Below are 48,471 nucleotides of genomic sequence, written 5' to 3' on the forward strand. Positions count from 1 at the left end.
AATAGAACCACTATTATTTGCAATCAATGCCTTGCCTAAATCGCTTTTAATTCCGACGACACTCGCATTTTGAGGTGGTCTAAATATACCCAAACCACCTCATAATGCAGAATTCAGCGCTTCACAGGGGCTTAATATCAAGGCGATACTTTGCAGTCATGGTAGTCCCTTTCAAGAAGTAGCAACGATGAGAGTATGCCCCTGTGAAACGCCCACGGGTTGGCTTAAAAGCGATTTATACTGCGTTATTGATATTAATAATAGAACCACTATTATTTGCAATCAATGCCTTGCCTAAATCGCTTTTAATTCCGACGACACTCGCATTTTGAGGTGATTTGGGTATACACTTGGCGCGATTTTAAATGATGTGGAATTCTAACAATGCGCGTAGCTGATTTTAGCTTTGACTTACCTGATGAATTAATTGCTCGTTTTCCTAAAGCAGACAGAACCAGTAGCCGTTTATTGAGCTTAGATGGGCCGAGCGGTGCTGTTGAGCATAAAATATTTAGTGACATTCTTGAACTGGTTAACGAAAACGATTTACTGGTTTTTAACAACACCAAAGTAATACCTGCACGTATGTTTGGTCAAAAAGAATCAGGCGGTAAAGTTGAGGTGCTGGTAGAGCGTGTATTAGATGAACACCGCGTTCTTGCGCATATTCGTGCGAGTAAATCTCCAAAGCCAGGTAATGTCCTCATTTTAGAGGGAAAAGCAAAAGCTATTATGGTGGCACGCCATGATACCTTATTTGAGCTTGAGTTTGACCGCAGTGAAAATGTGCTCGATATTTTAAATGATGTGGGCCACATGCCGCTTCCTCCTTATATTGACCGCCCAGATAACGAAGCCGACCGTGAGCGTTACCAAACGGTATATGGCGAAAAGCCAGGCGCTGTTGCTGCACCTACGGCAGGTCTTCATTTTGACGATAAACTTATGACTGCGCTTAAAGACAAAGGCGTACAAATGGCGTTTGTTACCTTGCATGTTGGCGCAGGTACATTCCAGCCAGTTAGGGTAGAAAGTGTTGATGAGCACATCATGCACTCTGAATATATTGAAGTGCCACAAGATGTGGTTGATGCGGTTGCCAGTACTAAAGCCAAAGGCGGGCGTGTGATTGCAGTAGGTACAACTTCAGTACGATCACTAGAGTCAGCCGCAAAAATACATGGCGGCAAGCTAGATACTTACTTTGGCGATACCGATATCTTTATTTTTCCGGGTTATCAATTTAACGTTGTTGATGCCATGGTAACTAACTTCCATTTACCCGAATCAACTCTGATCATGTTAGTTAGTGCCTTTGCAGGGCAAGACAACATTATGGGCGCTTACAATACGGCGATTGAACAACAGTATCGCTTTTTTAGCTATGGCGATGCGATGTTTTTGACCCGTAAATAATTCTCAGCGTTATCGGTTTTTATTTTACTCATAAGCATAGTGAATTTCTCACTGCTAATAGTAATAGGGTGGTAAAAAGGGTAGAATCGAGCGGTTAAATTATAGCTTGTTGGACTGTTTTTCCGACACAGAGGATATTATGAAATTTGAATTAGACTGCACTGATGGCAAAGCGCGCCGCGGCCGCTTGATTTTTGATCGAGGTGTAATAGAAACACCAGCGTTTATGCCTGTAGGTACTTACGGCACGGTTAAGGGTATGACACCTGATGAAGTAAAAGCAACCGGTGCACAAATTTGTTTGGGCAATACATTTCACTTAATGTTGCGCCCTGGTACTGAAATCATTAAACAGCATGGTGATTTACACGACTTTATGAATTGGGACTTCCCAATTTTAACTGACTCAGGCGGTTTCCAAGTATTTAGCCTTGGTGCAATGCGTAAAATCACTGAAGAAGGCGTGATGTTCCAATCGCCTGTAAATGGTGACCAAATTATGATGTCGCCAGAAAAGTCAATGGAAGTGCAGCGTGATCTTGGCTCAGATATCGTGATGATATTTGACGAATGTACGCCATATCCTGCCACCGAAAAAGAAGCCAAAGACTCTATGGAGCTTTCTCTTCGTTGGGCTAAGCGTTCAAAAGAAGGGCATGGCGACAACCCATCAGCATTGTTTGGTATTATTCAAGGCGGTATGTATCCTGAGCTTCGTGCACAGTCACAAGCGGGCCTTGAAGAAATTGGTTTTGATGGTTATGCACTCGGTGGTTTATCGGTGGGTGAGCCTAAACATGAAATGATTAATATTCTTGATCATTGTGCTTATAAAATGCCAGAAAACAAACCGCGTTACCTAATGGGTGTTGGCAAGCCAGAAGACCTAGTTGAATCGGTTCGCCGTGGTATAGATATGTTTGACTGTGTAATGCCAACGCGCAATGCACGTAACGGTCACTTATTTATTACTACTGGCATCATAAAAATCCGTAACGCAGTGCATAAAACAGATACTGGCCCACTTGATCCAGAGTGTGATTGCCATACCTGTAAGAATTATTCGCGTGCTTATTTGCATCATTTAGACAAATGTAACGAAATTCTTGGCGCACGACTAAACACTATCCATAACTTACGATACTATCAACGTGTTATGGAAGGTTTGCGTAATGCTATTAGCGAAGGTCAACTAGAGGCATTTGTACACGATTTTTACGCTCGCCGAGGCCAAGAAGTGCCAGAGCTAGCTGATACAACAAATTAAAATTTAAAAATTAAAGAGGAAGTATTATGAGTTTATTTATTTCAAACGCACATGCCAGCGCTGGCGCACCTGCAGCAGGCGGCGGTATGGAAATGCTAATTATGTTAGCGATTTTTGGTTTGGTTTTTTACTTTTTAATTTACCGCCCGCAAGCAAAGCGCGTAAAAGAGCATAAAAGCTTAATGAGCGCGATGGCAAAAGGCGATGAAGTGCTAACCCAAGGTGGTTTAGTAGGTAAAATCGTAAAAATTGCTGAAGATAAAGACTTCATCGTGATCTCATTAAATGAGCAAGCAGAAGTAACAGTACAAAAATCAGCAGTATCTGCTGTATTGCCTAAAGGCACAATGAAGTCGCTATAAAAATAATAAGGACGACCCCGTGTTAAACAAGTTTCCAATTTGGAAGTATTTACTTGTTTTAGCTGTGTTAGCCATTGGCCTTTTATATGCTTCACCAAACCTGTATGGCCGCGATCCGGCCATACAGGTTTCTGGCGCTAAAGGCACCGATGTTGACCTCAGTGTTGTAGACAAAGTAAACGCAATCCTCAAAAAAGATAACGTAAGCGCTAAATCGACAAAGCTTGAAGATGGGCAAATTCTTGTTCGTTTTAAAAATGTTGAAGATCAACTAAAAGCGCAAGACTTATTGCGTAACTCGCTTAGTAGTGATTATATCTCAGCGATTAATATGGCTCCTGCACAACCGGCTTGGTTAAAGTCGCTTGGCGGTAACCCTATGAAGTTGGGCCTAGATTTAAGTGGTGGTGTGCATTTCACCATGGAAATCGACATGGTCACTGCGGTTGATAATCAGCTTGAGCAAATGGAGCAAGATTTTCGTAGCGACCTGCGCGAAGAAAAGCTACGTTATCGTAGTGTGCGCCGTGTAGCTGGCTCTGAGCGTATGCGTGTAGAAATGCGTAACGAAGAAGATAAAGACGCTGCAGAGCGCTTTTTAGAAAGCCGTTACCCATTAAACGTTTACATTGATGATAGTAGTAACGATAACGCATTCTTTGTCACTATGAGTGAGCTAAAGCTAAAAGAAATTCGTGACTATGCTATCAAGCAAAACGAAACGATTATTCGTAACCGAATCAACCAAATTGGGGTTGCAGAGCCAAACGTACAGCGCCAAGGTGCTGAACGCATTATTGTGCAATTACCAGGGATTCAAGATACCGCTCGCGCTAAAGAAATTTTAGGTGCAACGGCCACACTTGAGTTTCGTGAAGTTGACGAAAATGCTGATATAAGCGCCGCTGCTCAAGGTCGTATCCCTCCGGGCACTGAAATGATCATGAGCCGTGATGGTTATCCTGTGGTACTAAAAAAACGCATCATTCTTGAAGGCAGCCATATTACTGGCGCGCAGTCGGGTGCAGATGAGTATCAGCGTCCACAAGTAAGCATTAAACTCGATAGTAAAGGTGGGGCAAAAATGAATGCCTTCACCAAACGGGCTATTGGTAAACGTATGGCTACCGTGTTTATTGAGTACAAGCCATCGGGTAAAAAAGATAGCGAAGGTAAAGCACTTCCACCAATTAAAGTGGAAGAAGTGATTAACGTAGCAACCATTCAAGCGCGTCTTGACCGTTCATTCCGTATTACCGGTATTGATAACCCCGCTGAAGCACATAACTTAAGTTTACTACTTCGCGCGGGTGCACTGGTTGCGCCTATTCAAATAGTAGAAGAACGAACGGTTGGACCAAGCCTAGGTCAAGAAAACATTGAAGCGGGTATGACCGCTGTAGCCTTAGGTTTTGCATTTGTACTGGCCTTTATGCTTATTTACTACAAAGGTTTTGGTCTTGTTGCGAATATCGCACTGGCTGCCAACTTAGTACTTATTGTTGGTGTAATGTCGTTAATTCCAGGTGCAACGCTTACCCTGCCCGGTATCGCAGGTATTGTACTAACCGTTGGTATGGCTGTTGATGCGAACGTACTTATATTTGAGCGTATTCGTGAAGAGCTTGCTGATGGCCGCAGCCCTCAACAAGCGGTTCATTTTGGTTACGATAGCGCCTTTAGTACTATTTTTGATGCCAATATCACCACATTAATTGCGGCGATTATCTTGTTTGCTGTTGGTACCGGTCCTGTTGCAGGCTTTGCGGTAACCCTAGCAATTGGTATTTTAACCTCTATGTTTACAGCAATTGTAGGTACCCGTGCGGTGATCAACCTATTTATTGGTGGTAAACGTGTTGATAAACTTTCAATTTAAGGAGCAGACATGCAAATTTTAAGATTGGGCGGAAAAACCCTTCGTTTCATGTCTCTTCGAAAAGTGGCAATGGGCTTTTCTACGTTATTAATCATAGCGTCGCTGGCGTCACTTTTTGTTAAAGGCTTAAATTTCGGTTTAGATTTTACCGGCGGTACAGCAGTTGAGGTAGGTTTTTCACAACCTGCCGATCTGAAAAAAGTACGTAATGTACTGGCCGAAAACGACTTTGCTGATGCATCGGTACAGCTTTTTGGCTCAAGCCAAGAAATACTGGTCCGTTTAGCCCCTCGCGGTGATGATGTAAAAGCAGAAGTGATTGGTAACCAAGTAATTGCTGCCCTTAAACAAGCTGATGATAGCGTAGTAATGCGCCGTATTGAGTTTGTAGGCCCAAGTGTAGGTGAAGACTTAAAAGAGCAGGGTGGCCTTGCCATGTTAACTGCGCTTATATGTATCTTAATTTACGTGGCATTTCGCTTTGAATGGCGCTTTGCTGTGGGTGCAGTGGGGGCGCTATTACACGATGTAATCATTACGATTGGTTTATTCTCGGTGCTTGGTTTAGAGTTTGACCTAACTATTTTGGCTGCAATCCTCGCCGTGATAGGTTACTCACTAAACGATACCATTGTTGTATCAGACCGTATCCGTGAAAACTTCCGTAAAGTACGTATTGACGACACCATTGAAATTATTGATCTGTCACTTACGCAAACACTTAATCGTACTTTAGTTACATCAATTACCACTATTTTAGTATTGATTGCACTCTTTGTATGGGGCGGCCAAACTATTCATGGCTTTGCTACCGCACTATTATTTGGTGTATTTATTGGTACTTATTCTTCAGTTTACGTTGCCAGCTCGGTGGCTATTGCCATGGGCGTAAGTAAAGAAGATTTAATACCAGAGGTGATTGAAAAAGAAGGTGCCGATTTAGACTCAATGCCTTAATTGAGATTAAATTATCTTTTTTAAAAAACCGCTCCTTGCGAGTAATGCAGATCAGTTAAGAATATTTTTATGATCACTTGACTGATCTTTCCATGGCTTCAAAATCCGATATTAGAAATAATATCGGATTTTTTTATGTCTCTCATTCAGCACTTCGATAACATGTCTTCATTTTTAAATGATGTACATACACTAGATAAACTTAAACAGGTTCTTGACCCTGATATTCTTGAACAAGCATTTAAACATGCAGGTGTTGCTACTGTGCGTAAAAGGCGATTACCGCTAGAAGCTATTATGTGGTCTGTAATTGGAATGAGTTTATTCCGAAACGAAACCGTTTGGGATATCGCTAATAGACTCGACATCTCTTTAATAGCCTATTAGCCACGCCCAACATGCTAACCCTCTAACCATGTTACCGGGTAATGTGGCAATTAGTGAAATAATAGAGCAGCGTCTGCAACATAAACAGCCATTTTCACTAGCCTATATCGATTTAAATCATTTTAAACAATTTAACGATTTGTATGGTTACGCCAGTGGGGACAGCGTGATAAAACTTCTGGCCGATGTGACTGTAAAAGCGTGTGCGCACAGCGCTAACTTTGTCGGGTATATTGGTGGCGATGACTTTATGGTGGTGTTTGAAAAAAAAGATGCGGTGGAGGTTTGTAATACCATTATCACGCAATTTAAACTGCAGTCACGCGTATTTTTTACGCCAGAGCATATTGCTGAAAAAGGGGATTGGGCAACTAATCAAGAGGGCGAAAAGCAGTTTGTACTTTTACTTACACTATCGATAGGTTTAGTTGAGCCGGATCTGCAGCAGTGTAAAAATAGCCATCAAGTAGCGGCATTAGCCACAGATGCTAAAAAAAAGCAAAACGTTATCGTCACAGCTACTTATTTATTTGTAATCGAAAAAGGCCAGCACCCGTTGTTGTGCGTTTATCCAATAGTAAAAAAGTGGCTAACAAAAAGCAAAAAAGGAGCCTAGGCTCCTTTTTTTAAGTGCGGTATTACGATTAACGTAATAACGACTCAGATAATACTGGGCGCATTTCGCGAACAATTGCCTGTGTTAGCTTAGGTGCACCACAAATAACGTTACCGCTCACGTTGTAGTTATTACCGCCAGCAAAATCAACAACCATGCCGCCAGCTTCTTTAACTAATAGCTCGCCTGCTGCTGTATCCCACGGTTTTAAACCAATTTCAAAGAAACCATCAACACGACCCGCTGCAACATACGCCATATCAAGTGCTGCAGAACCTGCTCGACGAATATCAGCGGTATGTACGAATAATGCTTTAAACGCTTCAGAATAGGCATCTAAGTGGTGTTTTTGTTTGAAAGGGAAACCTGTTGCAAGAATAGAACCTGCAAGTTCAACCGTTTTAGATACACGTAAACGTTTGCTATTTAACTGTGCGCCTTGACCACGAGAAGCGGTGAAAAGTTCGCCTCGAATTGGATCGTAAATTACGGCTTGGTCTAAACGACCTTTAACTTTAAGTGCAATAGATACTGCGAAATGAGGGATACCCTTGATGAAGTTAGTTGTGCCATCAAGTGGGTCAACAATCCATTGGTAATCAGCATCCTTACCTTTGTGTTCGCCTAACTCTTCACCAACGATGCAGTGATCAGGGTAAGAACGTAAAATAGTGTCACGAATTACGGCTTCGGCTTCTTTATCAATGTTCGTAACTAAATCATTAGTGCCTTTTTGTTGCACTTCAACTTTTGATAAGTCTTCACTTGCACGAAGAATAAGCTTGCCTGCGTTACGCGCAGCGCGAACCGCAATGTTTAACATTGGATGCATGGTATTACCTTTGGGTTGTAAAAGAACGTTTATATATTTAAGCCGGCGTATTTTAGCGGTTTTTGCCATAAAGTAAACCATAAAGCCTAAATACTTGTGAGTGTTTTTTGTACAGGTATGATCTTTCAATATATTTATTGGAACGAAAACAGGCAATAAATTTGTAAATTAGCGCTTTACCTAAAGTTAACTTGAGGTTTTATGATGTTCTATATTCAATTAATAGGAAGAAAGTTATGAAATTAGAACACGTAAATTTAGTTGTTAGTGACATAAACGCCATGCTTAAGTTTTACCAAGCAGCGTTTCCCTATTGGTCAATTAGAAGTGTGGGGGAAGGGGAAACTGCGACCTATCAGGACATCAAGTTGGTTTGGCACACTTTGCCTATGTAACCAATAACTTAAATGCAGTAATAGCGCGCCTAAAACATGCGGGCTTTGCAATAAGTAAAGAAGGTGCTGTAAATCCATTTAGAAAAAAATTTTATTATATTGACCCTGCAGGGTTTGAGGTTGAGTTTGTAGAGTACATGAGTGATGTACCTAGTGAACGAAATAACGACTTATAATATGAATGAAGCCAACTATTATGGCTTCATTCAATGTTTAGCATATTTAATAATGTTTACCATTCATGCCAAGTTGAGTTTTTAGATCATTTGCAAAGTTAATAAATTTTTCTTTAATAGTGCGTTTAACTTTAACTTTAACTTCCACAGAGCCTAAAACAGTTTTTCCTTCAATGTGAATCGTTGGCCCTTGGCGCTTATTTAGTGACACTGTTTTATTTTCAAAACTGCCTAAAATACAAAACATTTTAGAAACTACATTAACGTGCTCAGGTACATATATTTCTTCGCTGCCAAAATAACAATTAACGTGAATAGTGACATGTTGGTGGGTAAAAATAGCATCCGTAAAATCAAGATTGACTGACCCCATGTAGTTTTCTATGTAAATGTTTTGAGGAACTACCCATTGGCCGCTTCGTTCACTCGAACCAAGAATGCTTCTTAATGTAAGTGGCTCTTCATCAGTCTCATGCTGCGCGCTATAATTAGGTGCAAATTGAGAGTGCTTTTGCGCCTTATATTGCTGGTCAGTATTTAAGGTTAAATCTTCAACGAGATCCATAAGTGCTTTATTGTCACTCGCTGCCATGGCGTCGTCTAAGCGCCTTTCAAATGCTTCTACAGAAATAACACCATGGCTGTAGTTATAAATGAGCTGATCAATCACTTGCTCACGAACTTGCTCAATAGGGCGGTCTTCAATTTTAACAGACATTTAAATTATCCTTTTATGGTTGCTGGTTATTTCAAAGCAAGCCTTATACCAAATACTAAATTGTTTAAATTCAGTGGTTTATGATTTTTGGTTTTTGATTCTTTATTATATTAACGACAGATTAACCAAATATACAATTATTTAGTAAGTTTCGCTATTCGAGAAACTTTTACGCAATAGTCTGTAAATGTTTACTTAGTAGGTTTAAGCCAATATCTACTATTTTAAAATAACCTATTGAAATTAAAGGTTAAAAAATGTTGGCCCGATGCTCGCATTAGCTTAAGTGTCTTTAATCAAAAGGAGAACGATTATGAAAACATTTAATAAGTCTATGATTGCAGCCCTAGTATTAGGAACAACCGCAATGGGCGCTCAGGCAAGCAGTTGGGAAAACGAAAGCAAAGATGCTTGGATTGATGGGAAAGCAGAAACAGTATTGCTTATGAACACCAATCTAAATAACTTTGATATCAACACGGACGTAAAAAACGGCAAGGTAATGCTAACAGGTAAAGTAAACAGCGAATTAGATAAAGAGCTTGCTGAAGAACTCGTGCTAAGCCTAGATGGTGTAACTGACGTTGAAAACAGTCTAACTGTGGTAAAAAACACCGACATGAAGAAGCATGACTCTAAAATGATGGGTAACGACACTGAAAGTGATTTAACCGATGCTAAAATCACTACAGTGATTACAACACGTTACTTATTTGATTCTGAAGTAGGTGGTACAGACATTGATGTTGATACTGATAATGGTGTGGTAACTCTAAAAGGTACAGTTGAGTCTGATGCTGAAAAGCAATTAGCGATGGAAATTGCTAAAAACGCTGAAGATGTTCGCAAGGTAGTGGATGAATTAACTGTTATTGCAGAATAATACACTATACTAAAGCCCAGCCCTGCTGGGCTTTTTGTTTTGCTAACATTATAAGGATTAAATTATGGATATCATTAGAATTATTTTTTCTATTTTATTACCACCACTGGGTGTGTTTTTACAGGTAGGACTAGGGATGCATTTTTGGTTAAATATTTTGCTAACCTTACTCGGCTATTTCCCTGGATTAATTCATGCGATTTATATTATCGCCAAAAAATAACACTCTATCGCAGTAATACATTTAATACTGAGTTGCTAATTGCCATCGTAAGGTATGTGTATTAGTTACTCAGACTACTATTATTTAATGAGTTCGTTTCCTCAACGTCACCATCAATAAATCTAAAAGCTTACTATTTGAGCAGTTAGCCCTTTGATTGTTAAAATAAAGCTTTTTGCTAGTGACAAGCCCCTAAAAACTTTTTATACTGCAACCCGCTTTAGTCGCTCTGTGGCTAAACGCTTCAAAAAATTAACTGCTTACAGTTATACAAAAATGGCCCCTTAGCTCAGTTGGTTAGAGCACACGACTCATAATCGTTAGGTCCCCAGTTCGAGTCTGGGAGGGGCCACCACTTTTACACGCTTTCCAAGTAATGAATCACTAACTAAAAATAATTATCTTCCTCGCGGACGTCCTACGGATCGGATTTAAGTAAATGCTAACTTTAACTAACATGCTTAAACCATCCGTTAAAAGCAGTACTATATTAGTGATTAAAATAATTGTATCTTCACTTTTGGTCACCAATATCAAGTTTTGACAATATCACCGTTTAGACCCTGCCGTTAAACGTTCTGCTAGTGTGGCAGATACTTTTAATATGTTGTTAGTCTCAATCGGTGCGTTATCACCTTGCATCTCGTTATGGGCTTTTATAGCGGCAATAGCTGCTTGAGCGTTTAACATTCCTTTTTCTTGATGATCAGTCATAGCCTTGTCGATGATGGTTTGTAGCGCCACCAGCTTTTTAGTTTTAGACCATATAAAATCAATATGCGCTTGTTGCTGGTGGGCTTTTATGTGATTTTGAATTACAGGTTTGCTCAGGTTTTCCTGCCCGATAGAATAGGCTGTTTTCTCACTATACCCCGCTTTAATGGCTGCCTGTGTCGCATTGCCACCATTCAATAAATACGCTTTTATAAAGGCATCTTGTTTTAGTGTTAATTCGTTGGTGTGTGTCGTCATAGCTTAGTCACTGCTTATGCAATCAATGTTGTTATATTATAACGTTTTTACGGTGGGTGGCTTTCAAATTTCTTTATGTATTGCCTTAAAGTTTCGCAATTGCTAGATTATGGGTTTACATGATAAAAAAGAATCAACGGAATATTATTAGTTGCTACTTTTTAGGGGCTTGCAATATCAAAAGGAAAAGTAAAATGGCACTTATTAAATGCAAAGAATGTGGCGAAAAAGTTAGTACTAAAGCAAAAAATTGCCCAAGCTGCGGTGCGAAAGCACCAAAGAAAACATCAATAGTAACTTGGGGTGTATTGGTATTAATAGTGCTTGCCATTTTTGGAGCAATACACACCGAATCAAACCTTACACCTGAACAAAGAAAAGCGATAGAAGAACGACGTACTTCGGACATTAAAGAGAAAGAAGCTGCTCGAATAAAAAAATCTGAATTAGAAGCGAAAGCAAAATTAGAAAATACTCGTAAAGGGTTTCATTGCCTAAGTAGTTTCGATGGCTCTCACGCTGGAGTAAAAAAGCTAGTAAAAGAGAAGATGCGTGACCCGAAAAGTTTTGAGCATATCGAAACGCAAATCTCACCAGTAAACGATAACGGCACTCACAACTTGATCATGAAATACCGTGCAAAAAATGGCTTAGGTGGTTTTTCTGTAAATAGCGCTTCAGCGATAATAGATAACGAATCTTGTAAAGCTGTAATTACATCACTGAAGTAAATTTGCGATATGAGATTAAGTGTATTAGCCAATCTTGCTGTTTTAACTTTGCACCCTGTAAAAAAAGTAAAAAGTTTAAAAAATATCAAAAGTTACCTAAGTTAAAGAAGTTTAAAAAGTTTAAGAAACTTAGCAAATACGGGGCTTGTAGAGCATTTAATTTTAAATAGATACACAAAAGAATGGCTAATTCATGCTGATTTTCAGTATCTCAGATTTTAATTTTTCGAACTTTTTAAACTTTGTACTTTTTTTAGGGGGGGGTGTGGGGGTCTTATTAATAAGCACAAAAAAGCCCCAATTAAGGGGCTTCGTCAATCAGCCGTGTTTAGCTCTTAAATAGTCATTGCTTGTTGTTGGTTCAGAACAAGCACTAATAGGAATATAAATATGCTTGTTTTTATCAGTTTTAGAAACTCGCCAACGATGACCTTTCATAAAGTTATTACCCTCATGCTCTTTCAAAATAGTGTGAACTTTTTTAAGACTTTCGCCCGTGTTCTTCCTCACTAGCTCGGCTAAATCTGTCTTACTGTTCACACCCTCTCTTAAAACATCTAAAACCGCATCAATGATAACTTCATTTTTCCTTAGCTTAATATCTACAAGGTTTTGCGCTTGAATTACAGCCGCTCTTTCGTTGTCGACTTCTTCCACTGAATCAAGCAAATCATAATAGCTTTGACCATCGGCAGTGCTATAACTGTAAGAAATCTTTTTAATTACATCACCGCGACTTTTAAAGTTTTCAAAGGTAACCGTCTTATTGAAAGCATCTTCGCTTGTTATATCTAACGTATATGCACAATCTATATCATCAACAATATCGCTCGTTCCTGAAAATACAACTTTGTTATCGTTGTCTCTGTGCTTGTTTGTGTGAGCAAGCATAATTACAGTGCCACCATTAGAAACAAAAGCACGGATAACTTTACCGAACTCGGTACCTATTTTTTTATCCATTACATCAGTAAACTTTTTGAGTGTATCTAAAATGATTACTGTACCGCTGGCGGTTCCTTGTGAAATGATAGTGTTAATCATTGGCAAAAAATCATTCGAATTAAACCCGTTATACGATGGCGCCAGCATATGAAAACCGTGTTTTTCAGCTAATCTTAACTTTTGAACTAAGCCTTTGTGATTATCATCAGCGTTAATATAAAAAACGCTCTTCGCTGTTACTTCTTCGCGTTTAATTGCATCAATTAAAAGCCATAATGTCATTAGGGTTTTGCCTGCGTTAGGCTTTGCGTAAAACGCTGTCGCTTGCCCTAAAATAGCCATTCTTCCAAGTACAAACTTATCATCTAACATTTTACTTTCCATCTCTTGTGAGCTGCCATTTAATGAAAATTGAGTAAGATCGAATAGTGGTTTATCACCCGTTAAATCTTCAAACGATGCCATAGTATTAACCTGATCATTTTGTGCCATATATTCCCGCTGGTTAGCTTGGTTAAGGCTAATACCCTGATTTGTTTGTAAGGTATTACCTAAGTCTTTTAATGCTGCTGCTCTGTCGTTCTGATATTCAAAAAATACGACTAAATCAAACGCATCACCAAAACAGCAAGTTCCGTCTGGTGATAGGCTGCCAATATCATGATCAATATCGCTACCATGATGAGATATCCATTTATTATCTTTTACAACCACTGCGGGTGATTTGCTTTGGCTTAAAGGACTTAACCAGCGTCCAGCTGTTTTTGTGTACCCATACATTGAAAAGCAAAGCTCAACGCTGTGTGATTGGTTAAAAGCATCAATAACAGAAACACCATTAGCAATAGACTTTGAGCGGCTTAATATAGCTTGCTGCTTTTTTGCATCAATTGCTTTTAGTTCTTCCTCCTTAACCAGTTGCTTTTGTGTTACTTCACTTGCCCAGCTGTCAGGTGAAAACCTGATATCTTCGAAAGTGCTAATTCGATAGCTATACACTTCACCCTTATTAGGCAAGTAACAAGGCTGTGCTGCTCTCTCTGTTGCTCTATCGGGCGTTATACCTAACTCACTTAGCTTATCGTTTAATATCGCCTGTAAATGCTCATATTCGGCACCAGTAACGGCAGTAGATAACAAAATAATACCGCGATACTTAGGCACTTTTAATGTATGGCTTCGGCTTGTATATGTATAAAATAAGCAATCGCCTACTATATTAAATAAGTGGTCGTTTAATTCATCAATGGTGATTTGAGTATCATCAATATCGCACCATAAGGCAGTGTATAAGCCGTTCTGTCTCTGCTCGGCATGAACTCGACTTTGTAAGTTTGAAAAGATAGCCCATTGCGCTTTGTCTTTATCAACTTGTTGCGGATTAGATAGCAAGTTTTCAATGTGTGTCACATCTATTTCAGGAAAACTAGCGTGATAACATAGCTTGCCAACCTTATCGGGGTTATTGGTGTAATGTTTACCAAATCCACTAATAAAAGTGTTAGTGCTTTGCATGATAAGCCCCCAGTATTTTTTGTTTTTCTTTGTCTATTAATTCAAAAAATTGAGCGATAATTTCAAGCGCTTGAGTGTCATCATAAAAGGCTTGGTTAAGTTCAATCTTTGCCCATTCAGCGCAAACAAATTGTTCAGAATTAATAGTGATAACGGCAACGCCATCAAATGCAGCGTTCAATATAGTTAAAGGGTTAGCAAGAATCTTTGTATTTACCCAAGCCGTGCTATCGTCATCAATACAAAAACCTACTTGGGGCTTACCCTTGATCGCTGTAATAAATTGCGTACTGTTAATTATGTTATTCATAATGTATTATTTCCTTGCGGCTGGTGGTTCCGTCTGCAAACTAAACCACCAGCTTTTGGTTATATATCAAAAAATATTTAAGCCGATTGAGTTAACCCTTAGTCGGTTTTTTATTTTCATAATTAGAACCATTGGCAGCATCTCCTATAAAATTAAATAACTTCTCTTGCTCCTCTTTATCCATATTTTGCAAATCAATCCAGTAACGACTAACGCGACTATGTTTAAGGCCGTGCAAATCAATAGCCACTTCTCTATGGCTTAGGATTTTAAAACCTTTCTCTTTTAGCTCATTAATACGAGGGGCTAAACTGCAAACGCCAAGCTTGTCGGCATCATATCTGTTAATTGAGCCGTGCTTGATAATGTATCTAGCTACTATCTTTACTTGGGCCTGAGTTGATAAGGTATGTTTTTTCATAGTTAAGCCCCCTTACCTGCTAATAAAGCCTGTACTTCATCAGCTGGCCACAATAAGCGGCCTGACGGGAGTTTGGTTGGTTTAATGCCGTAAAAGCTGCCAGTTTTGCATAGGCGGCTTCTAATGCTGTTAGGGTTATAACGAACAGCCTCGCCAAGTTGGTCTGTAGTTAAGTTTTGGGTGGTATATATTTTCATAGTGATGTACTCATATTGTTTTATGTTGTCATCACTCTAATTTGAAAGTGGTGTTAGCCGTGGTTAGACGACTATTTTTCATTTAACCGTCTACGGAAACGTTCATAGGTCATGTGCTCTTCTTTTGGTGATTTATCATCTCTATTTGCAAGTATTAAAAAAGACACTTTCCATGTTTTACTGTTAGCTAAGTTCGTAGTTGACTCTTGAACCTGATCATAAGTCTCTTTTTTTTCGTGAAGCATAGACACAAATTCATACCACAGCTCTTTTGGTTTCTCACCAGCAGTTTTTCTTTCCCTCAATTTTTCAAAAATTTCGCTTAATCCCTTCTTTCTTTCTTGGCTAGCTACTTTACGTTGCGATGAGCCATATTCACCATAAATACTCATTTTTTGTTCTAAAGCCCCAAGCTCATAAGTAGCGTTAAGCTTTTCATCTTCCGTACTGCTATTACTTAACGCGATTATTATGTTTTCCAAATAGCTAAGCTTAAGTTCAAGCATCGTTTCTGTTGTTGTTCTTTTTCCGAAATGGCTGAGTACAAACTCATTACCTGCATCAATCAAAGATAGCTTTCTATTAGCCTTCGGTTGTAAAAAGTACCCTTCCTCTTCTAATGACTGGCGTATTTTTATAGCTTTCTTCATTGCTCTTTCTGAAAATGCTATTGGTTTCGATATAAACTCGCCATTAGGGCAATATGAATCAAAAAATATTTGTGGTTTTTTTAAAAATCTTTGCCCAGTTTCCCCCAAGATACAAACATGACCATCGTCATAAAAAATAACGGTGCTTTTAGGTGGGGCATTTTGTAAACTCTCTTTAAATTTATCAAATAATCCTATTGCTTTAAGATGCTTAAAAGCCGCTTTCTTGCTTTTATTAAATTTATCACTGTCACTCATAATCGACCCTGAATAAGCTTTAAACGCTGTTCATTACTTTCTGGTATTTCAACACCAGCCTGTTCTAATATCCAAGCTTCTAACGTTGTGTGCCACTTCCTTAATAAATCGAGCGGCCTTTGTTTGTAATGCTTTTCAGCGGTGGCACTGGGTTTGTGTCCCATGATTTGAGCGACTACGCCCGTTGGAATCTCTACCCATTCAGATAGGTTTGAAAAGCTGCGTCTTAAACCGTGCAAGGTTAAGCCCTCAATACCAGCGGCTATTAGTGCGGGTTCAACGCTTTTTCTTGGGTCTGTTAATTTACCTGATACGCCTGAGGGAGTAGAGAAAACCCATTCATTTCTACGGGGTAGGTTAACAAGCAAACTAGCTACATAAGGCGTTAAAGGAATTACCCTATAACCTGAGTCTGAACCGCTGCTGGTGGCTTTATCGCGTATGGTCATACTATTCCATTGTAAATCTAATTCGGTCCATTTAAGGCCCACCAGCTCATTTCTTCGTGCACCCGTTAAAAGTAGTGTTTGCACAAACGCTGAAATAACAGGATTTTGTATTTGTCTTACATATTTAAAAAAGGCGGGTAACTGTTCTTTTTGCAAGCTATCGGTTCGAGCGCTTAGTTTAACGACTGTTTTTTTTACGTCTTTTGTTTTTAGCTTTGCTACATCAATTAAGCCTGAATATTTATCTTGCTCACTACACCAGTTTAAACAGGCAAACAATAAGCGGTAGGTTTGAGCGGCAACACCTGCGCGAGTCTCATTTTCTTTTTGTAACCATCGTTCGATTTTTTTCGATGTTAAATCTTTTAGCTTTGTTTCGATGAGTGGATATAAACAGCCAGCTTTAGTTAAGCGGCCCTTACCTCTTGCCCATGGTTGGTTAGGTTCTTGGATTGATTTTAGATGATCGTTGTAATGCTTTTCACCCCAGCGACTTTTGTTTGCGTCTATGTACTCAAGCCATACTTGTTTAAGCTTTATAGTGCCGCGCAATTCTTCTTGTTCTTCGGCAAGTTCTTTTGCTGCTTTTTCGCGTTTAAGCTTGGCTGGGCTAATATAGTCTTTAGCACTTGATTGAAACTCTCGAGCCTTTGCCCGTGCTTCATCAATATCAAACGCATCTACAGGACCAATTACAGCCCGTTTTGTTTTTCCGTTTATTGCAGCTCTAAAGGTATATGTTTTTTTACCTGATGAATAAGCCCTTATACCTAAACCCGTGCAACCGCTATCCCATAAAAAAGATTCTTTCTTACCCTCGGCACATTTAAAAGTGCGGACACGTTCAGCGGTAAAGTTTACTCGATTAGTGGTATTATTAGTTTTAGCCATTCGAAACCCCTTATGGTTCTTTGGTAGCCCTAATTATGTTGGCGCATAGTTGGGGCTTTTTATTGTCTGCGGATCTGTCACGGACGTCCCACGGACGCTCTACGGATCACTTTACGGACAATATACATCAATACGGACCAATATGCCAAAAAAGAGGGGAGGGGTTAAAGCCTTTGAAAATAAGGGGTTGGGAGTGTTTATCTATGCGCGTAAATGCTTTTATTCATCGACTCATAATCGTTAGGTCCCCAGTTCGAGTCTGGGAGGGGCCACCACTTTTACACGCTTTCAAAGTACATAAAAACTCATTTTCTTAGTTTATAAAATTCGCTTTTGTTATTTCTATCGTATTTTTCACCAGTGCACTGATTTCTGTATTAATTCTATTGAATACATTGTAATAAACACAGTTGAATCTACTATTAAAGTGTTATGGGGTTTTATTATAAAAATCTTTACTTTATGCCCTTTAATGTCTCTACTATTAATTGTGTGCAGTATATAAAATACTGCTTAGTTATTCTTAGGTGTTCTATGTTATTAAAACGAAAAGTATACCTCAGCCTTATTCTGGCTGTTACTGCTCCTTTAGCAATATCTACTCTCATCTTTTCCAATAGTATTCGCTCAAATACAGAAGAAAAACTAGCAAAAGTAGATTTACCGACTGCGCTTAGTGAAGTTAAAAGCCAAATAGAGCTGGAACTTTCTACACCTATTGTTGTAGGCAAAGAAATAGCGCAAAACTTATTTGTGCAGCAATAGATGAATAACAATGAAGATGCGCAAAGCCGAGGTAAATTTATTGATTACCTCAAACATATAAAAGATTAAATCAATTTCTCATGTATTGGATGTAATTAAAGGGATTTCCGAGCAAACTAATTTATTGGCGTTAAATGCGGCTATTGAGGCGGCGAGAGCGGGTGAGCAGGGCCGTGGCTTTGCGGTAGTTGCTGACGAAGTAAGAACGCTTGCGCAACGTACCGCGGAGTCTACAGAGCAAATTAATGAGATGATTGATTCGTTAAATGCTAAAGCTTCAAGCACGGTAACAGCGATTGAATTGGGCAGCAAAAACACCCTAGAAAATGCCGAGCGCTTAAAAGAAACCGGCCATACATTAAATGGTATTTCACAGGAAATTGTACTACTAAGCGAGTTAAACAACTCAGTGGCTACTGCAACGCGAGAGCAAACACTAGCAACCTCAGAAATTAGCCAAAATATTGTGATGATTTCCGATTCGGCAGAGCAAACCAAAGAAAATATGAAAAAGTCAGAGCAGCTTTGTAACGGTTTAAATAAAGAATCGAATATTTTAAGGGATTTACTGGGTAAGTTTACGCTTTAAACACGATTTAATTAAAAAATCAGTTGAGCGAGGAAATCATCATAGTTATAGCGCTCTCGCCTATAACTATGATGTTGTAATGGCGGTTAGTTTTTACGGTAAATCTCGTGATCCATTTCGTAAATATTTACGCTTAAACTGTCAGAGGCTCTGCAATACGTTTGCAAGCAGGCTAGTAATTGCTCACTTAGTAGTTGCTTTTGCTCAATGGAACGCCCAGCCATAATATGCACCGCAATATGAATAAACCCTTCTTTACCCACACCTAACTGATAATGCTGATAAGCAATAGCGCGAGTCTTTATTGTTTCTAAATCAAATAAGCCACTTTCAAACGTTGTTGTATGGATTTTTTCCACAAGAACTTGAGGTAGTAAAGGCAGATCTTCTGAGTGTTCAATAATAATGTGTGGCATTTAACGTATCCTCTTTAGATTGGTTTATTTAATTATACCAAACGGGTTTGTACACGCTAACCCCATAACGCTTAATTTTTAAAAATGTAGCTTGAACATATTTTTAGCAATAAACTCATTTAAGCAATTACAAGACCTGTAGCGTGTTTAATTTTAGATTTATTATGGCAAATATTTTTGGTTGATACGTTTTATGTCAATTTGTGGTGACTTATACGAAGTGCACACAAGCCAGTTGGTATTTGTAATTGCAATTTATGAAATAAGTAACGAAAACATCATGCGCGAATGTTATGACTCAGAGGCTGCGTGGGGCAGTGATAACGAATACTGTAGCGATATTACCCGTAACGACGAAGGTAACATTGTAAAAACTCTACAGCGTGAACATAACTTGGATGAGTTAACTGCGCGCGGTTACGATGTCGTTGCAACTTACAAATATGACATCGGCAGCTATGGCAACTTGTTATTTAAGCTTTATTACAATCACATCATTGAAAACTCGCAAACCTATAAAGGGTTAGATGGTAACAGTGTTACTTCACAGTATGCAGGTTATGGGCGCTCAAAAGATAAAGCCGCTATGTCGATTGTATGGAAAATGGATGATTTACTTATCCGCTGGCGTACAAATTACGTAGGCGCGTTTAAAGCAAGCCAAGAAGATGAGAAAGACTACCTTGAGTATGTTGCTGCAAACGATGAGCGCTGTGCTGCGGGCGGTGCCGATTGTATTGCAATCCCAGAGCCACTTGCGTATCAAGATTATGGCTCATTTTTAAAGCATAGTTTATCAGCGTCCTACACTCTGGCACTGACTGATAAAAGTGACTTACGTGTATTTGGCGGTATTAACAATGTATTTGACGACAAAGGGGCATTTTACCCAAGTGGTCGTGGTAACTTTTATAGTGGCTACGGCGGCGGTGCCGGTCGTTATGTTTATCTAGGTGCGCAATATAGCTTTTAATAACCTTTAGCTGTATTTGTTTGCAAAGGCACTCCCTCGGGCGTGCCTTTTTTATAGTGTATCTTGCTGCGAAATACCCTTTAAATCATTACAGCATTGAGTTGGTGGATAAAATTTGTTTTATCGCGGTGAAAGCGTTTAGTATAAGGCGTAACTTAATTTTTAATATGAACGAAGGACTTGCTATGAAGTATCTCAAAATGGGTGGTTTAATTGTATGCTTAGCAGGGCTTGCAGGGTGCTCTGATGATGTTGCTTCAGTAAGTCTTGGGCTATTTACCACTAAAGATGTGGTGGTTAATTCACAGCAAGACCCGCTAGTGACCGGTGTAACCTGTCATATTAGCCATATTGAGGCGAATCTAGATTTTTCAGACCCCTCAGATATGTCGATTGCCTGTCGTCAAACGGGGCCAATAACGCCAGACCAATTACAGTCTATCGACCGCAGTAAATCCGGTGAAGTCGTGTTTAAATCATCTAAGAGTATTTTGTTTAAGTCATTAAAAGTGCGCCGTATTTATGATGCTAAAACACATACATTATTATATTTATCATACTCAACGAAAGAGTCTACGGGCAGTCATCATCATGCGCTCTCTACGGTGCCTTTGTACAATACACAAGCATGGCAATGGGCGAAGGGGCAAGAGTAGTTTATGTTAACTCTATTTAAATCAAAGCCCTTATTGGCAGAACAAGAACAACAATGGCTGATTGATACCTTTATTTGGGCAGCAGAAAACTTTGATTTGGATTTTTTTACCAAGCACAGCCAAGTTATTTTACCAACGGTTGAGTTTTTTCCTGACTCGGTTTCAAGTATTGAGGAAATGGCCAGCAAAGTGTTTGCGCGTGTTAAGCAATACGCTGGTATGAATGAATGGCCAGTAACCTTGGTTGCACCGCAACAATTACAACCACAGGTGTTTCCACACTTTGAATTTAGTCAGCATTTACGTGGCGAAGAGTGTCATTTAATAGTACCAGCCAGTCATACTATTAATGTGTCGTTTAACCCTAATCAAATTAATCAACCGCAAGATTTAGTGGCGAGTTTTGCCGGTACGCTTGCCACCATATTAATTCATCACGTAGGGGTATTACCCCCAGGTGGTAAAGAGTATTTACCGCAAGCCACTGATGCTTTAGCGTGTTTTTTAGGCTTTGGGGTAATGATGAGCAATACCGTGTACCAGTTTAAAGGTGGCTGTGGCTCATGTTATAACCCGTATGCAAATCGCGAAGCGACGCTCAGTGAAACGCATACCGTATTTATGCATGCGTTAGTGAGCTACTTTAAGCAAGATAAACACTCCAAAAAACATTTAAAACCGCATTTACGAGGCCAATTTAAAAAAGCGCAAAAAGAAATAAAAGCCTTGATTAATCAATCGGCTAACCCATTATTACAGGCTATTTCGCCAGAGCAAGCCAGTTAAGTATGAACTATATCGATGAATTTTTATTAATTGCAGTGGCTCATTTTTTTGCGGTGGCAAGCCCTGGGCCCGACTTTGCGGTAGTCCTTAAACAAAGTGTACAACACGGCAGGCGCAATGCGTTATGGACAAGTGCCGGTGTTGGTGTGGCCATTTTATTACACATAGCCTATTGTGTATTGGGAGTTGCGCTGGTGTTAACTCAATCACCTGCGTTGTTTATGGCGCTTAAATATATAGCGGGCGCGTATTTAGCGTATTTAGGCGTGCAGGCACTGCGCGCCGCTAAACCTACAAATACCTCATCAGAACCGGCTGCAAAACCCAGCCTTGCAGCTGAGTCACCATGGCGCGCGTTTCGACGTGGCTTTTTTACCAATGCACTTAACCCTAAGGCTACGTTATTTTTTATGTCGTTGTTTACCTTAGTGATTAGCCCAACTACGCCGGTAATAATACAAATGGGATACGGCGTTTATATGGCGCTTGCTACCTGGGCTTGGTTTTCTATTTTGTCGCTATTGTTATCAAAAGCGCGTGTACGTGATTTTTTTCAGCAAAGTGGTTATTGGTTTGACCGCGGCATTGGCATTATTTTAATCGCACTGGCTGTGCGAGTTGTTATTTAAAGAAGGAATAGTATGGCGTTATATAATTTTTCGTTTGGCTCTAATATGTCATCTAATCGTTTATTGGCACGTTTACCTAATGCAAAACGTGTGGGTACGGCACTTTTAAAGGGCTATAAGTTAACCTTTAATATGGCCTTTTCAGATGGTTCAGGTAAATGCACTATTGTGCCCACCAATGAACCCGATGCTGTGGTATATGGGGTGGTGTATCAGCTTAATGAAGCCGAAAAAGAGATCTTAGATAAAATTGAAGGCCCTAATTACGACTGTGTTGATTTAACCGTGAGCCTTCTAGATGACGGTGACATTAATGTACACTGCTACATCGCAAACACACATGACGACACACTGCTACCTTATGATTGGTACGTGCAGCATGTATACCGCGGCGCACTTGAGGCGGGCGTACCCGAACACTACAGTCAACGGATTTTAGCTTACCCAAGTAAGCAAGATACTAATAAAGCGCGCGCCGAAATAGAATTTGCGGTTCATCAAGACTAAACAAAAATAATAACCTAAGGTAACACTATGAAACTAAAAAAATTAGCCACAGCCGCATTATTGGCTGGCTGGGCATTTACGAGCTCTGCAGCGGTTGATACCGATAAAATTTCAGAGGTGATCAACGCCTCAATGACACGTTTTGATGTACCCGGAATGGCCGTTGCCATTGTTGAAAATGACAAAGTCGTATTCGCTAAAGGCTTTGGTGTTGCCAACCTTGATACGAATAGCAAGGTGAATAAAGACACTTTATTTGGCATTGCTTCAAATACCAAGGCATTTACCAGTGCAGCATTGGCTAAGCTGGTGGATGAAGGTAAGTTAAGCTGGGATGACCGCGTAATTGACCATATTCCTGAGTTTAGATTGTACGACTCTTACGTTACTCGTGAAATGCGCATACGCGATCTACTTAGTCATCGTAGCGGTTTAGGGCTTGGTCAAGGCGATTTAATGATTTGGCCAAGTACCGATAAATCGGTAGCCGATATTTTATCTGGGCTGAAATATTTAAAACCCGCGAGCAGTTTTCGTAGCCAATATGCTTATAACAACCTAATGTTTGTTACCGCTGGTGAAGTTGTTGCGCGTATATCGGGGATGAGCTGGAACGACTACATTGAAAAAAATATTCTACAGCCACTTAACATGACTAACTCGCGCGCTGGCTTTTCGCGTATCGCAAAAAATAACAAAAACTGGGCGATTGGACACATCCCAATGGATGGCAAATTGCATCCTTTTTTTGTTAATTACCTTGAAGACTTTCGAGGGGCAGGCGCCATTGCATCAAGCGTAAATGATATGAGCCAATGGCTACGTACTCAACTTGCTGGTGGCAAAATGCCTAATGGCGAGCAGTTATTTAGTGAAAAGCAGCAAGCACAAATGTGGCATCCACATATTACGTCAATGGCATCTAAAAGTGCCTATAAAGCGTATCATCAACAATTTAGAGGTTACGGATTAGGTTGGAGTATAGAAGATTACCACGGCGTTAAAAAGCTGGCACATGGTGGCGGCATTTTAGGTATGGTATCGCAGGTGACTTTACTACCAGAAAAAAACGTGGGGATTGTGATATTAAGCAACCAACAAGCATTTTCTGCATTATCGGCAGTGACTCATGAAGTACTTGAAGATGTACTCGAGCTTGAAGATAAAGATTGGGTTGAAGAGTTAGCTAAGAAGCATTTTGCAGGTAAAGAAAAAGCCTATGCTAGCGCCGCACCAAAAGCGCCAACAGATATTCAACCGCAATTGCCTAATATAAACTACACCGGTACATTACATGATGATTGGTATGGCGATGTAATTGTTGAAGAACTAGATGGTAAATTACGCATTGATTTTACCCATACAAAACGCCTTAAAGGTGAGCTGAAGCATTACACAGGTAATACTTTTATTGTTAAATGGGATGAAAAGCTATTAGAGGCAGATGCCTTTATTCGCTTTTCTATGAGCGCCGATAACCGCGTAGAATCAGCGAAAATGAATGCAGTTTCAACGCAGGTAACCGATTTTAGCTTTGATTTTAGAAATCTCGATTTAAAAGCTAAATAACCATAACTTTGGTTAAATAGTCGTTTAGTATCAACCAAAGTCGCAAAGCCACCACAAGGTGGCTTTGTTATACTCGTTAAGCAACTTATATTTGGAGTTAGCTATGCGCACTGCGATTATTTCTCATCCTCACTGTCGTAAACATAAAATGATTGACGATCATCCAGAATGCCCAGAGCGTTTAGATGCGATTAATGACCGTTTACTTGCTAGTGGACTGGATGTGGCTATAGAGCAAAAACAAGCCCCTAAAGCACTGCGCGAACATTATTTATTGGCGCACAGTGAGCAGCATATTAAGCATGTAGAAGACATGATCCCAAACGAAGGGCTCAGCGATCTTGATGGAGATACGTGGTTATGCCCCGACTCTTTAAAGGCCATTGAGCGTGCAGTCGGAGCAGGGTTACTCGCTGTTGATGAGATTTTAGAGGGTAAGTTAGACGCTGCGTTTTGTTCAGTACGCCCGCCAGGGCATCACGCTAACCGAGATAGCTCTTCTGGTTTTTGTGTGTTTAATAACCTTGCGATTGCAGTTAAATATGCACAAAGCAAAGGGGTAAAACGCATTGCCATTGTTGATTTTGACGTACACCATGGCAATGGGACTCAAGATATTTTTATGGATGATGAAAATGTGTTGCTGTGCTCGTTATTTCAATATCCATTTTATCCTAATACCGCCATTAAAAATAATGCCACACTGGTAAATTCACCTTTACCGATAGCTAGTGATGGTGCTGATTTAAAATCACTTTATGAGCAACAATGGCTACCAAAATTAACAGAGTTTAAGCCCGAACTACTTTTTATAAGCGCGGGATTTGACGCACATTTAGAAGATGACATGGCCAGTCTTAAGTTTGTTGAAAGTGATTATATATGGCTTACTGAGCAGTTAGCGCAATTTAGCCAACAGCATCATTGTTTAGGAATTATTTCTTATTTAGAGGGAGGATACTCACTGTCGGCACTCGGGCGCAGCGCGATTGCACACGTTAAAGCGCTAGTTGATTTCGGCGAGTAACCTGAATGCCTGATCTGGAGTTAGCTGCTCTATTTTACTTAAGCAGCATTGCCCTTCTTTTGCTAAATATTCTTTTACTAGCTCTGCTAATTGGCTTGCACTGAGCGCCGTGAGCGAATGGCCGCTTAAGCTTTGATAGCCATTAACCTTATCTAAAATAATAACTTTTTGCTGCTCACTTGCTTCCATAGTGTAAATAAAGTCGTGTAAATCATTGGCGTGCTCCATTAGCTCAATTTCATCATTATAAATAATAATTTGTGGGTAACTGATGCTCATCTATTGTCCTAAATCAAATTGTTTTTTACTGAATAATTTATAGTCATTAATTGGTTTAATTTTGGAAGTAGAAGCAATGCCTCACACTAGCCGCTATCAAAAAGTATGCGATGTTTTTACCAATAAGGTGATCGCCTGCGCTAAGGATACCCCTTTAATTGAAGCGGTGAAACTAATGCGAGCGCATAATGTTAGCGCTATTTTTGTAAAACAACAGCAACAAATAATAGGCGTATGGACTGAAACCGATTGTTTAACACTTAACTTTTCTAATCGCTCACTTAGGCAGTTAGTGATTGAAAGCGTTATGTCGAGCCCTGTATTAAGTGTGCCCAGTCAACAATTATTAACCGAGACGGCCATGGTGTTTAATAAGCAGGGTGTAAGGCATTTGTTAGTAACCGATACAAATGACATTCCCAGCGGCGTGATCAGCATTACAGATATTGTAAACAATCAAGGGCTAGAGCATTACTTACAATTTAGACCTATTAATGATCAATATAATAAAAACATACGGATAGTACCGAGTTCATTGGCAATCAATGACGCGGTGGGCATGATGCGTGAATACGCAGAGAAAGTGATTTTGGTGTTTAATGAGGATGAAAATGTTCATGGCATTATTACTCAGCGCGACTTACTAAAGCTCATCACCGAGCAGCATAATCATCTTGTTTGTTGGGATTTAGCCAGTCGCCCCCTTTATCAGATAAGCCCCCAAGACAGCCTTTTTGATGCTTACAGGTTGATGTCGGAAAGTAATATTCGGCATTTAGTGGTTAGCGAAAACGATCAAATTAATGGCGTGTTGTCGCTTGAAAACTTAATTAATGAAATTGAAACGGCTTATTGTTGTGAGCTTGAAAAAGTACTTCAGCAGCGTGATATTGCATTGCAGCACTCACAGCGTAATTTATTTTTAGCCAATAAAATTATCGACTCCTCTCTAGATGGCATCATGATCACCGACTCGAATGGAGTGATTATGCAAGTAAACCCTGCATTTACCCATTTAACCGGTTACAAAGAATATGAGGTGATTGGTAAGCGACCCAATATGTTGAGTTCAGGGCGTCATGATAAAAACTTTTATATAAAAATGTGGGATTCGCTTGCCAAAACAGGGGTATGGCAGGGGGAAATTCATAATCGTAAAAAATCTGGCGATATTTATATTGAGTGGCTCAGTATTATAGAAATAAAAGAGCCAAGTTATAGTGATGTGATTTACGCCGCTATTTTTAGTGACATAACTGAGCGAAAAAGCGCAGAAGAAAAAGTGGTGCAGTTAGCGTATTTTGATGAGCTAACTGGCTTACCTAACCGGCGTTTATTTAATGATAGACTTTCTATGGCACTCGCCTCAGCGCACAGAGATAAACAGATGCTAGCGGTAATGTTTATTGACCTTGACCGTTTTAAAGAGGTGAATGACAGCTTAGGTCACAATGCCGGTGACATGCTATTAAAATTAGTATCAGAGCGCATCATCAATAGCTTAAATGAGGGTGATACGCTGGCGCGATTAGGGGGAGATGAGTTTGTTGTATTATGCGAAATAAATAATGTAGAAGGTGCTATCACCCTTGCTGAGAGTATTTTAAATCACTTAAATACACCGTTTAAGCTTGAAGGCTTTGAGGTTGGTGTTACTGCGTCCATAGGGGCGGCTGTTTACCCTGATGATGGCTTAGACAGTGAAACATTATTAAAGCATGCTGATATTGCCATGTATCGCTCAAAAGATGTCGGTCGCAATTCGTTTCAGTTGTTTCAACCGTCAATGAATGCCCGATCTTTAGAGCGTTTAGCGATGATGAGCCGCTTTCAGCATGCACTCGAAAATGATGAGTTTGAGCTTTATTTTCAGCCTAAAAAATGTTTAAAAACAGGGTTGATTATGGGAGCTGAAGCACTGCTGCGTTGGCATGACCCTGATTTAGGTACTATTTCGCCAGCGCAGTTTATTCCGCTTGCTGAAGAGCTAGGTTTAGTGGTGCGTTTAGATTTATGGGTTATAAACCAAGCAGGTAAAGAGTTAACCCTTTGGCAAGCGCAGGGGATTGATGCCGGACGTTTAGCGATTAATGTATCTGCGTGTCATTTAAGCCAAGGTAAGTTGGCTGATAATATTAAAGCGATGCTTACTCGTTACCAATTACCTGGCAGCTTACTTGAAATTGAGCTGACCGAAAGCAGCTTTATTAGCTCGTTTTCACAGGCAAAAGAGCAACTACAGCAGCTCAAAGCGCTGGGCGTGCATATTGCGCTGGATGATTTTGGTACGGGGTATTCTGCACTCAGTTATTTAACCAAATTACCGTTTAACACATTAAAAATTGATGCGAGCTTTATTGCTAAGATTCCTGATGAGTATGGCAATAGCCAAATTGTGGCGGCCATTATAGCCATGGCGACAAGTTTAGGATTGAATGTGGTTGCTGAGGGCGTTGAGCATGCCTCGCAAGAGGCACACTTAGTCGAAATAGGCTGCAATGTTATTCAGGGCTATTATTATTGCCATCCATTAACGCAGCAGCAGTGGATAGCATTTTATAACCAAGCAGCAAAAGGTTATTCTGAGTCTACACTCACTTCATAAGAGGTGAACTTACGAATATTAATAACGCCGCTATCAAAAATTAAATATTGGCCTTTAATGCCTTGCAATATGCCAGAAACAACGGGGTCTTTATCAAAGTTAAATGAGCTTATTTTATTTGGGTATTCACTAACAGGGTAATCAAGCTCAACCACCGCTTCATCGAGTTGGGTAATGGCTGTCGCACCAAATAATTCGCTAAGTTCCGTTAATTTATCAGCAATTTGTGGTACCAGTTCAGCGGCGGCGGCTTTTAAATCAAGCACGTCATTTTGCCCTTTTAACATATTGCGCCAATTGGTTTTATCAGCAATAAACTGCGCGAGCGCCACTTCCACTAAGCCCGACTGTAAACGAGTTTGTACTTTAAAAATAGGTAATGCTTGGGTTGCCCCTTGGTCAATCCAACGGGTAGGTATTTGGGTGTAGCGAGTAATGCCTACTTTTAACCCTGATGTATTAGCTAGATACACATAATGCGGGATCATGCAGTTTTCTTCACCCCACTGTGGCTCGCGACAGGTGCCTTGATCGTAATGGCAGGTTTCAGGTTTCATGATACACATGTCGCAACTTGCAAGCTTGCGCATACATACAAAGCAATGCCCTTGAGAATAGCTTTTTTTTGTTTTTTTACCACAGTTAGAACACAAAATTGTGCCACTAAAAGTGAGAGTCAATTGTTTACCTATTAAAGCATTTAAATCAACCAGTTCATCACCTACAGGTAAATGATATTGAACGGGTTCTGTTAAGCTCGACTTTAATTTGCGCAGTGTACCTTGCATCTTTACTTGGCCCCAAAGATGTTAAAAAGGGGAGTTTAACATTTTTAGGCGGTATTGGCTGTTCAAGAAGTCTAAATAATTATCATAAGAGAGTGCTTTTGCGTACAAATAGCCTTGGGTACGGGTCAGCTTTCATAGTGTTGAGCAGCTGGTGAACTTCTTGAGTTTCTACTCCCTCAATCGTGATAGTAAGGCCCAAGTTATGCGCCATATCTATGGCTATTTGCACAATGACCTGATGAGCCCGGTTATCGGTTAAATCAAACACAAACGACTTATCTACTTTAAGTTCACTAAAGTGATAGTTAACTAAGTAGCTAAGTGATGAATAACCAGTACCAAAGTCGTCTAACATCACCTTAACGCCCAGTGTGGCGAGTTCACCAACTAAGGTGACCAACGCATCTTGATTTTCGACAAACGCCGATTCAGTCAGCTCAAACTTCAATAAATGAGGGACAACCTGATACTTTTATTGAGCCGATATATGGTGAGATGATTTACCATCGGGTTATCAAAGTGGGTAACCACATCTTCTTGTTGGCTGCTTTTATTTTCTAAATCGAGGCGTAACCAATAATTTTGCTGTTCAAAGCTCCAAGGTATATCGTTAAATTTTTGCTGTGTAAATAGCGCCTGCTTGGTCATTACTTCTGCAAAACTTTGTGTTTTGCTTTTGCTATGTAATACGCATGATCGAGGTAAACAGAGGTTATTTTATCTATGGTATAGCGCGATGGCATGATAGCGTAAAGTTTTAAATTCCAATATTAATCTATGTCCAGATTACTTTTTTATAGTGTAGCAGTAAAAAGCGCAGATAATCTGCGCTTTTATAAAATTTACTCGTTAGTTATCAATCGTTATGATTGTTCACGAGCAATTGCGCGATAAGCAATGTCAGTACGGTACTCCATGCCATCCCAGTTGATTTCATCAACCAGTTTATAGGCACGCTGCTGCGCTTGTGTAACTGTATTACCCAGTGCAGTAGCACACAGTACACGACCACCGGCAGTCACTACGTTATCACCGTCTTGCTTAGTCCCTGCATGGAAGACTTTTTCGCCTTCAGGGTAAGTTACTTTCAAGCCACTAATAGCATCGCCTTTCGGGTAGTTATCAGGGTAGCCTTTAGCGGCTAAAACAACACCTACTGCAGCACGTGAATCAAACTCAATGGTGGTTTTATCAAGCTCTACACGGTTAGCAGCTTCAATTAATTCAACTAAGTCTGATTGTAAGCGTAGCATCATAGGTTGTGTTTCAGGATCGCCAAAACGACAGTTATATTCAATAACCTTTGGTGTACCTGTCTCATCTATCATCAAGCCTGCATACAAAAAGCCAGTGTACGGATGGCCTTCGCTAGCCATACCTTCTACCGTTGGGTAGATCACTTCGTTCATAATGCGCTGATGAATTTCATCGGTTACTACAGGCGCTGGTGAGTATGCACCCATACCACCGGTGTTAGGACCTTGATCGCCATTGTAAGCGCGTTTATGGTCTTGGCTGGTTGCAAACGGCAGTACGTTTTTACCATCAACCATGACAATAAACGACGCTTCTTCACCTTCTAAAAACTCTTCAATGACTACACGACTACCGGCGTCACCAAAGGCATTACCCGCAAGCATATCGCGAATAGCCTCTTCAGCATCGCGTTCGGTCATGGCAACAATAACGCCTTTACCAGCCGCTAGACCATCGGCTTTAATAACAATCGGTGCGCCTTTCTCTTTTAAGTAGGCAAGCGCAGGGTCGATTTGTTCAAACGTTTGGTAATCAGCGGTTGGGATAGCATGACGTGCTAAAAAGTCTTTAGTGAACGATTTAGACCCTTCAAGCTGGGCTGCACCGGCGGTTGGGCCAAAAATAGCTAAGCCGTGTTCACGGAACTTATCAACAACACCTAATACTAGTGGCACTTCAGGGCCAACAATGGTTAGCTCAACATTATTTTGTTGGGCAAAGCTAAGTAGCCCATCAAGGTCTTCAACGTTAATTGCTACGTTCTCAAGTTTTGGCTCAAGAGCTGTGCCCGCATTACCTGGAGCAACATAAACAGTGTTTACTTTTGTATTTTGAGCGGCTTTGAACGCAAGTGCGTGTTCGCGGCCGCCGCTGCCAATGACTAATACATTCATGGCGAATATCCTATTTAAAGCGGTTTTTTAAATTTCAGCGTCATACGGTCGCTTTCACCTATGGCTTTATATTTAGCGGCATCTTGCTCGCCAAGTCTAAGGCTCGGTGGAAGGGTCCATACCCCTTTAGGGTGATCGGCTGTATCAAGAGGGTTTGCATTAATATCGCTTTTTGCTTCAAGTTCAAAACCTGCTTGTTCAGCAAGTGCAATAACTACACTTTGCTTCATATAACCTGATGATTTTTGCATCTCATCATCTTGCTCTTCTGGTAGGCGGTGTTCAACCACACCTAAAGTGCCGCCAGGTTTAAGTGCTTTGTAAAAAGACTTAAACGCATTGCTTGCAGCTTCTTTATCTTTGCTCATGTACCAGTTATGGACATTACGAAAAGTCAGTACCATATCGGCGCTAGCCGCAGGAGCAATATCTAAATGTGTAGAAGGGGCAAACTCAGTGAGTTTAACGTGACTAAAGCGGGCATCTTCAGCGATTTTAGCCTTAAAGCCAGCAAGAGAACGTTGGTAATAACCAACCGATGAATCAGCAGGGAAGTGCGCAGCATAATAGGTGCCTTGCTCTTTCAGCGCTGGCGCTAAAATTTCACTGTACCAACCACCACCTGGGGCAATTTCTACCACGGTCATAGATGGTTTAAAGCCAAAAAATTCGAGTGTTTCTACAGGATTGCGGTATTGATCGCGCTCACTGCTACGCTCGCTTGCTTTAACTGCATTTGTTAATGCTGAGTCGTGGCCATGGTTGTGTGCCAATACCATTGTTGAGCTTAATGACAGTGTGGCAACCAGTAGAGATTTTAGTGCAAATTTCATCGTCTAATCCTTCACATTATAATTGTTAGTCATGGTTATAGAATAAGCAGAATACGTGAATTTGGTGCAAACAAAAAGAGCTAACTGAACCCGTTAGCTCTTTATGCGATTAATGACGGAAGTGGCGCATACCGGTAAACACCATTGCCATTCCGGCTTCGTCAGCGGCAGCAATTACTTCTTCATCGCGCATTGAACCACCCGGTTGAATAACCGCGGTAATACCTGCTGCGGCTGCAGCATCAATGCCATCACGGAATGGGAAAAATGCATCTGATGCCATTACCGAGCCTTTTACTTCAAGGTTTTCATCAGCGGCTTTAATACCGGCAATTTTAGCTGAGTAAACGCGGCTCATTTGGCCTGCGCCAACACCAATAGTCATACCGTCGCGGGCATAAACAATGGCGTTTGATTTAACAAATTTAGCCACTTTCCAACAGAACAGTAAGTCTTTAAGTTCTTGCTCAGAAGGCTGGCGCTTAGAGACAACCGTTAAGTCGCCTTGCGTTACCATACCTAAATCACGGTCTTGAATAAGTACACCGCCATTAACACGTTTAATGTCATGGCCTGTGCCTTTAGCAGAGAACTCACCACACTCTAATAAACGTACGTTTTGTTTAGCTGATACTATTTGAGCGGCTTCTGCACTCACGCTTGGCGCAATAATAACTTCGACAAATTGACGTTCAACAATCGCTTGTGCAGTCTTAGCATCAAGTTCTTGGTTAAAAGCAATAATGCCGCCAAACGCTGACGTTGGATCAGTTTTGAAGGCGCGATCGTATGCTTCTAAGATATTTTCGCCAATTGAAACACCACATGGATTAGCATGTTTTACAATAACACACGCCGGTACATCAAATTCTTTAACACACTCAAGTGCGGCATCGGTGTCGGCAATATTGTTAAACGATAATGCTTTACCTTGCAGTTGAGTGGCTGTCGCCACTGACGCTTCAGAGATGTCGTTTTCAACATAAAACGCGGCATCTTGATGCGAATTTTCACCGTAACGCATATCTTGTTTTTTAGTGAATTGCATATTGATAGTACGCGGGAACTTAGTATCGATAGCAGCTTCCTCTGTGTAATCAGGAACCATTTTACCGAAGTAGTTAGCAATCATGCCATCGTACTGCGCTGTATGCTCATACGCTGCAATAGCTAAGTCAAAGCGAGTTTTGTAGGTTGTTGAGCCATTGTTATTTTGCATTTCGCTAATAACACGGTCGTAGTCGCTTGCGTTAACAACAATCGTCACATCTTTGTGATTTTTAGCTGCCGCACGTACCATCGTTGGGCCGCCAATATCGATGTTTTCTATAGCATCTTCAAGGCTGCAGTTTTCTTGAGCGACAGTATTCGCAAAGGGGTATAAGTTAACTACAACGATGTCGATAGCAGAAATATTGTTATCTGCCATTACGCCTTCATCTTGGCCACGACGAGCAAGAATACCGCCATGAATTTTTGGGTGTAGGGTTTTTACGCGACCATCCATGATCTCAGGGTGTCCGGTGTGATCTGATACTTCGGTAACTTTAATCGCATTATCAGCAAGTAGTTTACACGTGCCGCCAGTTGAGAGTATTTCAACACCTTGTGCTTCTAGTGCACGGGCAAATTCAACAATACCGGTTTTGTCTGACACACTTAAAAGTGCGCGACGTATAGGACGATGTGTATCCATTGTAGTTTGATTTCCTCAGTTAATGAGCTAGCTTAGAAGCGCGTATTTTAACTGATTACGACTTAAAAAACGACTTATAACGACCCATAAAGCGTGAGCATTTTGCAATTTCGTTAATAAATTTTACAAATAAAAAAAGCACCCTAAGGTGCTTTTTACTCAAAATACTTTATACCAGCTGTATTGGATTAGTAAGCAATTATAACGACAGAGAAATAAGTCAATAACAAGGCAAAAATTTTGCTGTGTAGTTATTCTACATAAAAAATTTTTAACGCAATTAGGGGCTTATTTAGCTCGTTAGAATGATTACGGTTTCAATATAGCTGGTATCAGTTCATACCGTATTTTTTAAGCTTTTTACGTAAAGTACCACGGTTGATACCTAGTAAAATTGCCGCACGAGTTTGATTGCCACGTGTGTAAGTCATTACTTCTTCAAGCAATGGCGCTTCTAGCTCAGAAAGAACAAGGTCGTAAACGTCTTGCACATCTTGACCGTTAAGCTGCTTTAAGTAGTGGTGAACAGCTTTTTTCACTGCATCACGCAATGGCTGCGGTTTCTCGTGTGACTGAACATGAGGGTTAGTGATAAATGGAGAAGTCACGTTTTGTTCGAACATTATAAAGTCTCTTTCTTTCTTAGTTAGCTGCTAGTGTTTTAAAGTATTGCTCTAATGCGACGACCTGTGCCTCTGAATTGTCGAGCGCATTAAATACTCGCCTAAACTGACCGTCACTGTCATGGGTTTGCAAATACCAAGATACATGTTTGCGAGCGATTCGTGCTCCCATTGGCTCACCGTAAAACATATGGAGGTTGGTTAAATGCTCCATTAAAATACTGCGCACCTCTGCAATAGCAGGTGGCTGCATATGTTCACCAGTTCGCAAATAGTGGTCTATCTCCCTAAATATCCAAGGGCGACCTTGGGCGGCTCGACCTATCATAATGGCATCTGCACCCGTATAGTCCAAAACCTGCTTTGCTTTTTCAGGTGATGTAATATCACCATTAGCAACGACAGGTATCGACACTGAACGTTTTATATCCCTAATTGTGGCGTACTCAGCATCACCTTTATACATACATGCGCGCGTGCGACCATGTACAGCCAGTGATGCAATGCCATAACGTTCAGCTATTCTTGCAATCTCTACACCATTACGGTTGTCCTGATCCCATCCGGTACGGATTTTAAGTGTCACAGGTATATCAACCGCATTTACTACGGCATCAATAATCTCTTCCACGAGTTCTGGAAACTGTAATAAGGCTGAGCCTGCAAGTTTCTTGTTCACTTTTTTTGCTGGGCACCCCATATTGATATCTATGATCTGTGCACCGTTTGCAACATTGAATTGTGCGGCCTGTGCCATAAGCTCAGGGTCTGCTCCTGCAATTTGCACCGCACGTATACCCGACTCACCAGAATGATCCATTCGGTTCATCGACTTTTCGGTTTTCCAAACCTTCGGATTAGACGACAGCATTTCAGACACAGCAAGGCCAGCGCCTAAACGACGACATAGCTGTCTAAATGGTCTGTCCGTTATGCCCGCCATAGGCGCGACAATGACATTATTCTCAAGTTGGTATGAACCGATACGCACGATATTCAATAGGCCTCTTTTCAAGGGGCGCTAAGTTTACGGCTTTTTGGGCAAAAATCAAAGGCTATAAATTGAACAAAAGTGACTTTTTTTTGCTCTTTTCGTATTGACATTTGATAACCGTATGACGAAGCGGTTTATTTGTGTGAATTTTGAACGGTCGTTGTTTTTATAATAAAAAACCTTTATTTTTTATTATGTAAAAAAATAGTAAAGCCTGTTAAATACAGGCTTTAGATACGACTTTTGAGTTAATACTCTAAATTTTTTAATAACGCACTATTATGCTTTTTTAATGCCACTTACTCGGGTCCAATCGCCTTCAATGGCAATTTCATCGAGCTCAATAAAGGGCGCGTATATGTCAGCAACCGATTGAGCTTGCTCTTCTAAAATGCCCGACATAGCAATTTTACCGCCTGGCTTTAATAACCCTAAAATAACACTATGAAGCTCACGAAGTGGTTGCGCTAAAATATTTGCCACTACAATGTCAGCAGTAAACTCAGGTTGATTTTCTGGAAGGTACACTTCAAGCTTGTCAGCAACACCATTGCGATTAGCATTATCTAGGCTTGCTTCCAGCGCTTGTGGGTCAATGTCTATCCCAATCATGCGCTCAGCACCTAATTTTATTGCTGCAATACCCAATATGCCTGAGCCACAGCCAAAATCGACCACGGTTTTACCAGTTAAGTCTTGGCTTTCTAACCATTTTAAACACAGTGCTGTAGTGGCGTGTGTACCAGTACCAAAAGCAAGACCAGGATCAAGTAGTACATTGACTGCGTCTGGGTCTGGAATGTCGCGCCAGCTTGGACAAATCCAGAGTTTTTCGCCAAATTGAATAGGGTGAAAGTTATCCATCCACTCACGTTCCCAGTCTTTATCTTCGAGTTGCTCAATTTTGTAAACTAAATTGTCTTTTAGCTCATCATGGCGTTTTAATAACGCAACCACTGCGTTCATATCGTGATTAGCTTCGAACAAGCCAATTACTGTGGTGTCAGCCCAAAATACAACAGTGCCAATTTTAGGCTCATAGATAGGCGTGTCTTTAGCATCAATAAAAGTAACAGAAGCACTGCCTGCTTCCATTAATAGGTCACTGACTGCATCAGCAGTTGCAGCATTGGCATTGATACGGATTTGGATCCAAGCCATGTTTATTTCCTTGAAATAGAAAAAAGGCCGCTACAGCGGCCTTTTAAGTTAACTCATAATGTAACGCTAGATTATTTAGCGTCTAAAAAGCTTTTCAGTAAATCAGAGCGAGAAGGGTGACGTAATTTACGCAGTGCCTTCGCCTCAATTTGACGAATACGTTCACGTGTTACGTCAAACTGTTTACCTACTTCTTCTAACGTGTGGTCGGTATTCATATCAATACCAAAACGCATACGTAGTACTTTCGCTTCACGGGCTGTTAAGCCAGCGAGCACGTCGTTAGTTGCGCCACGAAGAGACTCCATTGTTGCCGAATCGATTGGCGAATCAATAGTCGTATCTTCGATAAAGTCACCTAAGTGCGAATCTTCATCATCACCAATTGGTGTTTCCATTGAAATTGGCTCTTTTGCAATCTTAAGTACCTTACGGATTTTATCCTCAGGCATCATCATGCGTTCAGCTAATTCTTCTGGATTTGGCTCACGACCCATTTCTTGTAACATTTGACGTGAAATACGGTTCAATTTATTGATCGTTTCAATCATATGTACTGGAATACGGATTGTTCTTGCTTGGTCAGCAATAGAGCGCGTAATTGCTTGACGGATCCACCACGTAGCATAAGTTGAAAACTTATAACCACGACGGTATTCAAACTTATCAACCGCTTTCATCAAACCAATGTTACCTTCTTGGATTAAATCTAAGAACTGTAAACCACGGTTGGTGTATTTTTTAGCGATTGAAATTACAAGACGTAAGTTTGCTTCTACCATCTCTTTTTTAGCACGGCGCGCTTTCGCTTCACCAATACTCATGCGACGGTTTATATCTTTAATACGTTCAATGCTTAAGCCTGTGCTTTCTTCCATTGAAGTAAGTTTGCTAATACAGCGAAGTATTTCAGGCTTCACTTCTTCAAGTTTAGCTGAATGCTTTTCGTTTGCTGCAATTTCAATATCAAGCCATGCTGTGTCAGTTTCGTTGTTTGCAAAATGCTTAACAAAGGTTTTCTTTGGCAGCTTTGAAACTTGAACTGCATGCTTCATGATAAGACGTTCTTGAACGCGAACTCTGTCCATCATTTCACGCATGTTATTAACCATGCGATCAAACTGTTTAGGCACGAGTTTAAAGGTTCTGAACAGCTCACCGATTTCTAAAATAGCGGCTTGAGACTCTGGATGAGAGCGACCTTTCTTATCGAATGTTTCACGTGCTTTGGTGTATAAATCACGTAAATTTTCGAAATGGATGCGCGCTTCTTCAGGATCTGGACCTGTATCGACTTCTTCTTCGTCTTCATCATCGCTGTCATCGTCATCATCGTCGCTGTCATCAAGCTGTTTTTCACTTAATTCAGAACCAATGTTGGTGGCAGCAATAGGTGGTGCTTCTTCTGCATCAGGATCGAAAAAGCCAGAGATAATATCGCTAAGGCGCATCTCTTCTGCTTCAAACTTATCCCACTGTTCAAGTAGGTAAGTGATCGCTTCTGGGTATTCAGCAACCGAAATTTGAACTTGGTTAATGCCTTCTTCAATGCGCTTAGCGATAACAATTTCGCCTTCACGGGTAAGAAGTTCAACAGTACCCATTTCACGCATATACATGCGAACAGGGTCAGTTGTACGGCCAATTTCTTTTTCTACAGTAGCAAGGGCTGCAGCGGCAGCTTCCGCTGCGTCTTCGTCTGTCGTGGTTTCTTGCATCATTAATTCATCGGCATCAGGCGCGTTTTCGCTAACCTTGATACCCATGTCATTAATCATGCTAATGATATCTTCTACTTGATCTGAGTCGATAATATCTTGTGGAAGGTGATCATTAACTTCTGCAAAAGTTAAGTAACCTTGCTCTTTACCTTTTTGAATCAGAAGTTTTAATTGTGACTGAGGAGTTGGATCCATAGAGATTGTTTCTTCCACTCTGATAAGTTGATACAACAGGCGTCATCATGGAGTTTGCTCAAAGGCTAACCAGAATAATGTGACGCAGTGAATAGCACAGTATAACAGCCTAAATCAAATCTGACTAGGGTCTGTTGGTCTTTCAGGATTAAAGTTTGTTCAATCCAAGGGTGGTTTAATCGCGGCGCGAGGTTTGTAACCTAGTGGGCTAAGTAAAAACCGAACAACAAAGAGTAAACCTCCCTTGGGTCGAACCCAAAGGGCAGCGCGTGTTTGGCATTTATGCTGCGTTATCGCCTATTTATGTGAAATAACCACACTACATAGGCTCTGCCTTGTCTAAATACCAAACACACTGCTGTAAACTTAACCTCGAAAGATAAACAGACCCTAACTATTAGTCGTTTTTAACGCTGTCATTAGTAAATGACATTCTAGTCGTTCGTCGCTATTTAGGCCCTGTGTCTTGTCTTTTATTAATAGGGTCTCTAGTCGATGATTTAAACACTGATCTTCAATAAATTTGAAAGTATTTTGAAAAACAGTCTCTAAACGCTCTTCATTTATTTGATGTTGCCATGTCGCTAACTTAGTTAATGGCTCGTAGTCATCGGTGCCCCGAAATGATTCAAGAATTTGTGCGGTGGTAATGCCATCTTTTTGTAATGCTTGATGTTGTAGTCGCAATAATAAGCCAATACCCGCAATATTCATTTGAGCTAAATCGGGTAAATAGGGCACACTTTTAGCCAAGTTAGGGTGCTGAATTAAAATCCCTATTGCTTGGCGCATGGGTGTAATTTTAAATTTTCGTTCAATTGCTTGCTGCTGTTTTGGCGTTTTTAAGTGATTATTAAGTTGCTCACGGGTACGGCCAATCAATCGCCCAAGTTGCTCTAGGATATTTTCTTGGTAAAACTCACTTGGGATCTTTTCAATCAGGGGCAGTGCCGCACTGAGTAACTTAGCCTTACCGGAATCTAGTGTTAAATCAATCTCTTTACTTAGTTTATTAAACAGCACTTTAGTGAAGTCATCTGCGTTTTCAAGGCGTTGCTCAAAAGCTGCTTTACCTTCTTGTTGTACGAGTGAATCAGGGTCTTCACCATCGGGTAAAAATACAAAATGCAGTGCTTTGCCATCGTTTAAGTAAGGCAACGCATTTTCGAGTGCGCGCCACGCAGCATCTTTACCTGCACGGTCACCATCGTAACAACAAATAACTTTATCTGTGGTTCTAAATAAAGTGTGCATGTGCTCGCTGGTTGTCGCTGTACCAAGGGCTGCTACGGCATATTCAATACCTTGTTCTGCCAGCGCTACTACGTCCATATAACCTTCTACAATCAGTACATGGTCAAGCTTCTTGTGTGCTTGTTTAGCTTCATAAAGGCCATAAAGTTCAAAGCCCTTATGAAATATGCGTGTCTCCGGAGAGTTTAAATATTTAGGCCCTTGATCGGCTTTCATTACTCGCCCACCAAAAGCAATAACGCGGCCGCGTTTATCACGAATTGGAAACATTAAGCGATCACGGAAAAAGTCGAACTGTTTGCCTGGGGTTTTCTCAGATGCGAGTTTAAGCTCAACTAATTGTTCTTTTTGTTCTTGGTTTCGCCCAAGTTGTTGGCAGAGCCCTTCCCATTCGCTGGGCGCATAACCTATCATAAACTTTTTAACGGTTGCACCACTTAAACCGCGACCTTTAACGTAATCGATTACCGCTTCAGAGTTACTGTGATGTTTTAACTGATGTTGATAAAAGCGTGCTGCATGCAGCATTAGATCATAGTCTGAACGTTTTTGTGCCGCTGTGCGCTCTGGTCCATTACTGCTCCCTTGTTCGCGAGGAACATCAAGGTTAAGTAAACTGGCTAGTTCTTCAATTGCATCAACAAACTCGAGTTTGTCATACTCCATAACAAACGAAATAGCGTTGCCGTTAGCGCCACAGCCAAAGCAATGATAAAACTGTTTATCTTGCGATACGGTAAATGAAGGCGACTTCTCATTATGAAAAGGACAGCAAGCTTGATAGTCTTTGCCCGCTTTTTTCAACCCTACCTTTGAGTCAATCAGGTCGACAATATCGGTTCGTGCCAATAAATCATCGATAAAGTTGCGTGGGATCTTTCCAGCCATTGTTTAAAGTACAGCCCTAAGATAAATAGAAAAGTGATGAAAACGAATTATAATACGCAAAGATTTGAACACAAATGCATAATTTTTTGAAGTACAAAATATCTAAACGAAGAAACCGAGCTCAAGGCTCGGTTTACTTCAATCATACTAAATGTATGTGGGGGTATTAGGCAGTTAATCGTTGCTTAATTAAACCTGAGATTTTGCCCATATCGGCACGACCTTCGGCTTTGCTTTTGATTATACCCATTACTTTACCCATGTCTTGCATACCTGCTGCGTTAGTATCAGCAATAGCCGCGTCAATGAGAGCAATAATTTCTTCTTCACTCAATTGTTGAGGTAAAAAAGCTTCAAGTGCTGTAATTTCATTGGCTTCAATATCAGCTAAATCATCACGCCCAGCATCTTTGTACTGAGTGTAAGAGTCGCGACGTTGTTTAACAAGCTTCACTATAACGGAGGTAATACCTGCGTCGTCTAGTGTTATTTGCTCGTCAATTTCACGTTGCTTGATTGCAGCAAGTACCATACGAATAGGGTTAAGACGTTGTTTGTCTTTGGCTCTCATCGCATCTTTTTGCGCATCTTTTAGCGTTATTAAAAGGCTCATTTATACAAGACCTAATATATTAGTATAATTTAACGCGACGAGCGTTATCACGAGAAAGTTTTTTCATGTGACGTTTAACAGCAGCTGCTTTTTTACGCTTACGCTCAGCTGTTGGTTTTTCATAGTGCTCGCGACGACGAACTTCTGAAAGGATACCTGCTTTTTCACATGAACGCTTGAAGCGACGAAGTGCTACGTCAAACGGTTCGTTCTCTCTTACTTTAATTACTGGCATTAAAAATTCACCTACCTAAATTATGAGCGTTGCTCAAGTTGATCAAACATTGATCAAGTGGTTCAAAAATGGTGCGGTATTGTAATCCGAAGCAACACCACATGTAAAGGATAATATTAACAGAAACACAGCAGCTAAAACAGTGTTAATTTATATGGCGTTGGTACAGCCTACAAAAAACTTGCCCTGCCTTTTTTTCTTTAATTAACAACCAGTTATTTGGTGCTTTGAACGAAGTTAGCTCGGTTTCTACTTCAACATATATCAATGCTTCTGGGTCGAGCCATTGATTATTTTCCAATAAATCACAGCATGATTGAGCTAAATTTTTGCGAAATGGCGGGTCAATAAAAACCAAATTAAATGTGTCACTGGTGTTTTTTCTCTCTAAAAACGTCAGTGTATTAGTATTAACGACTTGCGCGTTTTGTGCATCAAGCGTCGCAATGTTTTGCTCTAATTGTTTTGCTGCTTGTGAATCAAGCTCTATAAATGTGGTGTGTTTTGCAAAACGCGACAATGCTTCAAATCCCAATCCACCGGAACCGGCAAAGCAATCGAGAGTGTGCGCATCGCGGGTATCGTGCATCAACCAATTAAACACCGTTTCTTTAATTCGGTCGGTTGTAGGACGCAGACCTTGAACATCTTTTACTGGCAGTTTTCGACCGCGAAATTGGCCGCTAATGATTCTAACAACCCCATCAGCTGATTTATGAGTGGTGTTATTTTGTGTGGTTTTTTTTCTCATTTAACTCACTAAAAATTGGTATCTATGATCTAGCTCAGATAATATTGCAATCATATCACGGCGTGTCATTTTTCAACTGCGCTAAAAGTGTTATTATTATGCACCCTCGAGGATAACGTGTTGCTAAAAGCAATTATTTAGGCTTAAAAGCACGCTATCATTATCGTTAGTTTATCAGATTTTTATAAGTGGTTATTAGCAAGTATGGCAAAAAAAAGTAAATTCATGTCGTGGCTCGGTTTTGGCAAGTCAGATAAAAAACAAGCAGAAGCTGATAAACAACAAGCATTAGCAAAAGAGCAGGCAGAAAAAGCCGAACAAGAGCGTTTAGCTGCAGAGCAAGCTGAGGCAGAGCGCTTACAAGCTGAAGCAGAAGCCGAGCGTATAGAACAAGCTCGAATTGCAGCTGAACAAGCTGAAGCAGAACGTTTAGCGCAAGAGCAAGCTGAAAAAGCCGAACAACAAATAGCTGCCGAAAAAGCAGAGACAGAGCGTTTAGAGCAAGAAAAACAGGCGCAAGCACAACGCGCTGCGGCAGCAGAAAAACAAGCGATTGAACAAGCTAACGCTGAGCTATTGGCTAAACAACAGGCAGATGCCGAGCAGCAAAGACAAGAGCAAGCTCAACGTTTAGCAGAGCAAGAAGCGCAAATGCAGTTAGAGCAAGAGCGCATTGCAGCAGAGCAAGCTGAGAACGAGCGTTTAGAACAACAGCGTATTGCAGCAGAGCAAGCTGAGAACGAGCGTTTAGAACAACAGCGTATTGCAGCAGAACAAGCTGAGAATGAACGTTTAGAGCAACAGCGCATTGCAGCAGAACAAGCTGAGAACGAACGTTTAGAACAACAGCGTATTGCAGCAGAAAAAGCTGAGAATGCGCGTTTAGAGCAACAGCGCATTGCAGCAGAACAAGCTGAGAACGAACGTTTAGAACAACAGCGTCTGGCTGCTGAAGAGGAGTCTGAACGCCTAGAGCAAGAGCGACTTACCGCAGAGCTTGCAAAGGAAGAAGCTATAAAAGCGGAAAAACCTAAAAAAGAAGGTTTTTTCTCTCGCCTCAAAAAAGGCTTACTGAAAACACGCGTTAATATTGGTTCTGGCTTTGCCTCAATCTTCAGCGGTAAAAAAATTGACGATGAGTTATTTGAAGAATTAGAGACTCAGTTACTCACTGCCGATCTTGGTGTTGATACCACCATGAAGCTAATCGATAACCTGACCGACGCCGCTGATCGCAAGCAGCTTAAAGATGGTGATGCGCTTTATGAGTTAATGAAGCAAGAAATGGCAACTATGCTGAAAACAGCAGAGCAGCCTTTAGAAATACCAGCAGACAAAAAGCCTTTCGTTATCCTTATGGTAGGTGTAAACGGCGTAGGTAAAACCACCACCATTGGTAAAATGGCGAAACAATTTCAAAACCAAGGTAAATCGGTAATGCTTGCTGCCGGTGATACATTTAGAGCCGCAGCAGTAGAGCAGCTTCAAGTCTGGGGTGAGCGTAATAGTATTCCTGTTATAGCTCAGCACACTGGTGCTGATAGCGCCTCAGTGGTATTTGATGCCTTTCAAGCCGCTAAAGCGCGTAATGTTGATGTGTTAATTGCTGATACAGCAGGGCGCTTGCAAAATAAAGATAACTTAATGCAAGAGCTTGAAAAAATAGCCCGTGTGATGAAAAAAGTAGACCCAGATGCACCGCATGAAGTGATGCTTACAATTGATGCTGGTACAGGCCAAAATGCGATTAGCCAAGTCAACTTATTTAACCAATGTGTAGGTCTAACGGGTATCACACTATCAAAGCTTGATGGCACCGCTAAAGGCGGGGTTATTTTTGCTGTTGCTGATAAGTTTAATATTCCTATTCGTTACATTGGTGTAGGTGAAAGTATTGATGATTTACGCACCTTCAAGAGCGATGACTTTATTGACGCGCTATTTAGCCAAGATGAGGACGACGTTTAATTTACCAAAAGGGAGCCTGCTCCCTTTTTAATTGCAAGGAATACCAATTGCGTTAGGACGTTTAATGAGGTTGGCATAATAAAAAATGATAAATTTTCAGCAAGTAAGTAAAACCTATGCCGGTGGGCATCGCGCGCTTGAAAAAGTGAGTTTTCATATAAAACCAGGCGAACTGGCTTTTTTAACGGGCCACAGTGGTGCCGGTAAAAGTACACTTTTAAAGCTTATTAGCTTGATGGAACGTCCTTCTGCGGGCAATGTGTTTATCAATGGCGTGGATTTAAATAAGTTAAATTCACGACAAATTCCGTATGCACGCCGCGACATTGGTATTATTTTTCAAAATCATCGTCTATTAGAACGATACACGGTATTCGATAACGTTGCTTTGCCCTTAATTATTGAAGGGACTCACCACAAGCAAATTGCCAAGCGTGTGCATGGCGCGCTCGATAAAGTGGGCTTGTTAGATAAAGTACGCTGTCATCCCTCCACACTCTCTGGCGGTGAGCAGCAACGTGTAGGGATTGCACGAGCCATTGTTAATTCTCCTCCTATACTATTAGCTGATGAACCTACCGGTAACCTTGATCCTGAGTTATCAATGGAAATATTACGCCTGTTCGAAGACTTTAATAAGCATGGCACCACGGTTTTAATTGCCACCCATGACTTGGGGTTAGTATCACGAATGAAGTATCGTAGCTTAACGCTTCATGATGGGCGGATGAGCCAAGATCCACTGGCTGAGGGTGTATTATGAGTTTACTGTTCAAAAGCCGTCAAAATAGTAATGATAAACAAAAAAAATCCGTATTCTCTGGCGGTTACTTTTTCATTATTAATATTTTTCGCCAAGGTGTGTACAGTCTTGGGGAAATGTGGCGCACGCCATTAGCCTCTATGATGACCATTGCTGTACTGGGTTTGAGTTTAACGTTGCCCGCAACGTTATATTTAGTGGTTAAAAATGTGCAGCAAGTGAGTAGTGGTTTTGAGCAAGCCAGCGAAATATCCTTGTTTGTAAAAGAGGATATGAGCGAGCAAGAAACGCAAACTCTAGTTAAACGCTTAGCGCTATATCCTGAAATACAACGTGTGACTTTTATTTCTCGCACTGAGGCTTTGGATGAATTTAAAGAAATGTCTGGGTTTGGTCAGGCTTTAGAATACCTAGATAGTAACCCATTACCGAATGTGGTTTTAGTTACACCAACCCAGCGACATAGCCAACCTAATGCGGCTAAGCTATTGCTTAAAAAACTTGAAGGTGAACGCGAAGTTGATTTTGGTAAGCTTGATATTGCTTGGCTTGAACGTTTAAATGCATTACTCAGTTTGCTAAAAGAAAGTGTAATTACGATTGCGCTATTATTACTTACCTCAGTGACGCTTATTATAGGCAACACAATTCGTTTATCTATTATGGATAAAAAAGAAGAAATACAGGTAATGAAGCTCGTAGGGGCAACTAATACCTTTATTCATGCCCCCTTTTTATGGACTGGCATTTGGTATGGCGTGATTGGCGGATTGTTTGCTTTTATTTGCGTAGCATTAATGATGTGGTGGCTATCTGCTGCGGTAAGCAGTGTTGCAGGGGTATATCAAACCAGCTTTACGCTAATAGGGCTTAGCCTTAATGAATTTGGCGCGTTGGTATTGTTGGCCACTAGCTTAGGCTTTATTGGTTCTTACTTATCGGTTAACCGTTACATCTCAGAAATAGAACCCGATAAGGTTTAGGGCCCTAATATAATTCTTAAAACTGTCATGTTTTAAGTTTAAAATTATAAAAAGCCAAAGCAAAAAGATTAATCTTTGCTTTGGCTAAACTAATTCATAGGTTATTCAGTCGCATAGTGTAGACTGACTTAACACTAAAAAAACCACTTGATTTATGATTCAAAAAAGTTTTAAATTCAAGTTAGCACTCTTACTAAAAGAGTGCTAAGATGGTTTCAAATGTTTATCACCGAGGTGAAAAATGAGTAAAGATTTATACGCAATGGCACTTACAGTTGGGCAACAAAGCGCAAGTATGGATGGCTATCTTCAAGCTGTTAGTACTATTCCTATGCTTAAAGTTGAGCAAGAGCAGGAACTTGCAAAAAAACTTCAGGAAGAAGGCGATCTTAGTGCTGCAAAGCAACTCATTATGTCGCATTTGCGCTTTGTAGCGCACATAGCTAAAAGCTACTCGGGTTACGGGTTACCACAAGCTGATTTAATTCAAGAGGGTAACATTGGACTGATGAAGGCAGTAAAACGTTTTGACCCATCAGTGGGTGTACGTTTGGTTTCATTTGCGGTTCATTGGATCAAAGCCGAAATTCATGAGTTTGTGCTTAAAAACTGGCGTATCGTAAAAGTTGCGACAACCAAAGCGCAACGTAAACTGTTTTTTAATCTTCGTAAAAACAAAAAACGTTTAGGCTGGTTTAATCAAGCTGAAGTTAGCACAGTAGCGAGCGAGCTAGGTGTGAGTGAAAAAGAAGTGCGTGAAATGGAGTCGCGTATGAGCGGCCAAGACATGGGCTTTGACTTAACAGGCGACGATAACGACGATGCGCCAACCAGTACTTACTCACCAGTGCAATACTTAACGGATGGTACTGCTGACTTAGCCGATGATATTGAGCAGCAACAATGGCAAGAGCAGTCGCATACGCGATTATTTAGTGCTTTGAAAACCCTCGATGAGCGTTCTCAAGATATCGTTAGCGCACGCTGGTTGTCAGATGATAAAGCAACACTGCAAGAGTTGGCTGAAAAATACAGCGTATCAGCAGAGCGTGTTCGCCAGCTGGAAAAAACAGCAATGAAAAAATTACAAAGCGCGATGAGTTAATCGCACTTATAAAGTTATAAAGCCCTGCATGAAAATGCGGGGCTTTTTTTTAGTTAAAAAAAGAGGTTAACAAAAAGTATCGTCTTTTTTATTTTGCTTACCTCTAGTCACATCTGTATATCTTTTAATTAAATATACCCTAGTTAAAGTTAATGAATAAGTTTGGTTTTAATTTAAATACATGATTTTAGTTTGTTTTTAATTTGGGTATATGAAAATATTCGCGCACCTGAGCGACTTGTTGTTCAAACCGTAGCCTAAATTAAACTGTTAATTACTGTGCTTATTGCCTTTCAATTTCATTTAACGCGAGTATTTACACTCAATATGAACTCATATTCACTAAAGAAAAAGATCTTGCTATCGGTGGTTCTTGCCCTAGCCGTTATTATTGTATTGCTATCGTGGAATAGTTACACCTCTCAAAAAGCGTTACTGTTAAAAAGCAGCATTGATAATGTAAGTCAGTCTGGTAAGCAGCAAGCTGCGAGTATTGAAGATTGGCTAGCTAGTCGTCAGCAGATCATAGAGTCAGTTGCGAGTAAGGTTGAGGGCAATACGCTCAGCACATTACAGCAAGCCCAAGTGTCGGGTGGTTTTCAATTAACTTACTTTGGAGATAGTATCGGGAAAATGACTGACTCTGATCCAAGTATTGATCGAATCGGCTACGACCCGCGCACTCGTCCATGGTATAAACAAGCACAGCTGAAAAATGGCACCGTAATTACCAAGCCTTATTTAGATACTGCGTTTAATCAGTTGGTTGTTTCTATTGCTAAAACCACACAAAGTGGCGTGGTAGCGGGTGATTTATCGATTGAGTCTTTAGTTAATGATGTTAATACTATGTCTTTACCGGCAAATGGGTATGCCATCATGATGCATCAAGATGGCACTGTGATTGCCTATAAAGACACTAAAAAAGTAATGGCAGATATTACGCATATTGACTCGAAAATAAATCACCAATTCATTTTATCTAATAGTCAAAACGGTGAATTTACTCCCCTTTATTTTAAAGATGAAGGGCGCGAAAAACTAATCTGGGGTGAAAATATAAATAATACCGATTGGCAGTTGCTATTTGTACTGGATAAAGAAACCTTAGAGGCACCGTTAATTAGTTTATTAGTAACTCAACTCGTATTAGTCAGTGTGGTACTTTTATTGAGCGTGTTGGCTATTTCATGGTTATTAAGTGTGTTGCTTGCGCCGTTAAGCCGAGTATCTCAAGCGTTATCAACAATTGCTGATGGTAACGGTGATTTGACCCAGCGTATTAGTGTTGATACACAAGATGAAGTTGGGGTACTGGCTGATAGTTTTAATCGCTTTGTAAGCAGCCAGCATGAGCTTATAAGCCATATTCGCCAGTTAGCTACTGATTTAGATTTTGATGCAGAGAAAAGCTTAATCACCCACGGCTAGCGCATTTTAATCCCAGACTCTAACAGGGTTGAGCGGTAATCATCGTCTAGCCCTGCCATTTTCTTTTT

Annotated in this window: 46 protein-coding genes, 1 tRNA gene and 5 pseudogenes; 27 read left to right on the forward strand and 25 right to left on the reverse strand. The window is 40.5% G+C overall.

Going from position 1 to position 48,471, the window contains the following annotated elements:
• Positions 1 to 384: 384 nt before the first annotated feature.
• From queA to MTN97_RS09135, 7 genes and pseudogenes are all read left to right on the forward strand, one after another.
• The gene (queA, locus tag MTN97_RS09105; RefSeq protein ID WP_008466350.1) at positions 385 to 1,416 is read left to right on the forward strand and encodes a tRNA preQ1(34) S-adenosylmethionine ribosyltransferase-isomerase QueA; all 1,032 of its coding nucleotides are present in this window, start codon (positions 385 to 387) and stop codon (positions 1,414 to 1,416) included.
• A 139-nt stretch (positions 1,417 to 1,555) separates the two neighbouring features.
• A complete protein-coding gene (tgt, locus tag MTN97_RS09110; protein ID WP_036980274.1) occupies positions 1,556 to 2,683 on the forward strand; it encodes a tRNA guanosine(34) transglycosylase Tgt in 1,128 nt (375 codons plus the stop codon).
• A 26-nt stretch (positions 2,684 to 2,709) separates the two neighbouring features.
• Entirely contained in the window at positions 2,710 to 3,045 is a 336-nt protein-coding gene (gene yajC, locus MTN97_RS09115) for a preprotein translocase subunit YajC (protein WP_010391747.1), read from the forward strand.
• A 19-nt stretch (positions 3,046 to 3,064) separates the two neighbouring features.
• Positions 3,065 to 4,924 (forward strand): protein translocase subunit SecD, encoded by a 1,860-nt coding sequence (secD, locus tag MTN97_RS09120; protein WP_248474223.1) that lies wholly within the window; start codon positions 3,065 to 3,067, stop codon positions 4,922 to 4,924.
• 9 nt (positions 4,925 to 4,933) lie between these two features.
• On the forward strand, positions 4,934 to 5,881 hold the full coding sequence (secF, locus tag MTN97_RS09125; protein ID WP_013465987.1) for a protein translocase subunit SecF: 948 nt from the start codon (positions 4,934 to 4,936) through the stop codon (positions 5,879 to 5,881).
• A gap of 162 nt (positions 5,882 to 6,043) precedes the next feature.
• Positions 6,044 to 6,268 carry a transposase domain-containing protein gene (locus MTN97_RS09130; RefSeq protein ID WP_409418111.1) on the forward strand — a complete coding sequence of 75 codons (225 nt, stop codon included), beginning with the start codon at positions 6,044 to 6,046 and terminating at the stop codon, positions 6,266 to 6,268.
• A pseudogene (locus tag MTN97_RS09135) lies at positions 6,264 to 6,898 on the forward strand (GGDEF domain-containing protein); the annotation flags it as partial. The gene MTN97_RS09130 and the pseudogene MTN97_RS09135, both read left to right, overlap by 5 nt.
• Positions 6,899 to 6,912: 14 nt before the next feature.
• Here the strand turns inward: MTN97_RS09135 and suhB are convergent.
• Positions 6,913 to 7,716, reverse strand: a complete 804-nt coding sequence (suhB, locus tag MTN97_RS09140) for an inositol-1-monophosphatase (RefSeq protein ID WP_069439886.1) — start codon at positions 7,714 to 7,716, stop codon at positions 6,913 to 6,915.
• 236 nt (positions 7,717 to 7,952) lie between these two features.
• Between suhB and MTN97_RS09145 the strand changes: the two are divergent.
• Positions 7,953 to 8,287: pseudogene (locus MTN97_RS09145) on the forward strand (VOC family protein).
• A gap of 46 nt (positions 8,288 to 8,333) precedes the next feature.
• Here the strand turns inward: MTN97_RS09145 and MTN97_RS09150 are convergent.
• Positions 8,334 to 9,005: a LiaF domain-containing protein gene (locus MTN97_RS09150; protein WP_248474226.1), complete on the reverse strand. Its 672-nt coding sequence runs from the start codon at positions 9,003 to 9,005 to the stop codon at positions 8,334 to 8,336.
• A 313-nt stretch (positions 9,006 to 9,318) separates the two neighbouring features.
• Between MTN97_RS09150 and MTN97_RS09155 the strand changes: the two genes are divergently transcribed.
• The 3 genes from MTN97_RS09155 (at position 9,319) to MTN97_RS09165 (ending at position 10,466) form a co-directional block, all read left to right on the forward strand.
• A complete protein-coding gene (locus MTN97_RS09155; protein WP_036980268.1) occupies positions 9,319 to 9,888 on the forward strand; it encodes a BON domain-containing protein in 570 nt (189 codons plus the stop codon).
• A gap of 64 nt (positions 9,889 to 9,952) precedes the next feature.
• Complete coding sequence (locus MTN97_RS09160; protein ID WP_008466367.1) at positions 9,953 to 10,111, forward strand: YqaE/Pmp3 family membrane protein; 159 nt, start codon at positions 9,953 to 9,955, stop codon at positions 10,109 to 10,111.
• Positions 10,112 to 10,389: 278 nt separating this feature from the next.
• Positions 10,390 to 10,466 (forward strand) — tRNA-Ile (locus MTN97_RS09165).
• Positions 10,467 to 10,660: 194 nt separating this feature from the next.
• Here MTN97_RS09165 and MTN97_RS09170 read toward each other — a convergent pair.
• The gene (locus MTN97_RS09170) at positions 10,661 to 11,083 is read right to left on the reverse strand and encodes a terminase small subunit (protein ID WP_248474228.1); all 423 of its coding nucleotides are present in this window, start codon (positions 11,081 to 11,083) and stop codon (positions 10,661 to 10,663) included.
• Between the two features lie 194 nt (positions 11,084 to 11,277).
• On the opposite strand from MTN97_RS09170, the gene MTN97_RS09175 reads away from it, so the two are divergent.
• A complete protein-coding gene (locus MTN97_RS09175) occupies positions 11,278 to 11,814 on the forward strand; it encodes a hypothetical protein (protein WP_248474229.1) in 537 nt (178 codons plus the stop codon).
• Positions 11,815 to 12,132: 318 nt separating this feature from the next.
• Here MTN97_RS09175 and MTN97_RS09180 read toward each other — a convergent pair whose 3' ends face one another.
• From MTN97_RS09180 to MTN97_RS09205, 6 genes are all read right to left on the reverse strand, one after another.
• Positions 12,133 to 14,274: a helicase RepA family protein gene (locus tag MTN97_RS09180; RefSeq protein ID WP_248474230.1), complete on the reverse strand. Its 2,142-nt coding sequence runs from the start codon at positions 14,272 to 14,274 to the stop codon at positions 12,133 to 12,135.
• A complete protein-coding gene (locus MTN97_RS09185) occupies positions 14,261 to 14,584 on the reverse strand; it encodes a hypothetical protein (protein ID WP_248474232.1) in 324 nt (107 codons plus the stop codon). Before MTN97_RS09185 ends, MTN97_RS09180 begins: the two co-directional genes overlap by 14 nt.
• 91 nt (positions 14,585 to 14,675) lie before the next feature.
• Positions 14,676 to 15,005, reverse strand: coding sequence for a helix-turn-helix domain-containing protein (locus MTN97_RS09190; protein WP_248474233.1), 330 nt, complete (start codon positions 15,003 to 15,005; stop codon positions 14,676 to 14,678).
• A 2-nt stretch (positions 15,006 to 15,007) separates the two neighbouring features.
• Complete coding sequence (locus tag MTN97_RS09195) at positions 15,008 to 15,202, reverse strand: helix-turn-helix transcriptional regulator (protein ID WP_248474235.1); 195 nt, start codon at positions 15,200 to 15,202, stop codon at positions 15,008 to 15,010.
• A 71-nt stretch (positions 15,203 to 15,273) separates the two neighbouring features.
• Entirely contained in the window at positions 15,274 to 16,110 is an 837-nt protein-coding gene (locus MTN97_RS09200; RefSeq protein WP_248474236.1) for a hypothetical protein, read from the reverse strand.
• A complete protein-coding gene (locus MTN97_RS09205) occupies positions 16,107 to 17,450 on the reverse strand; it encodes an integrase family protein (protein WP_248474238.1) in 1,344 nt (447 codons plus the stop codon). Before MTN97_RS09205 ends, MTN97_RS09200 begins: the two co-directional genes overlap by 4 nt.
• A gap of 534 nt (positions 17,451 to 17,984) precedes the next feature.
• On the opposite strand from MTN97_RS09205, the gene MTN97_RS09210 reads away from it, so the two are divergent.
• Together MTN97_RS09210 and MTN97_RS09215 are read left to right on the forward strand one after the other, a co-directional pair.
• Positions 17,985 to 18,215 carry a hypothetical protein gene (locus tag MTN97_RS09210; RefSeq protein WP_248474239.1) on the forward strand — a complete coding sequence of 77 codons (231 nt, stop codon included), beginning with the start codon at positions 17,985 to 17,987 and terminating at the stop codon, positions 18,213 to 18,215.
• 73 nt (positions 18,216 to 18,288) lie between these two features.
• Positions 18,289 to 18,804 (forward strand): annotated as a pseudogene (locus tag MTN97_RS09215) (methyl-accepting chemotaxis protein); the annotation flags it as partial.
• An 86-nt stretch (positions 18,805 to 18,890) separates the two neighbouring features.
• Here MTN97_RS09215 and MTN97_RS09220 read toward each other — a convergent pair.
• Positions 18,891 to 19,220, reverse strand: coding sequence for a 5-carboxymethyl-2-hydroxymuconate Delta-isomerase (locus MTN97_RS09220; protein ID WP_013465979.1), 330 nt, complete (start codon positions 19,218 to 19,220; stop codon positions 18,891 to 18,893).
• Between the two features lie 193 nt (positions 19,221 to 19,413).
• Here MTN97_RS09220 and MTN97_RS09225 point away from each other — a divergent pair, with 193 nt between their 5' ends.
• From MTN97_RS09225 to MTN97_RS09255, 7 genes are all read left to right on the forward strand, one after another.
• Positions 19,414 to 20,193, forward strand: a complete 780-nt coding sequence (locus tag MTN97_RS09225) for a hypothetical protein (protein WP_248474242.1) — start codon at positions 19,414 to 19,416, stop codon at positions 20,191 to 20,193.
• Positions 20,194 to 20,378: 185 nt separating this feature from the next.
• Positions 20,379 to 20,849: a CreA family protein gene (locus MTN97_RS09230; protein WP_013465976.1), complete on the forward strand. Its 471-nt coding sequence runs from the start codon at positions 20,379 to 20,381 to the stop codon at positions 20,847 to 20,849.
• 3 nt (positions 20,850 to 20,852) lie between these two features.
• Positions 20,853 to 21,635: a hypothetical protein gene (locus tag MTN97_RS09235; RefSeq protein ID WP_036980265.1), complete on the forward strand. Its 783-nt coding sequence runs from the start codon at positions 20,853 to 20,855 to the stop codon at positions 21,633 to 21,635.
• Between the two features lie 2 nt (positions 21,636 to 21,637).
• Positions 21,638 to 22,264, forward strand: coding sequence for a LysE family translocator (locus MTN97_RS09240; protein ID WP_214553155.1), 627 nt, complete (start codon positions 21,638 to 21,640; stop codon positions 22,262 to 22,264).
• A gap of 12 nt (positions 22,265 to 22,276) precedes the next feature.
• A complete protein-coding gene (locus tag MTN97_RS09245) occupies positions 22,277 to 22,771 on the forward strand; it encodes a gamma-glutamylcyclotransferase family protein (RefSeq protein WP_036980263.1) in 495 nt (164 codons plus the stop codon).
• 27 nt (positions 22,772 to 22,798) lie between these two features.
• Positions 22,799 to 24,340 carry a serine hydrolase gene (locus MTN97_RS09250; RefSeq protein ID WP_248474244.1) on the forward strand — a complete coding sequence of 514 codons (1,542 nt, stop codon included), beginning with the start codon at positions 22,799 to 22,801 and terminating at the stop codon, positions 24,338 to 24,340.
• A 103-nt stretch (positions 24,341 to 24,443) separates the two neighbouring features.
• A complete protein-coding gene (locus MTN97_RS09255) occupies positions 24,444 to 25,367 on the forward strand; it encodes a histone deacetylase family protein (protein WP_248474246.1) in 924 nt (307 codons plus the stop codon).
• Here the strand turns inward: MTN97_RS09255 and MTN97_RS09260 are convergent.
• A complete protein-coding gene (locus tag MTN97_RS09260) occupies positions 25,347 to 25,646 on the reverse strand; it encodes a DUF4144 domain-containing protein (protein WP_248474248.1) in 300 nt (99 codons plus the stop codon). The genes MTN97_RS09255 and MTN97_RS09260 overlap by 21 nt on opposite strands.
• A gap of 76 nt (positions 25,647 to 25,722) precedes the next feature.
• Between MTN97_RS09260 and MTN97_RS09265 the strand changes: the two genes are divergently transcribed.
• Positions 25,723 to 28,251: an EAL domain-containing protein gene (locus MTN97_RS09265; protein ID WP_248474249.1), complete on the forward strand. Its 2,529-nt coding sequence runs from the start codon at positions 25,723 to 25,725 to the stop codon at positions 28,249 to 28,251.
• Here MTN97_RS09265 and MTN97_RS09270 read toward each other — a convergent pair.
• From MTN97_RS09270 to rsmD, 14 genes and pseudogenes are all read right to left on the reverse strand, one after another.
• Positions 28,224 to 29,039 carry a DUF2797 domain-containing protein gene (locus tag MTN97_RS09270; RefSeq protein ID WP_248474251.1) on the reverse strand — a complete coding sequence of 272 codons (816 nt, stop codon included), beginning with the start codon at positions 29,037 to 29,039 and terminating at the stop codon, positions 28,224 to 28,226. The two genes, MTN97_RS09265 and MTN97_RS09270, sit on opposite strands and share 28 nt — an antisense overlap.
• Before the next feature lie 21 nt (positions 29,040 to 29,060).
• Positions 29,061 to 29,511 (reverse strand): annotated as a pseudogene (locus tag MTN97_RS09275) (EAL domain-containing protein); the annotation flags it as partial.
• Positions 29,484 to 29,687 (reverse strand): 7TM-DISM domain-containing protein, encoded by a 204-nt coding sequence (locus MTN97_RS09280; RefSeq protein WP_248474252.1) that lies wholly within the window; start codon positions 29,685 to 29,687, stop codon positions 29,484 to 29,486. The pseudogene MTN97_RS09275 and the gene MTN97_RS09280, both read right to left, overlap by 28 nt.
• Before the next feature lie 215 nt (positions 29,688 to 29,902).
• On the reverse strand, positions 29,903 to 31,189 hold the full coding sequence (gene purD, locus MTN97_RS09285; RefSeq protein WP_036980257.1) for a phosphoribosylamine--glycine ligase: 1,287 nt from the start codon (positions 31,187 to 31,189) through the stop codon (positions 29,903 to 29,905).
• 14 nt (positions 31,190 to 31,203) lie between these two features.
• Positions 31,204 to 32,022, reverse strand: a complete 819-nt coding sequence (locus MTN97_RS09290) for a class I SAM-dependent methyltransferase (RefSeq protein ID WP_036980256.1) — start codon at positions 32,020 to 32,022, stop codon at positions 31,204 to 31,206.
• 109 nt (positions 32,023 to 32,131) lie between these two features.
• Complete coding sequence (gene purH / locus MTN97_RS09295; RefSeq protein ID WP_248474253.1) at positions 32,132 to 33,718, reverse strand: bifunctional phosphoribosylaminoimidazolecarboxamide formyltransferase/IMP cyclohydrolase; 1,587 nt, start codon at positions 33,716 to 33,718, stop codon at positions 32,132 to 32,134.
• Positions 33,719 to 34,050: 332 nt separating this feature from the next.
• The gene (fis, locus tag MTN97_RS09300) at positions 34,051 to 34,341 is read right to left on the reverse strand and encodes a DNA-binding transcriptional regulator Fis (protein WP_002957804.1); all 291 of its coding nucleotides are present in this window, start codon (positions 34,339 to 34,341) and stop codon (positions 34,051 to 34,053) included.
• 19 nt (positions 34,342 to 34,360) lie between these two features.
• Positions 34,361 to 35,332: a tRNA dihydrouridine synthase DusB gene (dusB, locus tag MTN97_RS09305; protein WP_171034673.1), complete on the reverse strand. Its 972-nt coding sequence runs from the start codon at positions 35,330 to 35,332 to the stop codon at positions 34,361 to 34,363.
• A 282-nt stretch (positions 35,333 to 35,614) separates the two neighbouring features.
• Positions 35,615 to 36,496: a 50S ribosomal protein L11 methyltransferase gene (gene prmA, locus MTN97_RS09310; RefSeq protein ID WP_008114871.1), complete on the reverse strand. Its 882-nt coding sequence runs from the start codon at positions 36,494 to 36,496 to the stop codon at positions 35,615 to 35,617.
• Positions 36,497 to 36,567: 71 nt separating this feature from the next.
• Positions 36,568 to 38,412, reverse strand: a complete 1,845-nt coding sequence (gene rpoD / locus MTN97_RS09315) for an RNA polymerase sigma factor RpoD (RefSeq protein WP_028835594.1) — start codon at positions 38,410 to 38,412, stop codon at positions 36,568 to 36,570.
• Between the two features lie 390 nt (positions 38,413 to 38,802).
• A complete protein-coding gene (gene dnaG, locus MTN97_RS09320; RefSeq protein ID WP_248474254.1) occupies positions 38,803 to 40,554 on the reverse strand; it encodes a DNA primase in 1,752 nt (583 codons plus the stop codon).
• A 166-nt stretch (positions 40,555 to 40,720) separates the two neighbouring features.
• A complete protein-coding gene (locus MTN97_RS09325; protein ID WP_016899740.1) occupies positions 40,721 to 41,167 on the reverse strand; it encodes a GatB/YqeY domain-containing protein in 447 nt (148 codons plus the stop codon).
• 19 nt (positions 41,168 to 41,186) lie between these two features.
• A complete protein-coding gene (rpsU, locus tag MTN97_RS09330; RefSeq protein WP_002957797.1) occupies positions 41,187 to 41,402 on the reverse strand; it encodes a 30S ribosomal protein S21 in 216 nt (71 codons plus the stop codon).
• Positions 41,403 to 41,547: 145 nt separating this feature from the next.
• Positions 41,548 to 42,153, reverse strand: a complete 606-nt coding sequence (gene rsmD / locus MTN97_RS09335; RefSeq protein WP_248474255.1) for a 16S rRNA (guanine(966)-N(2))-methyltransferase RsmD — start codon at positions 42,151 to 42,153, stop codon at positions 41,548 to 41,550.
• A 204-nt stretch (positions 42,154 to 42,357) separates the two neighbouring features.
• Between rsmD and ftsY the strand changes: the two genes are divergently transcribed.
• The 5 genes and pseudogenes from ftsY to MTN97_RS09360 form a co-directional block, all read left to right on the forward strand.
• The gene (gene ftsY, locus MTN97_RS09340) at positions 42,358 to 44,121 is read left to right on the forward strand and encodes a signal recognition particle-docking protein FtsY (RefSeq protein ID WP_248474256.1); all 1,764 of its coding nucleotides are present in this window, start codon (positions 42,358 to 42,360) and stop codon (positions 44,119 to 44,121) included.
• Positions 44,122 to 44,206: 85 nt separating this feature from the next.
• Entirely contained in the window at positions 44,207 to 44,884 is a 678-nt protein-coding gene (ftsE, locus tag MTN97_RS09345; RefSeq protein WP_013465956.1) for a cell division ATP-binding protein FtsE, read from the forward strand.
• On the forward strand, positions 44,881 to 45,867 hold the full coding sequence (gene ftsX / locus MTN97_RS09350) for a permease-like cell division protein FtsX (protein WP_036980252.1): 987 nt from the start codon (positions 44,881 to 44,883) through the stop codon (positions 45,865 to 45,867). The genes ftsE and ftsX overlap by 4 nt, the downstream gene beginning before the upstream one ends.
• 241 nt (positions 45,868 to 46,108) lie before the next feature.
• Complete coding sequence (rpoH, locus tag MTN97_RS09355) at positions 46,109 to 46,972, forward strand: RNA polymerase sigma factor RpoH (RefSeq protein ID WP_016899742.1); 864 nt, start codon at positions 46,109 to 46,111, stop codon at positions 46,970 to 46,972.
• Positions 46,973 to 47,299: 327 nt separating this feature from the next.
• A pseudogene (locus tag MTN97_RS09360) lies at positions 47,300 to 48,394 on the forward strand (cache domain-containing protein); the annotation flags it as partial.
• Between the last annotated feature and the right edge of the window lie 77 nt (positions 48,395 to 48,471).

This window comes from Pseudoalteromonas sp. 2CM36K (assembly GCF_023161865.1).
Classification (GTDB): domain Bacteria; phylum Pseudomonadota; class Gammaproteobacteria; order Enterobacterales; family Alteromonadaceae; genus Pseudoalteromonas; species Pseudoalteromonas tetraodonis.

Excerpts from the sequence above, each read along its gene's own strand:
- queA (WP_008466350.1), top strand. The coding sequence starts at position 385 with ATGCGCGTAGCTGATTTTAGCTTTGACTTACCTGATGAATTAATTGCT.
- tgt (WP_036980274.1), top strand. The coding sequence starts at position 1,556 with ATGAAATTTGAATTAGACTGCACTGATGGCAAAGCGCGCCGCGGCCGC.
- yajC (WP_010391747.1), top strand. The coding sequence starts at position 2,710 with ATGAGTTTATTTATTTCAAACGCACATGCCAGCGCTGGCGCACCTGCA.
- secF (WP_013465987.1), top strand. The coding sequence starts at position 4,934 with ATGCAAATTTTAAGATTGGGCGGAAAAACCCTTCGTTTCATGTCTCTT.
- MTN97_RS09130 (WP_409418111.1), top strand. The coding sequence starts at position 6,044 with ATGTCTTCATTTTTAAATGATGTACATACACTAGATAAACTTAAACAG.
- suhB (WP_069439886.1), bottom strand. The coding sequence starts at position 7,716 with ATGCATCCAATGTTAAACATTGCGGTTCGCGCTGCGCGTAACGCAGGC.
- MTN97_RS09150 (WP_248474226.1), bottom strand. The coding sequence starts at position 9,005 with ATGTCTGTTAAAATTGAAGACCGCCCTATTGAGCAAGTTCGTGAGCAA.
- MTN97_RS09155 (WP_036980268.1), top strand. The coding sequence starts at position 9,319 with ATGAAAACATTTAATAAGTCTATGATTGCAGCCCTAGTATTAGGAACA.
- MTN97_RS09160 (WP_008466367.1), top strand. The coding sequence starts at position 9,953 with ATGGATATCATTAGAATTATTTTTTCTATTTTATTACCACCACTGGGT.
- MTN97_RS09170 (WP_248474228.1), bottom strand. The coding sequence starts at position 11,083 with ATGACGACACACACCAACGAATTAACACTAAAACAAGATGCCTTTATA.
- MTN97_RS09175 (WP_248474229.1), top strand. The coding sequence starts at position 11,278 with ATGGCACTTATTAAATGCAAAGAATGTGGCGAAAAAGTTAGTACTAAA.
- MTN97_RS09180 (WP_248474230.1), bottom strand. The coding sequence starts at position 14,274 with ATGCAAAGCACTAACACTTTTATTAGTGGATTTGGTAAACATTACACC.
- MTN97_RS09185 (WP_248474232.1), bottom strand. The coding sequence starts at position 14,584 with ATGAATAACATAATTAACAGTACGCAATTTATTACAGCGATCAAGGGT.
- MTN97_RS09190 (WP_248474233.1), bottom strand. The coding sequence starts at position 15,005 with ATGAAAAAACATACCTTATCAACTCAGGCCCAAGTAAAGATAGTAGCT.
- MTN97_RS09195 (WP_248474235.1), bottom strand. The coding sequence starts at position 15,202 with ATGAAAATATATACCACCCAAAACTTAACTACAGACCAACTTGGCGAG.
- MTN97_RS09200 (WP_248474236.1), bottom strand. The coding sequence starts at position 16,110 with ATGAGTGACAGTGATAAATTTAATAAAAGCAAGAAAGCGGCTTTTAAG.
- MTN97_RS09205 (WP_248474238.1), bottom strand. The coding sequence starts at position 17,450 with ATGGCTAAAACTAATAATACCACTAATCGAGTAAACTTTACCGCTGAA.
- MTN97_RS09210 (WP_248474239.1), top strand. The coding sequence starts at position 17,985 with ATGTTATTAAAACGAAAAGTATACCTCAGCCTTATTCTGGCTGTTACT.
- MTN97_RS09220 (WP_013465979.1), bottom strand. The coding sequence starts at position 19,220 with ATGCCACACATTATTATTGAACACTCAGAAGATCTGCCTTTACTACCT.
- MTN97_RS09225 (WP_248474242.1), top strand. The coding sequence starts at position 19,414 with ATGTCAATTTGTGGTGACTTATACGAAGTGCACACAAGCCAGTTGGTA.
- MTN97_RS09230 (WP_013465976.1), top strand. The coding sequence starts at position 20,379 with ATGAAGTATCTCAAAATGGGTGGTTTAATTGTATGCTTAGCAGGGCTT.
- MTN97_RS09235 (WP_036980265.1), top strand. The coding sequence starts at position 20,853 with ATGTTAACTCTATTTAAATCAAAGCCCTTATTGGCAGAACAAGAACAA.
- MTN97_RS09240 (WP_214553155.1), top strand. The coding sequence starts at position 21,638 with ATGAACTATATCGATGAATTTTTATTAATTGCAGTGGCTCATTTTTTT.
- MTN97_RS09245 (WP_036980263.1), top strand. The coding sequence starts at position 22,277 with ATGGCGTTATATAATTTTTCGTTTGGCTCTAATATGTCATCTAATCGT.
- MTN97_RS09250 (WP_248474244.1), top strand. The coding sequence starts at position 22,799 with ATGAAACTAAAAAAATTAGCCACAGCCGCATTATTGGCTGGCTGGGCA.
- MTN97_RS09255 (WP_248474246.1), top strand. The coding sequence starts at position 24,444 with ATGCGCACTGCGATTATTTCTCATCCTCACTGTCGTAAACATAAAATG.
- MTN97_RS09260 (WP_248474248.1), bottom strand. The coding sequence starts at position 25,646 with ATGAGCATCAGTTACCCACAAATTATTATTTATAATGATGAAATTGAG.
- MTN97_RS09265 (WP_248474249.1), top strand. The coding sequence starts at position 25,723 with ATGCCTCACACTAGCCGCTATCAAAAAGTATGCGATGTTTTTACCAAT.
- MTN97_RS09270 (WP_248474251.1), bottom strand. The coding sequence starts at position 29,039 with ATGCAAGGTACACTGCGCAAATTAAAGTCGAGCTTAACAGAACCCGTT.
- MTN97_RS09280 (WP_248474252.1), bottom strand. The coding sequence starts at position 29,687 with ATGACCAAGCAGGCGCTATTTACACAGCAAAAATTTAACGATATACCT.
- purD (WP_036980257.1), bottom strand. The coding sequence starts at position 31,189 with ATGAATGTATTAGTCATTGGCAGCGGCGGCCGCGAACACGCACTTGCG.
- MTN97_RS09290 (WP_036980256.1), bottom strand. The coding sequence starts at position 32,022 with ATGAAATTTGCACTAAAATCTCTACTGGTTGCCACACTGTCATTAAGC.
- purH (WP_248474253.1), bottom strand. The coding sequence starts at position 33,718 with ATGGATACACATCGTCCTATACGTCGCGCACTTTTAAGTGTGTCAGAC.
- fis (WP_002957804.1), bottom strand. The coding sequence starts at position 34,341 with ATGTTCGAACAAAACGTGACTTCTCCATTTATCACTAACCCTCATGTT.
- prmA (WP_008114871.1), bottom strand. The coding sequence starts at position 36,496 with ATGGCTTGGATCCAAATCCGTATCAATGCCAATGCTGCAACTGCTGAT.
- rpoD (WP_028835594.1), bottom strand. The coding sequence starts at position 38,412 with ATGGATCCAACTCCTCAGTCACAATTAAAACTTCTGATTCAAAAAGGT.
- dnaG (WP_248474254.1), bottom strand. The coding sequence starts at position 40,554 with ATGGCTGGAAAGATCCCACGCAACTTTATCGATGATTTATTGGCACGA.
- MTN97_RS09325 (WP_016899740.1), bottom strand. The coding sequence starts at position 41,167 with ATGAGCCTTTTAATAACGCTAAAAGATGCGCAAAAAGATGCGATGAGA.
- rpsU (WP_002957797.1), bottom strand. The coding sequence starts at position 41,402 with ATGCCAGTAATTAAAGTAAGAGAGAACGAACCGTTTGACGTAGCACTT.
- rsmD (WP_248474255.1), bottom strand. The coding sequence starts at position 42,153 with ATGAGAAAAAAAACCACACAAAATAACACCACTCATAAATCAGCTGAT.
- ftsY (WP_248474256.1), top strand. The coding sequence starts at position 42,358 with ATGGCAAAAAAAAGTAAATTCATGTCGTGGCTCGGTTTTGGCAAGTCA.
- ftsE (WP_013465956.1), top strand. The coding sequence starts at position 44,207 with ATGATAAATTTTCAGCAAGTAAGTAAAACCTATGCCGGTGGGCATCGC.
- ftsX (WP_036980252.1), top strand. The coding sequence starts at position 44,881 with ATGAGTTTACTGTTCAAAAGCCGTCAAAATAGTAATGATAAACAAAAA.
- rpoH (WP_016899742.1), top strand. The coding sequence starts at position 46,109 with ATGAGTAAAGATTTATACGCAATGGCACTTACAGTTGGGCAACAAAGC.